At 73.2% G+C, this 53,963-nt stretch carries 57 protein-coding genes (2 of these 57 only partly in view); 35 read left to right on the top strand and 22 right to left on the bottom strand.

What is annotated here, in order from left to right:
* On the top strand, window positions 1-548 hold the end of the coding sequence (tkt, locus tag Q7L73_RS05275; protein ID WP_304690934.1) for a transketolase. 1,453 nt of this gene lie to the left of the window's left edge; the window shows 548 of its 2,001 coding nt (coding positions 1,454-2,001); the start codon falls outside the window, past its left edge; it ends in the stop codon at window positions 546-548.
* A 4-nt stretch (window positions 549-552) separates the two neighbouring features.
* On the opposite strand, the gene Q7L73_RS05270 is transcribed toward tkt, so the two are convergent.
* Entirely contained in the window at window positions 553-1,992 is a 1,440-nt protein-coding gene (locus Q7L73_RS05270; protein WP_304690932.1) for a hypothetical protein, read from the bottom strand.
* Between the two features lie 279 nt (window positions 1,993-2,271).
* Between Q7L73_RS05270 and Q7L73_RS05265 the strand changes: the two genes are divergently transcribed.
* A complete protein-coding gene (locus tag Q7L73_RS05265) occupies window positions 2,272-2,556 on the top strand; it encodes a helix-turn-helix domain-containing protein (protein ID WP_304690931.1) in 285 nt (94 codons plus the stop codon).
* A gap of 56 nt (window positions 2,557-2,612) precedes the next feature.
* Window positions 2,613-3,470, top strand: coding sequence for a site-specific DNA-methyltransferase (locus Q7L73_RS05260; RefSeq protein WP_304690929.1), 858 nt, complete (start codon window positions 2,613-2,615; stop codon window positions 3,468-3,470).
* 52 nt (window positions 3,471-3,522) lie between these two features.
* On the opposite strand, the gene Q7L73_RS05255 is transcribed toward Q7L73_RS05260, so the two are convergent.
* Complete coding sequence (locus Q7L73_RS05255) at window positions 3,523-4,197, bottom strand: GntR family transcriptional regulator (protein ID WP_304690928.1); 675 nt, start codon at window positions 4,195-4,197, stop codon at window positions 3,523-3,525.
* 153 nt (window positions 4,198-4,350) lie between these two features.
* Between Q7L73_RS05255 and Q7L73_RS05250 the strand changes: the two genes are divergently transcribed.
* The 7 genes from Q7L73_RS05250 to Q7L73_RS05220 all read left to right on the top strand — a co-directional run bounded on the left by Q7L73_RS05250 (window position 4,351) and on the right by Q7L73_RS05220 (window position 10,806).
* A complete protein-coding gene (locus Q7L73_RS05250) occupies window positions 4,351-5,145 on the top strand; it encodes an SDR family NAD(P)-dependent oxidoreductase (RefSeq protein WP_304690927.1) in 795 nt (264 codons plus the stop codon).
* Entirely contained in the window at window positions 5,138-5,479 is a 342-nt protein-coding gene (locus Q7L73_RS05245) for a nuclear transport factor 2 family protein (RefSeq protein ID WP_304690926.1), read from the top strand. Before Q7L73_RS05250 ends, Q7L73_RS05245 begins: the two co-directional genes overlap by 8 nt.
* Before the next feature lie 99 nt (window positions 5,480-5,578).
* Entirely contained in the window at window positions 5,579-7,147 is a 1,569-nt protein-coding gene (locus Q7L73_RS05240; RefSeq protein ID WP_304690925.1) for an ABC transporter substrate-binding protein, read from the top strand.
* A 7-nt stretch (window positions 7,148-7,154) separates the two neighbouring features.
* Window positions 7,155-8,117 (top strand): ABC transporter permease, encoded by a 963-nt coding sequence (locus tag Q7L73_RS05235; RefSeq protein ID WP_304690924.1) that lies wholly within the window; start codon window positions 7,155-7,157, stop codon window positions 8,115-8,117.
* Entirely contained in the window at window positions 8,110-8,982 is an 873-nt protein-coding gene (locus tag Q7L73_RS05230) for an ABC transporter permease (protein ID WP_304690923.1), read from the top strand. Before Q7L73_RS05235 ends, Q7L73_RS05230 begins: the two co-directional genes overlap by 8 nt.
* Window positions 8,979-9,971 carry an ABC transporter ATP-binding protein gene (locus Q7L73_RS05225; protein WP_304690922.1) on the top strand — a complete coding sequence of 331 codons (993 nt, stop codon included), beginning with the start codon at window positions 8,979-8,981 and terminating at the stop codon, window positions 9,969-9,971. Before Q7L73_RS05230 ends, Q7L73_RS05225 begins: the two co-directional genes overlap by 4 nt.
* Complete coding sequence (locus Q7L73_RS05220) at window positions 9,958-10,806, top strand: ATP-binding cassette domain-containing protein (protein WP_304690921.1); 849 nt, start codon at window positions 9,958-9,960, stop codon at window positions 10,804-10,806. The genes Q7L73_RS05225 and Q7L73_RS05220 overlap by 14 nt, the downstream gene beginning before the upstream one ends.
* On the opposite strand, the gene Q7L73_RS05215 is transcribed toward Q7L73_RS05220, so the two are convergent.
* Both Q7L73_RS05215 and Q7L73_RS05210 read right to left on the bottom strand, forming a co-directional pair.
* Window positions 10,790-11,521: an acetoacetate decarboxylase gene (locus tag Q7L73_RS05215; RefSeq protein ID WP_304690919.1), complete on the bottom strand. Its 732-nt coding sequence runs from the start codon at window positions 11,519-11,521 to the stop codon at window positions 10,790-10,792. The genes Q7L73_RS05220 and Q7L73_RS05215 overlap by 17 nt on opposite strands.
* A gap of 2 nt (window positions 11,522-11,523) precedes the next feature.
* Window positions 11,524-12,540, bottom strand: coding sequence for a C-terminal binding protein (locus tag Q7L73_RS05210; protein ID WP_304690917.1), 1,017 nt, complete (start codon window positions 12,538-12,540; stop codon window positions 11,524-11,526).
* Between the two features lie 83 nt (window positions 12,541-12,623).
* Between Q7L73_RS05210 and Q7L73_RS05205 the strand changes: the two genes are divergently transcribed.
* The 7 genes from Q7L73_RS05205 to Q7L73_RS05175 all read left to right on the top strand — a co-directional run bounded on the left by Q7L73_RS05205 (window position 12,624) and on the right by Q7L73_RS05175 (window position 22,330).
* Window positions 12,624-14,009 carry a hypothetical protein gene (locus Q7L73_RS05205; protein ID WP_304690916.1) on the top strand — a complete coding sequence of 462 codons (1,386 nt, stop codon included), beginning with the start codon at window positions 12,624-12,626 and terminating at the stop codon, window positions 14,007-14,009.
* Window positions 14,006-14,755, top strand: a complete 750-nt coding sequence (locus tag Q7L73_RS05200) for an SDR family NAD(P)-dependent oxidoreductase (protein ID WP_304690915.1) — start codon at window positions 14,006-14,008, stop codon at window positions 14,753-14,755. Before Q7L73_RS05205 ends, Q7L73_RS05200 begins: the two co-directional genes overlap by 4 nt.
* A complete protein-coding gene (locus Q7L73_RS05195; RefSeq protein ID WP_304690914.1) occupies window positions 14,752-15,876 on the top strand; it encodes an enolase C-terminal domain-like protein in 1,125 nt (374 codons plus the stop codon). The genes Q7L73_RS05200 and Q7L73_RS05195 overlap by 4 nt, the downstream gene beginning before the upstream one ends.
* Complete coding sequence (locus tag Q7L73_RS05190) at window positions 15,873-16,655, top strand: SDR family NAD(P)-dependent oxidoreductase (RefSeq protein WP_304690913.1); 783 nt, start codon at window positions 15,873-15,875, stop codon at window positions 16,653-16,655. Before Q7L73_RS05195 ends, Q7L73_RS05190 begins: the two co-directional genes overlap by 4 nt.
* Window positions 16,652-17,605: an MBL fold metallo-hydrolase gene (locus Q7L73_RS05185; RefSeq protein ID WP_304690911.1), complete on the top strand. Its 954-nt coding sequence runs from the start codon at window positions 16,652-16,654 to the stop codon at window positions 17,603-17,605. Before Q7L73_RS05190 ends, Q7L73_RS05185 begins: the two co-directional genes overlap by 4 nt.
* Window positions 17,606-17,782: 177 nt before the next feature.
* Window positions 17,783-19,711 carry a glycosyl hydrolase family 28-related protein gene (locus tag Q7L73_RS05180; RefSeq protein WP_304690910.1) on the top strand — a complete coding sequence of 643 codons (1,929 nt, stop codon included), beginning with the start codon at window positions 17,783-17,785 and terminating at the stop codon, window positions 19,709-19,711.
* Between the two features lie 30 nt (window positions 19,712-19,741).
* Entirely contained in the window at window positions 19,742-22,330 is a 2,589-nt protein-coding gene (locus Q7L73_RS05175; RefSeq protein ID WP_304690909.1) for a glycosyl hydrolase family 28-related protein, read from the top strand.
* A 57-nt stretch (window positions 22,331-22,387) separates the two neighbouring features.
* Here Q7L73_RS05175 and Q7L73_RS05170 read toward each other — a convergent pair whose 3' ends face one another.
* On the bottom strand, window positions 22,388-25,141 hold the full coding sequence (locus Q7L73_RS05170) for a PKD domain-containing protein (protein WP_304690908.1): 2,754 nt from the start codon (window positions 25,139-25,141) through the stop codon (window positions 22,388-22,390).
* A gap of 165 nt (window positions 25,142-25,306) precedes the next feature.
* On the opposite strand from Q7L73_RS05170, the gene Q7L73_RS05165 reads away from it, so the two are divergent.
* The gene (locus Q7L73_RS05165) at window positions 25,307-26,317 is read left to right on the top strand and encodes a LacI family DNA-binding transcriptional regulator (RefSeq protein WP_304690907.1); all 1,011 of its coding nucleotides are present in this window, start codon (window positions 25,307-25,309) and stop codon (window positions 26,315-26,317) included.
* A gap of 11 nt (window positions 26,318-26,328) precedes the next feature.
* Here the strand turns inward: Q7L73_RS05165 and Q7L73_RS05160 are convergent, their stop codons facing one another.
* Window positions 26,329-26,964 carry a protein-L-isoaspartate(D-aspartate) O-methyltransferase gene (locus Q7L73_RS05160; protein ID WP_304690905.1) on the bottom strand — a complete coding sequence of 212 codons (636 nt, stop codon included), beginning with the start codon at window positions 26,962-26,964 and terminating at the stop codon, window positions 26,329-26,331.
* 46 nt (window positions 26,965-27,010) lie between these two features.
* On the opposite strand from Q7L73_RS05160, the gene Q7L73_RS05155 reads away from it, so the two are divergent.
* The gene (locus tag Q7L73_RS05155) at window positions 27,011-27,928 is read left to right on the top strand and encodes a polysaccharide deacetylase family protein (RefSeq protein ID WP_304690903.1); all 918 of its coding nucleotides are present in this window, start codon (window positions 27,011-27,013) and stop codon (window positions 27,926-27,928) included.
* Between the two features lie 9 nt (window positions 27,929-27,937).
* Here Q7L73_RS05155 and Q7L73_RS05150 read toward each other — a convergent pair whose 3' ends face one another.
* The 3 genes from Q7L73_RS05150 to arfB form a co-directional block, all read right to left on the bottom strand.
* The gene (locus Q7L73_RS05150) at window positions 27,938-30,283 is read right to left on the bottom strand and encodes a bifunctional diguanylate cyclase/phosphodiesterase (RefSeq protein WP_304690902.1); all 2,346 of its coding nucleotides are present in this window, start codon (window positions 30,281-30,283) and stop codon (window positions 27,938-27,940) included.
* Between the two features lie 212 nt (window positions 30,284-30,495).
* A complete protein-coding gene (locus Q7L73_RS05145; RefSeq protein ID WP_304690901.1) occupies window positions 30,496-30,843 on the bottom strand; it encodes a hypothetical protein in 348 nt (115 codons plus the stop codon).
* 132 nt (window positions 30,844-30,975) lie between these two features.
* On the bottom strand, window positions 30,976-31,389 hold the full coding sequence (gene arfB / locus Q7L73_RS05140) for an alternative ribosome rescue aminoacyl-tRNA hydrolase ArfB (RefSeq protein ID WP_304690899.1): 414 nt from the start codon (window positions 31,387-31,389) through the stop codon (window positions 30,976-30,978).
* A 131-nt stretch (window positions 31,390-31,520) separates the two neighbouring features.
* Here arfB and Q7L73_RS05135 point away from each other — a divergent pair, with 131 nt between their 5' ends.
* Window positions 31,521-31,790: a hypothetical protein gene (locus Q7L73_RS05135; RefSeq protein ID WP_304690897.1), complete on the top strand. Its 270-nt coding sequence runs from the start codon at window positions 31,521-31,523 to the stop codon at window positions 31,788-31,790.
* Entirely contained in the window at window positions 31,787-32,227 is a 441-nt protein-coding gene (locus tag Q7L73_RS05130; protein ID WP_304690896.1) for a PIN domain-containing protein, read from the top strand. The genes Q7L73_RS05135 and Q7L73_RS05130 overlap by 4 nt, the downstream gene beginning before the upstream one ends.
* A gap of 34 nt (window positions 32,228-32,261) precedes the next feature.
* Here Q7L73_RS05130 and Q7L73_RS05125 read toward each other — a convergent pair whose 3' ends face one another.
* The 5 genes from Q7L73_RS05125 to Q7L73_RS05105 form a co-directional block, all read right to left on the bottom strand.
* Complete coding sequence (locus tag Q7L73_RS05125; RefSeq protein ID WP_304690894.1) at window positions 32,262-32,528, bottom strand: lipopolysaccharide assembly protein LapA domain-containing protein; 267 nt, start codon at window positions 32,526-32,528, stop codon at window positions 32,262-32,264.
* Window positions 32,529-32,596: 68 nt separating this feature from the next.
* The gene (locus Q7L73_RS05120) at window positions 32,597-33,205 is read right to left on the bottom strand and encodes a biotin transporter BioY (protein WP_304690893.1); all 609 of its coding nucleotides are present in this window, start codon (window positions 33,203-33,205) and stop codon (window positions 32,597-32,599) included.
* Window positions 33,206-33,344: 139 nt separating this feature from the next.
* On the bottom strand, window positions 33,345-34,055 hold the full coding sequence (locus tag Q7L73_RS05115; RefSeq protein ID WP_304690892.1) for a metal-dependent transcriptional regulator: 711 nt from the start codon (window positions 34,053-34,055) through the stop codon (window positions 33,345-33,347).
* Between the two features lie 106 nt (window positions 34,056-34,161).
* Window positions 34,162-34,818: a hypothetical protein gene (locus Q7L73_RS05110; RefSeq protein ID WP_304690890.1), complete on the bottom strand. Its 657-nt coding sequence runs from the start codon at window positions 34,816-34,818 to the stop codon at window positions 34,162-34,164.
* Window positions 34,819-34,970: 152 nt separating this feature from the next.
* Complete coding sequence (locus Q7L73_RS05105; protein WP_304690963.1) at window positions 34,971-35,348, bottom strand: PQQ-binding-like beta-propeller repeat protein; 378 nt, start codon at window positions 35,346-35,348, stop codon at window positions 34,971-34,973.
* Window positions 35,349-35,530: 182 nt separating this feature from the next.
* Between Q7L73_RS05105 and Q7L73_RS05100 the strand changes: the two genes are divergently transcribed.
* Complete coding sequence (locus Q7L73_RS05100; protein WP_304690889.1) at window positions 35,531-35,863, top strand: plastocyanin/azurin family copper-binding protein; 333 nt, start codon at window positions 35,531-35,533, stop codon at window positions 35,861-35,863.
* A gap of 3 nt (window positions 35,864-35,866) precedes the next feature.
* Here the strand turns inward: Q7L73_RS05100 and Q7L73_RS05095 are convergent, their stop codons facing one another.
* The 3 genes from Q7L73_RS05095 to Q7L73_RS05085 form a co-directional block, all read right to left on the bottom strand.
* Entirely contained in the window at window positions 35,867-36,271 is a 405-nt protein-coding gene (locus Q7L73_RS05095) for an FHA domain-containing protein (RefSeq protein ID WP_304690888.1), read from the bottom strand.
* Window positions 36,272-36,407: 136 nt separating this feature from the next.
* Complete coding sequence (locus Q7L73_RS05090) at window positions 36,408-37,109, bottom strand: hypothetical protein (protein ID WP_304690887.1); 702 nt, start codon at window positions 37,107-37,109, stop codon at window positions 36,408-36,410.
* Between the two features lie 16 nt (window positions 37,110-37,125).
* The gene (locus tag Q7L73_RS05085) at window positions 37,126-37,554 is read right to left on the bottom strand and encodes a hypothetical protein (protein ID WP_304690886.1); all 429 of its coding nucleotides are present in this window, start codon (window positions 37,552-37,554) and stop codon (window positions 37,126-37,128) included.
* A gap of 188 nt (window positions 37,555-37,742) precedes the next feature.
* Between Q7L73_RS05085 and Q7L73_RS05080 the strand changes: the two genes are divergently transcribed.
* From Q7L73_RS05080 to hemQ, 3 genes are all read left to right on the top strand, one after another.
* Window positions 37,743-38,333 carry an RNA polymerase sigma factor gene (locus Q7L73_RS05080; RefSeq protein WP_304690885.1) on the top strand — a complete coding sequence of 197 codons (591 nt, stop codon included), beginning with the start codon at window positions 37,743-37,745 and terminating at the stop codon, window positions 38,331-38,333.
* Complete coding sequence (locus Q7L73_RS05075; protein ID WP_304690884.1) at window positions 38,330-39,067, top strand: hypothetical protein; 738 nt, start codon at window positions 38,330-38,332, stop codon at window positions 39,065-39,067. The genes Q7L73_RS05080 and Q7L73_RS05075 overlap by 4 nt, the downstream gene beginning before the upstream one ends.
* A 212-nt stretch (window positions 39,068-39,279) precedes the next feature.
* A complete protein-coding gene (hemQ, locus tag Q7L73_RS05070) occupies window positions 39,280-39,948 on the top strand; it encodes a hydrogen peroxide-dependent heme synthase (protein WP_304690883.1) in 669 nt (222 codons plus the stop codon).
* 20 nt (window positions 39,949-39,968) lie between these two features.
* On the opposite strand, the gene nudC is transcribed toward hemQ, so the two are convergent.
* Window positions 39,969-40,904: an NAD(+) diphosphatase gene (nudC, locus tag Q7L73_RS05065; protein ID WP_304690882.1), complete on the bottom strand. Its 936-nt coding sequence runs from the start codon at window positions 40,902-40,904 to the stop codon at window positions 39,969-39,971.
* Between the two features lie 74 nt (window positions 40,905-40,978).
* Between nudC and Q7L73_RS05060 the strand changes: the two genes are divergently transcribed.
* From Q7L73_RS05060 to Q7L73_RS05045, 4 genes are all read left to right on the top strand, one after another.
* A complete protein-coding gene (locus tag Q7L73_RS05060) occupies window positions 40,979-41,596 on the top strand; it encodes a TetR/AcrR family transcriptional regulator (RefSeq protein ID WP_304690879.1) in 618 nt (205 codons plus the stop codon).
* Window positions 41,597-41,755: 159 nt separating this feature from the next.
* Complete coding sequence (locus Q7L73_RS05055) at window positions 41,756-43,180, top strand: DHA2 family efflux MFS transporter permease subunit (protein WP_304690878.1); 1,425 nt, start codon at window positions 41,756-41,758, stop codon at window positions 43,178-43,180.
* Window positions 43,177-43,875 (top strand): SGNH/GDSL hydrolase family protein, encoded by a 699-nt coding sequence (locus Q7L73_RS05050; protein WP_304690877.1) that lies wholly within the window; start codon window positions 43,177-43,179, stop codon window positions 43,873-43,875. Before Q7L73_RS05055 ends, Q7L73_RS05050 begins: the two co-directional genes overlap by 4 nt.
* 19 nt (window positions 43,876-43,894) lie before the next feature.
* On the top strand, window positions 43,895-44,440 hold the full coding sequence (locus tag Q7L73_RS05045; RefSeq protein WP_304690876.1) for an NUDIX hydrolase: 546 nt from the start codon (window positions 43,895-43,897) through the stop codon (window positions 44,438-44,440).
* Between the two features lie 10 nt (window positions 44,441-44,450).
* Here Q7L73_RS05045 and Q7L73_RS05040 read toward each other — a convergent pair whose 3' ends face one another.
* The 4 genes from Q7L73_RS05040 to Q7L73_RS05025 form a co-directional block, all read right to left on the bottom strand.
* Window positions 44,451-44,999, bottom strand: a complete 549-nt coding sequence (locus Q7L73_RS05040; protein WP_304690875.1) for a gamma-glutamylcyclotransferase family protein — start codon at window positions 44,997-44,999, stop codon at window positions 44,451-44,453.
* A gap of 22 nt (window positions 45,000-45,021) precedes the next feature.
* A complete protein-coding gene (locus Q7L73_RS05035; RefSeq protein ID WP_304690874.1) occupies window positions 45,022-46,635 on the bottom strand; it encodes a cellulase family glycosylhydrolase in 1,614 nt (537 codons plus the stop codon).
* Window positions 46,636-46,790: 155 nt separating this feature from the next.
* Window positions 46,791-46,925, bottom strand: a complete 135-nt coding sequence (locus Q7L73_RS05030; protein ID WP_304690872.1) for a hypothetical protein — start codon at window positions 46,923-46,925, stop codon at window positions 46,791-46,793.
* Window positions 46,926-46,927: 2 nt separating this feature from the next.
* Complete coding sequence (locus Q7L73_RS05025; RefSeq protein ID WP_304690871.1) at window positions 46,928-48,355, bottom strand: glycosyltransferase family 2 protein; 1,428 nt, start codon at window positions 48,353-48,355, stop codon at window positions 46,928-46,930.
* Window positions 48,356-48,543: 188 nt separating this feature from the next.
* Here Q7L73_RS05025 and Q7L73_RS05020 point away from each other — a divergent pair, with 188 nt between their 5' ends.
* The 6 genes from Q7L73_RS05020 to Q7L73_RS04995 all read left to right on the top strand — a co-directional run.
* The gene (locus tag Q7L73_RS05020; RefSeq protein WP_304715496.1) at window positions 48,544-49,251 is read left to right on the top strand and encodes a sensor histidine kinase; all 708 of its coding nucleotides are present in this window, start codon (window positions 48,544-48,546) and stop codon (window positions 49,249-49,251) included.
* Window positions 49,248-49,889 (top strand): response regulator transcription factor, encoded by a 642-nt coding sequence (locus Q7L73_RS05015; RefSeq protein ID WP_304690869.1) that lies wholly within the window; start codon window positions 49,248-49,250, stop codon window positions 49,887-49,889. Before Q7L73_RS05020 ends, Q7L73_RS05015 begins: the two co-directional genes overlap by 4 nt.
* A 5-nt stretch (window positions 49,890-49,894) precedes the next feature.
* Complete coding sequence (locus tag Q7L73_RS05010; RefSeq protein ID WP_304690867.1) at window positions 49,895-50,488, top strand: HXXEE domain-containing protein; 594 nt, start codon at window positions 49,895-49,897, stop codon at window positions 50,486-50,488.
* A gap of 9 nt (window positions 50,489-50,497) precedes the next feature.
* A complete protein-coding gene (locus Q7L73_RS05005; RefSeq protein ID WP_304690866.1) occupies window positions 50,498-50,923 on the top strand; it encodes a VOC family protein in 426 nt (141 codons plus the stop codon).
* 93 nt (window positions 50,924-51,016) lie between these two features.
* Window positions 51,017-52,690 (top strand): DUF1800 family protein, encoded by a 1,674-nt coding sequence (locus Q7L73_RS05000; protein WP_304690865.1) that lies wholly within the window; start codon window positions 51,017-51,019, stop codon window positions 52,688-52,690.
* Window positions 52,690-53,963, top strand: the 5' portion of a protein-coding gene (locus Q7L73_RS04995; protein WP_304690863.1) for a DUF1501 domain-containing protein. It continues 16 nt past the right edge of the window; the window shows 1,274 of its 1,290 coding nt (coding positions 1-1,274); it begins with the start codon at window positions 52,690-52,692; its stop codon lies off the right edge, out of view. The genes Q7L73_RS05000 and Q7L73_RS04995 overlap by 1 nt, the downstream gene beginning before the upstream one ends.

Below are 53,963 nucleotides of genomic sequence, written 5' to 3'. Positions count from 1 at the left end.
CGGCGCTGCGGGCGATCCCGAACCTGACCGTGATCCGCCCCAGCGACGCGGCCGAGACGGCCGAGGCGTGGCGCGTGGCGGTCGACGAGGAGGTCGAGGGACCGGTCCTGCTGGTCCTCTCGCGCCAGAACCTGCCGGTGCTCGACCGCACGAACACGTACCCCTCGGCGAAGGCGCTCGACAAGGGCGCCTACGTGCTCGCCGACGTCGACGACGCGGTCGCGACGATCGTCGGCACCGGCTCGGAGGTCCAGGTCGCGATCGCCGCCGCCGAGCTGCTGGCCGAGGACGGCGTCAAGGCGCGCGTCGTCGCGATGCCGAGCTGGGAGCTGTTCGAGCAGCAGGACCAGGCCTACCGCGACAGCGTGCTGCCGCCGAACCAGCCGAAGGTGTCGGTCGAGGCCGGCATCCACATGGGCTGGGAGCGCTGGGTCGACGCCTCCGTCTCGGTCGACAGATTCGGCGCCTCGGCGGCCGGCGAGGTGATGCTGGCGGAGTACGGCATCACCCCCGAGGCCGTCGCCGACAAGGTCCGCGGCCTGCTCTAGCCGCTCATCTCAGCAGGCGGTCCGCGTCACCGGCGACGGTGACGTGGATCGCCGCCGGCTCGCGCACCCAGGTGATCAGGTCGAGCGCCTGCAGGCGGTCGAGCATGAACTGGAAGGCACGCGCCTGTCTGCCGTTCGCGTAGCTGCGCAGGACGTCGAACGACCAGCCGGTCGTGTGGATCGAGAAGGCGTGCGTCGCCTCCGCGTTGCCGCGCGCCAGCCGCTCCTGGTAGCCCTGGTCGCGGACGGTGCTGGTGATCGTCAGCGGCGCGTCGTCGCCGGAGATCCGGCGGGTGCCGGCGGCCAGCTCGACGAGCATGCGCAGCGCGGGCGGGCGCAGGCCGCGGTAGAGCGCTCTCGGCTCGCCCAGGCGCGGGCCCAGCTCGCCCATCTGCGGATCGATCCGCAGGCCCAGCTGGCGCGCGTTGCGCGGCAGCCGCACGAGTCTGCCGGCGGCGTAGGCGGCGCGCAGCGCGTCGCCGTCGGCGAACGCCTCGCCGCCGTCGGGCGGATGCATCAGGTTCTCGCTCGACGCCTTCTGCGTCTGCAGCTCGGCGGTTCGCTCGAGCGCGCGCGGGTCGCTGCGCCAGCGCGCCATCAGGTCGCGCGCCGCCAGCACCTTCCAGTAGTAGAGCGAGGAGTCGTCGCCGAGGCTTGCGAGCAGGTCCCAGGCCGATCTGTGGCGGGTCGGGCTGCTGTCGAAGAACAGCCGCGCGTAGCTGACCTGGCCTCTGTCGCCGCCGTAGCCGGCGAGCGCCTGCTCGAGGTTGCCGACGCCCATGTGGTAGCTGACGACGGCGAGGTCGTCGCGGCCGAGGCGGTCGCGCGCGAAGACGAGGTAGCGGACGGTGCCGGCGAGCGCCTTGCGCGGGTCGTAGCGCTCGTCGACCTGGCGGCGGCGCGCCTCCAGCCGCGCCGCCTGGCGTCTGCGCGCGGGTGTCGCCGGGCGCGCCTGGACACGCGCCAGTCTGCGCGTCAGGCGGGTGCTGGCGGCGACGTCGACGTGCATCCGCAGCAGGCCGGTCGCGGTCTCGGCGAGGATCTGCGTCAGCCCGACCGCGCCGCTGAGGTCGTTGCCGGCGCGCGCGACCGGGCGGCCGGCGCTCTCGAGGAAGACGATCGCCTCCAGCGTCGCCGGGTCGACGCCGCCGGCTCCCGCCTGCGCCGCCTGGTCGATCAGCGGCCGCAGCCGCGCGACCCGCTGCGCGGTCGCGAGCACGCCGCCGGGGCTCTTGGCGTAGAGCACGTGGGCGCTGCCGGCGGCGGCGCGGGCGGCGTAGTCGTCCTCGTGCGCGGGATCGAAGGCGAACGGGTCGCCGGCGCTGCTGACCGTCTCGCGGGCCTGCGGCAGCGGCGCGGCCGGTCCGCCGCCGTCACCGCCGGAGCCGCGCTGGGTCAGCAGGAAGGCGACGCCGCCGGCGACGACGAGCACGGCCAGCAGCAACCGCAGGCGGCTCGGGGCAGACGGGGAGGTTCGACGGCGAGAGGTCCTCGGCACGGCTCTCATCAACCGTGACAGACCGCCGTGCCCGGCGTCGAATCGTCACGGATCACGCGCGATCTGCAACAAATCTGCACGCTTTGCAAATTCTCTCGCGCCGAACGGGTGTTCGGGCCGTTTCCCGTCCGCGCCCCCGCCTATGGTGGCCGTCCCACCCCACCCACAAAGCGGCCGGGGCGCTGCTGCAACAGCCCCCGGCCCGGCACAGGAGACCTACATCCCATGCGCGACAAGCGTACTCAGGACCCGGCGGTGAGCGTCGAGCAGCTGGTGCTCGGGCGCGCAGTGCGAGAGCTGCGCGCCCGCCGCGCGCTCTCGCAGGAGCAGCTCGGCTTCCACTCGGGCCTCCACCGCAACTACGTCGGCGCGATCGAGCGCGGCGAGATCAACCCCACCTTCCGCACGCTGCTGACGGTCGCCGCCGGCCTCTCGCTGCCGCTGTCGGAGGTGGTCGGGCTGTACGAGCTGCGGCGTCCCGAGCACCTGCCGGCGGAGGTCGCGCCGTGACCGTCGCGGCAGGTGCGCCGCGCCCGTCGTCGCGCCCGGGTACCGTCTCGCGCGCCATGCGCGTGCTGACGAGCGAGCTGCTGCCCGACCGGATCGAGCTGGACGGCGACGATCTCGTCGTCCACGCCGAGAACCTCGACGTGCTCGAACGGCTGCCCGGCGGCGCCTTCGACATGATCTACATCGACCCGCCCTTCAACACCGGCAGGCCGCAGCGGCGCCGCACGCTCGCGACGGCGCCGCACGACGAGGGCGACCGCGTCGGCTTCGGCGGCCGCCGCTATCGCTCGGAGCTGCTGCAGGCGCTCGTCTACGAGGACAGGTTCGGCGACTACCTCGGCTTCCTCGCCCCGCGCCTGGAGCAGGCGCGGCGGCTGCTGGCCGAGCACGGCACGCTCTACTTCCACATCGACTACCGCGAGGCGCACTACTGCAAGCTGCTGCTCGACGAGCTGTTCGGGCGCGACTGCTTCCTCAACGAGATCATCTGGGCCTACGACTACGGCGCCAAGCCGAGAACCCGCTGGCCGGCGAAGCACGACACGATCCTCGTCTACGTGCGGACGCCCGGCGCCCACCACTTCGACGCCGAGGCGGTCGACCGCGAGCCGTACATGGCCCCCGGCCTCGTGACGCCGGAGAAGGCGGCGCGCGGCAAACGGCCGACCGACGTCTGGTGGCACACGATCGTGCCGACCAACAGCGCCGAGAAGACCGGCTACCCGACGCAGAAGCCGGCCGGGATCGTGCGGCGGATGGTCGCCGCCTCCTCCAGACCGGACGGCTGGTGCCTCGACTTCTTCGCCGGCTCCGGCACGCTCGGCGCGGTCGCGCGGGAGCTGGGCCGCCGCTACGTGCTCGTCGACGCCAACGCCGAGGCGGTCGAGGTCATGCGCAGACGGCTCGGCGGCTGAGCGGGCGCCGGGCGCGGCGCGCCAGGCCGGGCCGGGCGACGCCGTGCGGCCGCTACCCGGCTTCGGGCGGGAGCGCGTCGCTGACGCGCTTGGCGGCGACCTCGATGTGTCTCGCCATCGCGCGCTTGGCGGGCCCGACTCTTCTCGCCGAGAGCGCGTCGATCAGCTCGCCGTGCGAGCTGGCGTGGGCGCGCAGCGCGACCGGCTCGAGCGCGGTCGTGGCGGCGCGCAGGAAGCCGCCGATGCGTCCGCGCAGCTGCGCGACGAGGTCGATCAGGATCTCGTCGTCGGTCAGCGCCCACAGCTCCTCGTGGAAGCGCGCGTCGAGGTTGGAGAGCCGTCTGGTGTCGCCGCGGTCGGCGGCCGCCTCCATCTGCGTGACGATCTCGCGCAGCGAGCGCTCGGCCTGATCGGTCCAGTTCTCGATCGCGCGCTCGGCGACGTACTGCTCCAGCAGCACGCGCAGCCGCGACAGGTCGCGCAGCTCCTTCGCGTTGATCGCGGCGACGCGGCAGCCACGCCGCGGCAGCCGCTCGACGAGGCCCTCTTCGATCAGCCGCGTCAGCGCTTCGCGCACCGGGATGTGGCTGACGCCCAGCTCGGCGGCGAGTCTGCGCTCCACCAGCCGCTCGCCGGGGGCGTAGGCGCCGCTCTGGATCGTCTCGCGAAGCTGGTCGGCGACGCGGTCGGCGAGGTTCTTCGAATCGACGGGACGGAGGGAAGGCATATATCCAGAGTTTCGATCGGGGAGCTAGATGCTATATCGCGGGGCGCCGGCAGTGCCAGCGAGAACAGGCGCATCGGCGTCGGGCGGGGGGATTCCGCCGGCAGCGGGTCACCTGAATCTGTTCTGCCACATGCTATAGGGTATCTCAGCGTCATGGATATCACTTCGGAAGTGCCGGCAGGCGCGGCGGGCGCGCACGCGGCCCGCCGCCGGGCGCTGGTGACGGGCGCGAGCTCGGGCATCGGCGCCGCCGCGGCAGCCGCTCTCGCCGCCGCCGGCTGCGACGTCTGGGTCACCTACGCGCGCGACGAGGCCGGTGCGGCGGCCGTCGCGGAGGCGGCTCGCGCCGACGGCGTGGACGCGCACGTCTCGCACCTGGACCTGGCGCAGCCGGCGCAGGTCGAGGCGCTGCTGGCGGAGGTCACCGCGCGCTGGGGCGAGCTGCACGTGCTCGTCAACAACGGCGGCGTCTGCCCGTACACGCCGCATGACGAGATCTCCGTCGAGGAGTGGGACGCGGTGCTGGCGACGAACGCGCGCGGCACCTTCCTCGCGCTGCGCGGCGCGCTGCCGCTGCTGCGGGCCGCCGCCGGCGATCGCTCGATCGTCAACATCGCGTCGGTCGCCGGCGAGCTGGGCGGCGTCACGACGTCGGTCCACTACGCGGCCAGCAAGGCGGCGATCCTCGCGATCACGCGCTCCTACGCGCGGCTGCTCGCGCGTGAGGGGATCCGCGTCAACGCGGTCGCTCCGGGCCCCGTGCACAGCCGCATCACCGAGCAGCTCTCGGAGACCGCTGAGGCCGGCCTCGCGAGCGGGACCCCGCTGGGCCGCTTCGGCACGCCGGACGAGGTCGCCTCGGCGATCGCGCTGCTGGCCTCGCCGGCCGCCGGCTTCACGACCGGCGCCACGTACGACGTCAACGGAGGGGTGCGGATCGATGGCTGAGCCGGAGCGGGTCTTCCGCGAGCAGGTGCGCGCGTTCAACGCCGCCGACCTGGAGGCGTTCCTGGCCACGTACGCGTCGGAGACCGAGCTGCACGGCCTCGTGCCCGACCGCGTCGTGCGCGGCCACGAGCAGATGCGGCCGCTGTACGAGGAGCGTTTCACGCAGACGCCGCTGCACTGCGAGATCCTCGCGCTGACCGTCTACGGCGACCGCTGGGTGGCCGCCCACGAGCAGGTCACGAGCCCGGCCGGAACGGTCGTGCTGGTGGGCGTCTTCGAGGTCGTCGAGGGCCTGATCGTGCGCGCTGACATGACCGGGCGGGTGCCGTTGTAGCGCGCATCCAGCGCGGACGGCGTTGACGGCAAATGCTATAGCCTCTAGTATGTGTAATCAGGGGGAGGAACCCGGCAGGTCAGCCAACGAGAGGTGCTCATGAGGTGGAAGAAGATGGTCCCCGGTGCGATCGCCATCTGCGCGCTCGCAGTCGCGGGGTGCGGTGGCAGCAGCTCCAGCGACGACGGGACCACGCCGTCCGGCGACGGCTCGGCGACGACCGCGCAGGTCGCCAGAGGCGGGACGCTGACGGTCGCCGACACGATCGGGATCCCGCAGCTGAACCCGGTCATCCGCACCTTCGGCTGGGAGGAAGTGCTCTTCCCGCTGCTCTGGAACGGCCTCTCGAAGGCCGACGAGAGCGGCGAGATCGTGCCGGACCTCGCGACCGGCTGGAGAGCCTCCGCCGACCAGAGAACCTGGACCTTCGACCTCCGCACCGACGTCAGATTCTCCAACGGCAGAGCGCTGACCTCCGAGAACGTCGTCGCGGCCTTCGAGTACTACCTCGACCCGAGAACGACGACGCAGGAGGCGGGCAAGATCGCCGCCGTCACCAGCGTCAGAGCCGACGGCCCCGCGAGAGTCGTCATCAAGCTGAGAACGCCGAACGCGCAGTTCCCCGCCGCGATCGTGTGGGTCAAGATCATCGACGTCGACAACCTCGGCCAGATCGACAAGAGACCGGTCGTGACCGGCCCCTACATGGTCTCCGACTTCGTCCCCGACGACCACGTCACGCTCGTGCCCAACCCCGAGTACGCGGGCGACGCGGCGCCGCTGGACGAGCTGAGAATCGTCAAGGCGACCGACTCGACCTCGGCGCTGAGCGCGCTGCGGGCGGGCGACCTCGACGTGATCTGGTCGACCAACCCGGCCGACGTCTCGTCGGTCGAGAGCGATCCCGACCTCAAGACGGTCTCGCCCGAGGTCCCGAGCAAGTACGTCGACTGGGAGTTCGACACGACGGCGCCGCCGTTCGACGACGTCAAGGCGCGCCAGGCCGTCGCCTACGCCGTCGACCGCGAGGCCGTGCTCGAGAGCGCCTACTACGGCCTCGGCGACCTCGCCCCGACGAACAACCCGCTCAGCACCAACAACCCCTTCTACGGCGGCGAGCTGACCGACTACAGCTACGACCTCGAGAAGGCCAGAGCGCTGTTCGCCGAGGCCGGCGTCAACGCCGGCGACACGATCACCTGGTGGGGCACCGCCGGCGCGAACGCCGAGTGGACGACCGCCGCGGAGATCCTGCAGGCGAGCCTCAAGGAGATCGGGATCACGCTGAAGATCGAGAACAGAGAGGTCTCGACCTGGGCCGACAAGTTCTACCCGGCCGGCAAGAGATTCCCGAACTTCATCGTCCCGAACCTGGCCTCCTTCCCGCCCTCGCCGGCCGACGCCTTCGGCTTCTACCGCGAAGGCCGCTGCGAGTGCAACTGGAAGAGCCCGGAGTTCGAGAGCGCCTACGAGGCCGCGATGGCGGAGCCCGACAGAACGGCGGCCCTGCAGAAGTGGGGCACCGTGCAGGAGATCGTCAACCGCGAGGTCCCGCTGATCATCCCGCTGCAGGCGAAGCTCGTCGCCTCGCTGCGGTCCAACGTCGAAGGCGTCTGGATGGAGGGCGGCGGTCAGCTGCACCTCGAGCAGGCCGGCCTGGCCGACTGAGGCTGACGTGCTGGGGTTTGTCATCCGGCGGGCGGCGATCAGCATCCTGATGCTGGTCGCCGCATCGGCCCTCGTCTTCGCGATCCTGCGGTTGCTGCCGGGCGATCCGATCATCACGCGCCTCGGCGCGACCGCCGGTGCAAACCCGGAAGCGATCGACCAGCTCCGACGCGAGGCGGGGCTGGACGACCCGATCGTGACGCAGTACCTGCGCTGGCTCGGCGACATCTTCACGGGCGACTTCGGCCAGTCGTACTTCAGCCAGTTCTCGGTCACCGAGCTGATCGACCGCCGCATCGGCCCGACGCTCGAGCTGACGGCGGTCTCGATCGTCTTCGCGCTGCTGATCGCCGTGCCGCTGGCCGTCTTCTGCTCGCTGCGCCGCGGCAGCTGGCTCGACCGCGCCGTCACGACCGGCTCGACGGTCGGCCTGGCGCTGCCGCAGTTCGTCCTCGGGATCCTGCTGATCCTCGTCTTCGCGGTCGAGCTGCAGTGGCTGCCGGCGCGCGGCTACATCCCCTTCAACGAGGACCCGGGCGAGAACGTGCGGCGGATGATCCTGCCGGCGCTGACGCTCGCGATCGCGGCGTCGCCGCTGATCCTGCGCTACCTGCGCGCCTCGATGATCGAGGTGCTCGACTCGTCCTACATCCGCACGGCCGAGGGCAAGGGCGTCCCGCATCGCCGCGTCGTGATCGCGCACGCGCTGCGCAACGCGCTGCTGCCCGGCCTGACGATGCTCGGCATGGTGATCGGCTACACGCTCGGCGGCGTCGTGATCGTCGAATACGTCTTCGGCATCCCCGGGCTCGGATCGCTGGCGGTCGAGTCGGTCTTCAAGCGCGACTACGCCGTGCTGCAGTCGGTCGTGCTGCTGATCTGCGCGCTGTTCATCCTGACGACGCTGCTCGTCGACATCCTCTCGGAGTACCTCGATCCCCGTCTGCGGACTGGAAGATCCCATGGCTAGCCCCGCGTCGCTCTCCCTCGCCGGCCGCTTCGGCGGCCGCCGCCGCCGCGTCCCGCGCCGCGGCTCCGGCACGACGATCGCGGCGATCGCCGTGCTCGCCGCGATCGTGCTGCTGTGCGCGATCGGCCCGCTGTTCGCCGCCGATCCGGGCGCGCTCGACAACGCCAACCGCTTCGCCGGGCCGAGCGCCGCGAACTGGTTCGGGACCGACCAGCTCGGTCGCGACCTGTTCGCGCGGATGGTCGCCGGCGGGCGCATCTCGCTCGGGATCGCGGCCGGCGCGACGGTCGTCTCGATGCTGCTGGGAGCGCTCTGGGGCTTCACCGCCGCGCTCGCGCGCGGCATCTTCGACGAGCTGCTGATGCGGCTCGCCGACGTGACGATGGCGATCCCGCAGCTGCTGTTCGCGCTCGTCTTCGTCGCCGCCTTCGGCGCGACCACCGCCGGCCTGGCGCTGATCATCGGCGTGCTGCTGACGCCGGTCACCGCGCGCATGATCCGCAGCGCGGTGCTGACCGAGCTGCAGTCCGACTACACGCAGGCCGCGGTCGCCTACGGCGCCTCGCGCTGGCGGCTGGTGCTGCGCGAGATCCTGCCGAACGTCTCGGCGCCGCTCGGCGTGCAGGCGTCGATCAACGCCGCCAACGCGATCATCCTGGAGGCCGCGCTGAGCTTCGTCGGACTCGGGGTCCAGCCGCCGGACGCGTCGTGGGGGACGCTGCTGCAGCAGGGCTACCAGAAGATCTACCAGTCGACGAGCGGCGTGATCATCCCGGCGCTGGCGATCTTCCTGACGATCTGGATGCTGAACCTGCTCGCCGACCAGCTCGGCGGCACCGACGACGTGCGAGGACGGACGGGATGACGACGGACACGGTGCTGGATGTGCGCGACCTGCGCGTCGCGTTCGGCGAGATCGAACCGGTGCGCGGCATCTCCTTCAGACTGCGCAGAGGCGAGCGGCTCGGGCTCGTCGGCGAGTCGGGCTCCGGCAAGTCGCTGACCGCGCTGGCGATCATGCGGCTGGCGCGCCGCGCCCAGCTGTCGGGCGAGGTGCTGCTGCAGGGCGAGGACCTGCTGACGCTCAAGCCGCGCCAGATGGAGCAGGTGCGCGGCGGCCGCGTCGCGATGGTCTACCAGGACCCGATGTCGGCGCTGAACCCCGTCTACACCGTCGGCAAGCAGCTGGAGGAGGCGATCCGGCTGCACAGACGGCTCGACCGCCGCGGCGCGCGCGATCGCGCGATCGAGCTGCTCGACGACGTCGGCGTGCCGCATCCGCAGCGGCGCGTCGAGCAGTACCCGCACGAGTTCTCGGGCGGCATGCGCCAGCGCGTGATGATCGCGATGGCGATGTGCGCCGATCCGGCCGTGCTGATCTGCGACGAGCCGACGACCGCGCTCGACGTGACGACGCAGGCGCGCATCATGGACCTGCTCGACCGGCTCGTCGAGGAGCATCACACGGCGGTCATGCTGATCACGCACGACCTCGGCGTCGCGGCCGGCTTCTGCGACACGATCCAGGTGATGTACGGCGGCCGGATCGTCGAGCGCGCGGAGGCGGAGGCGCTCTACCGCGCCTCGCTGCACCCCTACAGCGAGGCGCTGCTCGGCGCCGCCGTCGATCTGAACCTCGAGCTGGGCGTGCCGATCCCGACGATCGGCGGCTCGCCGCCGCTGGCCGGATCGCTGCCGGCCGGCTGCAGCTTCCATCCCCGCTGCGCCTGGGCGCAGGATCGCTGCCGCAGCGAGGCGCCGCAGCTGAGAGAGGTCGCCGGCCGGCTCGTCGAGTGCCATCGCGCCGACGAACGCGCCGCGGCCGTCAAGGAGGAGACGCATGTCGGAGCCTGAGACCACGCCGCTCGTCGTCGCCAGCGGACTGCGCAAGACCTTCCGGCTCGGCGCCAGGGAGACGCTGGTCGCGCTCGACGACGTCTCGCTGGAGATCCGCCGCGGCGAGACCTTCGGGCTCGTCGGCGAGTCGGGCTCGGGCAAGTCGACCGTCTCGCGCGCGCTGCTGGGGCTGCTGCCGCTCGACGCCGGCAGCGTCCAGTTCGACGGGCTCGAGGTGACGAGACTGAAGGGCGGCGAGCTGCGCCGCCTGCGCAAGCGGATGCAGATGGTCTTCCAGGACCCGTTCGCCGCACTCAACCGCCGCCAGTCGGTCGCGCAGATCGTCGCCGCGCCGCTGGAGGCGCACGGCATCGGCGATCGCGCCTCACGCGCGGCGCGGGTCGAGGAGATGCTCGACCTCGTCGGCCTCGGGCCGGCCTACAGAGAGCGGCGGCCGCGCGAGATGTCGGGCGGCCAGTGCCAGCGCGTCGCGATCGCGCGTGCGCTCGCGCTCGACCCCGAGCTGGTCGTGCTGGACGAGTCGGTCTCGGCGCTCGACGTCTCGATCCAGGCGCAGGTGCTCAACCTGCTCGGCGAGCTGCAGCAGCGGCTCGGCCTGACCTACCTCTTCATCAGCCACGACCTCGCGGTCGTCCGCTACATGGCCTCGACGGTCGCGGTCATGCAGCGCGGCAGCATCGTCGAGCGCGGCAGCCGCGAGCAGCTCTTCCGCTCCGCGCAGCACGAGTACACGCGGCAGCTGATGAGCGCGATCCCGGCCGTCGATCCGACCGCCGAGCGTGCGCGCCGTCGCGCGGCGCGCACGGAGGCCGGCGTCAGTAGCGGTGGATGACGCGGCCGGGAGGCAGCGTCAGGTCGATCAGGCGGTGCGTCGCAGCGCGCACCGTCCGCACGGGCAGCTGATGGATCGGCACCTGCGCGTTCGGGCGCAGCTCGACCGTCGCAGGGCCGGTCCAGCACTCGTGCACGACGACGTCCTCGAAGTCGCGCACGACCAGCTCGCGCCGCACGTCGCCGCCGTCGAGCGGCAGCACGCGCAGGTTCACGTTCGTCCCGCTGCCGGGCACCAGCGCCTCCAGCAGGTCGGGCGCGCAGGCCTGCTGCTTCCAGCAGATCGTCGCCGTCAGCAGGTCGATCCCGTTGCGCTCGACGCGCCCGACAAGCAGGTCGCCGTCGGGTCTCAGCGTCACGCGCCCGGCCTTCTTCGGCTGCCCGTACAGCTCGCGCCCGGCCGCGACGGCGGCGTCGGAGTCGAGCACGAGGAACGGCGAGTACATCGCGGGGGCGCCGTCGGGCAGCCGCACCGGCAGCTGCACCGCCGACTCGCCGTAGACGCCGAAGAACTCGGCGTCGTGCATCCAGTAGACGTTGACCAGCACCAGCGGCGCGGCCAGCTCCAGCGGCTGCGGCAGCAGCGCGTCGGCCGCCGCCGCGTCGGTCTCGTAGACGACGGTCAGGATCTCGGTCCGCCGCAGGCGGATCGGCAGCGGCGGCACCAGCGGCGCGCCGTAGGGGGTGCCGGAGATCGTGCGCGGGTCGAAGGTCATCGTCAGATCATCGCGCGCGCGGCGCGGGCGTCGGCGTATGCGGGGTTGACGATCGTCGCGACCGGCTTGCCGTCGAGGAAGTCGGCGGCCTGCTGCGCGGCGCGCTGCTCGAGCTCCTGCAGCGCGACCGGCGAGTACCAGGCGGCGTGCGCCGAGAGCTGCAGGTTGGGCGCGTGACGCAGCGGGCTGTCGAGCGGCAGCGGCTCCTGCTCGAAGACGTCGAGCGCGGCGCCGCCGAGCTGGCCGTCGCGCAGCGCCGCGGCGAGCGCGAGCTCGTCGATCAGGCCGCCGCGGCAGGTGTTGACGAGCGCGCTGCCGGGGCGCATCCGCGCCAGCGCCGGCCCGTCGAGCAGGTGGCGCGTGGCGTCGGTCAGCGGCGCGTGCACACTGAGGACGTCGGCGCGCTCCAGCAGCTGCTCGAAGGAGACGGCCGCGTGGCCGTCGGCGGCGATGCGCGCGGCATCGACGTGCGGGTCGTGCACCAGCACGTCGAAGCCGACGCCGGCGGCCATCTCGGCGACGCGCGCGCCGATCCGCCCGTAGCCGATCACGCCGACCGTCATCGCGCTGGAGCGCTGCGCGCCGGCACCGTCGACGGCGGCGGCCCAGCGGCCGGCGCGCAGGCCGGCGTCGAGCTGCGGCAGCCGCCGCGCGAGCGAGAGCACGAACGCGAGCGTGTGGGTCGCGACCTCCTCGACGCAGTAGTCGGGCACGTTCGCGACCGGGATGCCGGCCGCGGTCGCGGCGGCGACGTCGATCATGTCGTAGCCGATCCCGAGCCGGCTGATGAAGCGGCACTGCGTCAGCTCGCCGAGCACGGCCGCGTCGACGGGGGCCCACTGCACGATCAGCGCGTCGGCGCCGGCGGCGGCCGCGCGCACGTCGTCGGAGGTGCGACAGGCGGCGCGGCGCACCGTCCAGCCGGCAGGCTCCAGCACGCGCTCGGCGACGCCTTCGGTCGGCAGGTCGGAGTCTGTGACGACTACGACGCCACGGTTGCGCCCAACGCTCGCGGTCATGCGGGGTCCATCCTCGATCAAGTTGACGGAGTAGAGCTAGATACTATAGCGTCTAGCAAGATAGTGATCAACGTGAGGGATGCATGAGGACGATCGCGACACCAGGATTCACAGGCTCGATCGGCGTCGCCCGGCGTGACGTGACGCCGCCCGTCGGGATCGCCCAGAACGCCTGGGGGCCGGCGGTCGAGCGCCGCTCGACCGGCGTCCACCGCCCGCTGCAGCTGACCGCCCTGGCGATCCGCGGCAACGACGGCGCGCCGCCGCTCGTGCTGGTCGCCTTCGACGGCTCCTGGTTCCGCTCCCCCGACGACGAGTGGCACATCCGCTCCGCCGTCGTCGAGGCGGCCGGCGGCGACGAGGCGCGCGTGCTCGTCACGCTCAGCCACACGCACTCCGGCCCGCTGCTGACGCGCGCGGCGCACGACTGGCCGGGCGGCGAGCTGATCGCCCCGTATCTCGACGCGCTGCGCACGGCGGCCGGCGACGCGGCCCGCGAGGCGCTCGCCGGGACCGTCCCCGCGACGCTCGACTGGGCGACCGGCCGCAGCGACGTCGCGGGCGCCCGCGACCTGACCGTCGACGGGCAGCCGCTGATCGGCTGGAACCCGGACGCGCCCGCCGACGACACGCTGCTGGCCGGTCGCGTCAGCGGCGCCGACGGCAGCGTGCTGGCGACGATCGTCAACTACGCCTGCCACCCGACGACGCTGGCGTGGCAGAACACGCTCACCTCGCCCGACTACGTCGGCGCGCTGCGCGAGACGGTCGAGCAGGCGACCGGCGGCGCGCCCTGCCTCTTCCTGCTCGGCGCCGCCGGCGAGCTGGCCCCGCGCGAGCAGTACACCGGCGACGTCGCCGTCGCCGACCGGCACGGCCGCGCGATCGGCCACGCCGCGCTCGCCGCGCTGGAGGGGCTGCCGCTGCCCGGATCGGCGCTGGCGCTGCACCCGCCGGTCCAGTCGGGCGCGCCGCTGGCGCCGTGGTGGCCGGTCCCGCACGCCGCCTCGGAGCGGCTCGCGGCGACCGTCGAGGAGGTCGAGCTGCAGCTCAAGCCGCCGGTCCCGCTCGAAGAGCTGGAGCGGCGCTGGGCAGACGTCGACCCGCGCAGCCGAGAGGAGCGGATCCGCCGCGCCGCCGAGCAGCAGGCGAACCTCTCCAGCGGCACGTCGGTCGTCTGGCCGGTGCGCGTCTGGCAGCTCGGCGACGCCTTCGTCGTCGCGCAGGGCGGCGAGTGCTATTCGATCTTCCAGCGCGAGCTGCGGCGGCGCCATCCCGACCGTGCGGTGGTGGTGATGAACCTCGCCAACTGGCCGGGCCAGGCGTATCTGTCGCCGGCCGAGCTGTACGACAGCGACGACGCATACACGGTGTGGCAGAGTCCGCTCGCGGAGGGCTGCCTGGAGCTGACGATCGAGGCCGCGGCGACCGCCGTCGCGCGGCTGGTGGACGAGGAGGCGGCGCGATGAGCGCGAGAACGGCAGTCATCACCGGGGCGAGCAGAGGGATCGGCCGGGCGACCGCGCGGCGGCTGGCGGCGGAGGGCTGGACGGTCGCCTCGTTCGACCTCGCGGGCCCGGAGCAGCCGGACAGCGGGATCGAGGACCAGCTCGTCGACGTCACCGACCAGCCCGCGCTCGAAGCGGCCGCACGCGCCTTCGCGGTCGCCAACGACGGCCTCGGGCTGTGGGTCAACAACGCCGGCATCACGATCCGCGCGCCGCTGGAGCAGCTGACGGTGCAGCAGTGGCGGACGGTCGTCGACGTCAACCTGAACGGGGCGTTCAACGGCACGCAGGCGGCCGGTCGCATCATGCTCGAGCAGGGCGCGGGCGCGATCGTCAACATCGCCTCGGTCGCCGCCGACCGCGGGCAGCCCGGCCGCGCGCCCTACGGCGCGACGAAGGCCGCGATCGTCGGGCTGACGAAGACGGCCGCGGTCGAGTGGGCGGCGCGCGGGGTGCGCGTCAACGCCGTCGGTCCCGGCTACGTCGACAGCGGCGTCTACCAGGCCGCGCTCGCGGCCGGCTCGCTCGACAACGACGAGGTGCTCGCGCGCATCCCCGCACGGCGGCTCGCCGACGCCGACGAGATCGCGAGCGTGATCGCCTTCCTCGCCTCGCCGGCCGCCTCCTACCTCACCGGCCAGGTGCTCTACGTCGACGGCGGCTTCCTCGCCGACTTCGGGATCGGCGTCGTCGGAGCGCCCAGATGAGCGACGTCGTCCGTGACGTGCGCGTCACGACGGTGCGGCTGCCGCTGCCGCAGCCGCTGCGACTCGGGCCGATCGAGGTCGCCTCGCGCGAGTACGCGGCGGTCACGGTCACGACCGCCGACGGTCTGCGCGGGCACGCCTACTGCCTCACGCGCGAGGCGCCGGTCGCGGCGCTGGTGGAGCGGCTCGTGACGCCGCACCTGGTCGGGCGAGACGCCGCCGCGGTAGAGCGGCGCTGGGACGAGCTGCAGCGCGCGAACATGATGATCGCCCGCTCCGGCCTGGCGCTGCGCGCGATCGCGCTGGCCGACGTCGCGCTCTGGGACATCCGCGCCCAGCGCGCCGGAGTGCCGCTGTGGCAGCTGCTCGCACACGATCGTGCCGACGCGGCGCCGGCCGCGGACGGCAGCGCGCCCGCGCTGCTGGTCGCCGCCTATCCGACGCCCGACCGCACCCCGGAGGAGATCGCCGCGGAGGTCCTCGCCGTCGCCGCGCGCGGCTTCGCGCGCGTGAAGGTCAGCCGCGACCCCGACCCGGCGCGGATGCGCGAGCTGATCGAGCGGATCGTCGCCGGGCTGCCGAGCGGCTGCGAGCTGGTCGTCGACTGCGGCTTCGTCTGGCGCGACGCCGACGCGGCGCTCGCGGAGCTGGCGCAGTGGGGAACGCCGCCGCTGGCCTGGCTGGAGGATCCGCTCGTGCCCGAGGACGCGCTCGGGACCGCGCGCGTGCGGCGCGAGAGCGGCTTCCCGATCGGCGCCGGCGACGAGGTGACCGACCCGCGCACCTGCATCGCGCTGCTGGAGGCCGGCGCCGTCGACGTGCTGCGCGTCGACCTGCTCGCGCTCGGCGGCGTCACGCCTGCGCTCGACGTGCTGCGACGGACGGCCGCGGCCGGCGTCGAGCTGTCGTTCCACGTCTATCCCGAGATCAGCGTGCAGCTGGCGGCGGCGCAGGCGCGGCCGGCGTGGGTCGAGCTGTTCGACGAAGAGGTGCCGGGCGGCAATCCATACGATCCGGCCCACCGCCTCAGCGCGCGCCCGGCCGTGCTGCGCGACGGGCGGCTGGTGGCGCCGGGCGAGCCGGGCCTCGGGCTGGAGTTCGACAGGGAGCTGGTGCGATGAAGAGCGTCGTCGTCACGGGAGCGGGAGCGGGCATCGGCCGCGCGATCGCGGAGCGCCTCGCGCATGACGGCTGGGCCGTCGTGGGGCTGGAGCGCGACGAGACGCTCGCCGCATCGCTCGACGGCGTCCTCGCGGCGACCGTCGCCGGCGACGCCGGCGACCGCGCCGATCTCGCCGCGGCGGCGCAGGCGGCAGCGGCGCTCGCGCCGCTCGGCGCCTGGGTCAACAACGCCGGGGTCACGACGCAGGGGACGCTCCACGACCCCGATCCCGAGCAGGTCCGGCGGCTGCTGTCGGTCAACGTCGAGGGCGTCTACTGGGGCTGCTCGGAGGCGGTCCGCGCCTTCGCCGCCGCGGCGCGGCCGGGCGCGATCGTCAACGTCTCCTCGATCCACGGCCGCGCGGGCGCCGTCGCCCACGCCGCGTACGACACCTCCAAGGGCGCGATCGACGCGCTCACCCGCCACGTCGCGAGCTCCTACGGCCCGTACGGGATCCGCGCCAACGCGATCGCTCCCGGCGCCGTCATGACGCTGGCGCTGGAGCGCAGCTTCGAGACGGCGCCCGACGGCGCCGCGCGCCGCGCCCAGCTGGAGCGGCAGGCGCCGCTGCGGCGGATCGGCGAGCCCGCGGAGATCGCCGCGGTCGCCGCCTTCCTGCTGTCGGACGAGGCGTCGTTCCTGACCGGGCAGTCGATCGCCGTCGACGGCGGCTGGACGACGGCGCTCGTGCCGCCGGCGCTCGATCCCGAGCTGGCCGGGCGCTACGGACTCAGATGAGCGGCGGCCGGATCGAGCGGCTGCAGGAACGGCTCGACGACGGCCGCTTCCTCTGCGTCTTCCTGCTGGTCGGCGCGGACGGCGCGGTGCTCGTCGACACGGGCCTGGCGACGACGCCGCAGCGCACGATCGCGCCGGCGCTGGCGCGGCTCGGCATCGGCTGGGACGGCCTGCGCGCGGTCGTCGTCACGCACGCGGACGTCGACCACGCCGGCGGGCTCGGCGCCGTCCGCCGGCTCGCGCCGCGCGCGACGGTCGTCGCGGGCGCCGCCGACCGGCTGCTGATCGAGTCGAGCGAGCTGCTGCTGGAGCGGCGCTACCGCGAGTTCCGCGACGAGCACGGGATCGACCAGCCGGAGGCGTTCTCGGCGTGGGTGCGGGCGAACGCCGACGACGGCGCCGTAGACCTCGCGCTGACCGGCGACGGCACGCTCCGGATCGACCGCGAGTGGACGGTCGGGCTGCTCGCGGCACCCGGCCACACGGCCGGCCACCTCGTCGTCCACGACCCCGCCAGCGCGACGGTGATCGCCGCCGACGCGGTGCTCGGCGGCTTCTCGCCCGGCGCCGGCGGCGAGCCGGCGTTCGCGCCGACCTACCGCTTCCTGCCGGGCTACCGCGAGACGATCGCGCGGCTGCAGGAGATCGCGCCGCAGCGCCTGCTCTGCTCCCACCTGCCGCCGCTGGAGGGCGCCGCGGTCGCGGCCTATCTGCGCGAGAGCGCCGCCTTCGCCGACCGCTGCGAGGCGGCGCTGCTGCGCGTGCTCGACGGCGGCGAGCCGGCGACGCTGGCCGAGCTGATCGCGGCGACCGCCCCCGCGCTCGCGAGCTGGCCGGCGGCGGCGCGCGACACGCTCGTGCAACCGCTCGCCGGCCACCTCGAAGCGCTGTCCGCGCAGGGCCGCGTGCGCCGGCTGCCGGGCTGCCCCGCGCGCTACGCGCGGACCTGAGACAGCGCTCGCCACCTCCGCGGCAGCGCGCTCCGGGCTCCTCAATGGGCCCGCAATTTGTCGTGACTCAAGCTTGCATCCGGAGTAATTCAGAGTCAAGTGCCGCCAGCGCTTGCGTTCGGCGCTCACTGCTGTTAGCTATAGCATTTAGTATCTAGCTAACGGGAGAGGAACCGGATGCGTCGGATTCTGCTTGGACTCGTGCTGGGCCTGGCGGCCGCGGCCGCCGGCGTGCTGCCGGCGGCGGCGAGCGCGCTGGACGTCAGCGTCACCGCGGCGCCGTACAGAGCCGCCGGTGACGGGGTGACCAACGACCGCGCCGCGATCCAGAGCGCGATCGACGCGGTCAACGCCGCCGGCGGCGGAACGGTGACGCTGCCGGCGCCGAACACCTACCTGTCGGGCAACGTGCGGCTGAAGTCGAACGTCGAGCTGATCGTCGCCAGAGGGGCGACGCTGAAGCAGAGCCAGACGGTCGCGCACTACGACTACACGCCGTACAGAGACCAGCTGATCCCCGGGGACATCCCCTGGAACAACACCTTCTACCGCAACACCCCGCTGATCTACGGCGGCTATGTCAGCAACGTGAAGGTCAGCGGCGCCGGCACGATCGAGATGACACACCTGCCGAGACTCGAGGACACGGTCCTGATGGACGCGATCGGCCTCTTCCAGGCGAGCGGGTTCGAGCTGTCCGGGCTGCACCTCAAGGGCGGTGGCGTCCCCTACGTCGGGATCTACTTCAGCGACTCCGGCTCGATGCACGACATGACGCTCAACGAGCCGTACAAGTCGACCGTCGGCGGCATCGAGCTGATCAGCTCCCAGCGCGTCGCGATCGAGCGCAACGTGATGCAGAACACCGACGGCAGCCCCGGCGTCACCGACGACGGGATCGCGATCGGCTCGATCCACAACGACCCGCGCTCGACCAGCTGGTGGAGAAGCGACGTCTCCGAGCCGACGAAGGAGATCGTCATCCGCAACAACGTCATCAACGTCGACTGCTGCGGCGGCATCGCCTTCATCCCGTGGGCCTCGGCGGTCGCCGACGCGCGCGACGGCGAGGTCCGCGACATCACGATCGAGAACAACACGCTGATCACGCCGATCGGCTGGGAGCCGGTCAAGTGCTGGTGCGACAACCCCTGGAACGGCCCCGGCGGCAGCGCCTACACGACGCAGGAGAGCGACCAGTCGCAGATGACGAACATCCGCTTCTCCGGCAACACCTACAGCGGCAGCACCGACGGCTTCATCAGAACGCGCATCAGCAGCGTCTTCGGCGTGCCCTTCCATCCCGGCAACCCGTCGCTCAACAACCCCGACTTCGAGCGAACGGCGGCGTCGAGCTGGGTGACGGTCGGCAGAGCCGGCCAGGCCGGCGCCTACGACGCGGCCGTCGGCCAGTCGGGCAGATGGTACGGCTACATCCAGAACTACGGTGACGGCTATACCGCCCTCTACCAGGGAGCCGGGCTGCAGGCCAGAACGGCCTATCGCGTGCGCGCGAGAATCCAGACGAGCGGCGACGTCGCCCGCATCTTCGTGCTCAACCAGTGCACCGGCGAGACCGTCGGCGCCGTCTACGTCTCGCCGACGACGTGGACGACCTACGACCTCCCCTTCACCACCACCTCGGCCTGCTCGGAGTACCGCATCGGGATCGACCCCGGCAGCTCCACGAGAGGCTGGACGCGCATCGACGACGTCGAGCTGCACGGCCCGCAGATCGACGACGGCGACCCGCGGATCGCCTGGGGCGGCAGCTGGCACGAGTACGCCGACGCCGCTGACTTCTTCGGCACGCACATGACGGCGTCGACCGCGGGCGCGACCGCGACGGTCAGATTCTTCGGCACCGCGGCGACCTGGCGCAGCATGGCCGGCCCCAACATGGGGCTGGCGAACGTCTGGCTCGACGGCGTCTCCAGAGGCACGATCGACTTCTACAGAGCGAGCTACGCGACGACCGGCGTCTGGAGCACCGGCACGCTGACGAGAGGCTGGCACACGATCAGAGTGCAGGCGCAGGGCGCGCACAGCTCGTCGTCCGCAGGCGACTACGTCTCGCTCGACTCGGTCGCGGTCAGCGGCTACTGAGTGCAGCGCACCTCTACACGAAAGGCCGGAATGCGGTCGAAGTGGTTGTTCGCGGCGTTGTTCGCCGCGCTGTTCGCCTTTCCAGCGGTGGCGCAGGCCGCCGGCAGCACGATCGACGTCACGCAGGCCGGCTACGGCGCGGTCGGCAACGGCACGACCAACGATCGCGCGGCGATCCAGAGAGCGCTCGACGCGGTCGCCGCCGACGGTGGCGGCACGGTCGTGATCCCGGGCGGCAGAACGTTCCTGACGGGATCGCTCAGAATCGGCAGCCGCACGACCGTGCAGCTCGACGGCACGCTGCTGCAGAGCCAGGACACGGCCGACTACTCGCCAGCCGTCGAGCGCGGGCACGACCGCGCGATCCCGCGCGCCCAGTGGGATCACATGTGGCTCGCCAACCAGCCGTTGCTCTTCTCGACGCACTCCACCGACGTGAAGATCCAGGGCGACGGCACGCTCAGAATGACGCGCGAGCTGACCGAGCAGGACACGATCCACATCTCGCCGGTCGGCTTCTACAGAGTCGACGGGTACGAGATCCGCGACATCACGATCACCGACGCGATGGGCTACAACATGGCCCTCTACTCGACCAGACACGGCCTCGTCGAGGGCGTCACCGCCCACGTCGCGCTCACCGGCCACGGCAGCAGCGACGGCTTCAGCATCCAGAACTCGCAGCACATCCGTGTCACGGGCAACGACATCATCTCCAGCGACGACGGCATCTACGTCTGGTCGTCGTACAGAGATCCGCGCGGCACCAGCTGGTGGTCGAGCGACGAGCCGCAGCCGTCGAAGGACATCGAGATCGACCACAACGTCGTGCAGGTCTCGCCGGCCTGCTGCAAGGCCGTCGCGATCATCGCCTGGGGCGCGCAGGCGCCCGACGTCAACCAGGTCGCGATCAGCGACGTCAACGTCCACCACAACAGACTGCAGGCGCCCGAGGCGGTCGGCTGCTGGTGCGACGACGTGATGACGGCCGAGGTCGCCGACCAGGCGCCGATGGCGCGGATCCGCTTCGCCGACAACGAGTACGTCGGCGCGACCGACTCGACGATGGCCGGCGCCCGCATCGCGGACCTCGAGACCGACTTCGGGCAGTCGTCGACGTTGAGACTGCAGAACCAGGACTTCAGCCTGCACGGGCCGGCCTGGTGGAGCAGCATCGGTGACCCGGTCGTCGAGCAGCGGCCCGACGGCGACTGGGCCGCCAGAGTCGTCGGCGCCGCCGGCACGCGCAGCGCGATCTACCAGGGCATCGGCCTCGGCGACACGCACTGGGGCGCCAACGCGGTCGCCTACCGGCTGACGGCGGAGGTGGCCGTCAGAGGGGAGCCGATGCGGCTGTTCGCGTACGACACCTGCACCAACACGACGGTCGCCGAGCGCTGGGTCGACGGCGCTCGCCGCCACCCGGAGCTGGTCGAGTTCAGAGCGACCCCGTGCGGCAACGTGCGGATCGGGCTCGACAACGGCGGCGACGGCAGCGCGACCGGCACCGGGCACCTCTACGAGCTGGCGCTGCGGTCGGAGAACTTCGCCGTGCTGGCAACCGATCCGACGGTCGTCACGACCGGCTCGTGGCTGACGTTCGGCGCCGCCGGCGACCTCGGCGGCTCGCACCTGCTCAACCACCCGCCCGACCAGCCGGCCAGCGTGACGATCCCGTTCCACGGCACGCGCGGCGTCTTCCTCGCGTCGCGTGACGTCAACCTCGGCGAGGCGCGGATCGAGGTCGACGGCGTCGACGCGGGCAGAGTCAGCTTCGTCGGCCCCGAGCGGGTCGACGGCGTCGAGGTCTTCAACACCGGCGAGCTGCCGCCCGGCGACCACACGGTCAAGATGGTCCCGCTGAGCGGCTACACGGTCTTCAACGCGCTGCTGGTCGAGGATCAGCTCCAGCCGTTGGTGCCGGGCGCCGCGCCGGCGGTCGCGGGCCCGGCCGACTGGGTCGATCGGATCGTCACGATCGCGCCGGTCGCCGACGCGACGGCCGAGGTCGAGCTGTTCGGCCCCGACGACGAGCTGATCGAGCGCGTGCCGCTCGCGGGCAGAACGCGCAAGGCGGCGATCGAGCTGCCCGACGCGGACGGGTCGTACGCCGTCCGCGCCCGCTACCGCTCGGCGTCGGGCAGCGTCGTCAGCGCCGACACGACGGTCGTGCTCGACCGCAGCGTCAAGCCCGACCCGCAGCCGCAGCCGCAGCCGAGAGCCGACCCGCAGCCCCAGCCGAGAGCGGACCCGCAGCCGCAGCCGAGACCTGCCGCGGCGAAGGCGACGATCTCGGCTGTCCGCGGCGTGCAGACGCTGACGCGCGCCCGGGTCGCGAAGCTGGCGACGGTCGCCTGCCCGGCGGGCGGCGCGGCCTGCCGCATCGCCGTCCCCGCGCGGCTGACGGTGAAGCTCGGCGGCAGGCGGCACGTCGTCACGGTGACGGCGCCGAAGACGCTGAAGGCCGGCGCGAAGGCGACGATCACGGTGCGCCTGCCGAGCGCGGCGGTCAAGCGGCTCGACGGCCGCCGCATGACGCTCGCCGTGAAGGTGGTCGCGCGCAGCGGCGGCGCGACGAGCACCCGCACGATCCGCCTCACCGTCGAGGCGCGCCGCTAGGAGCGCGGCCGGCTCTCTCGAGGGAGGAGAAGAGAGAGCCGGCCGCTCGCGCGTCCCCTAGCGCGCGCCCCGTCGTGCCGGCTGCGCCGGCACGACGAGTCGGTGCAGGCGGGCGCCGACCCGCAGCCGCACGACGACCTTCGTCGCCGCGCGCGGCCGCTGCGGCCGCAGCGTGACGGTCACCGCGCCGCGCCCGCGGGCGGTCGCGCTGGCGCCGCCGACGCGGAAGCTGCCCTGCAGGCGAGCCGCGGCTCTGGCACTCGTCGCCGCTCTGCAGCGGATCGCGGTGCGCCGCTTCACGAGCGTGCAGCGGACCGTCACGGTCGGCGTCGCGCCCTTCTCGCCGCGCGGTCCGGCCGGTCCGGCGGCGCCGGGCGTCCCCGCGGGCCCGGTCACGCCTGCGGCGCCGTCGGCTCCGGCCGCGCCGCGCTCGCCCGCCGCGCCGTCTCTGCCCGACGCCCCGTCGGCGCCGTTCGCGCCGTCGAGCCCGGCCGGGCCGGTCAGGCCCGTCGGGCCGGCTCTGACGACGATCGTGCGCGTCGCCGTCGTCGTCTCGCCGTGCGTGTCTCTCGCCGTGATCGTCACGGTGTAGGTCCCCGCCGCGTCGTAGACGTGCGCGCTGTTCGGACCGCTCGCCGTCGCGCCGTCGCCGAAGCTCCAGCCGACGGTCACCGGGCCGCCGAGCGGCGCCCACGCCGGAGCCTGGAAGGAGACCGGGTGGCCGGCGAGCGCTCTGCCCGGCGCGAGCAGCGCCCCGAGGTCGGGCCGCAGCTCCTCCAGGTGCGCGTCGGGCGCGGCCGGGCTGGCCCACTCGGGCAGCACGAGCGCGTCGAAGGTCGTGTAGATGCCCTCCGAGCCGGCGCTTCTGTTGCCCGTCGTCGTGAGTCTGAGCGTGTGCGTGCCGGCGCCGAGATCGCCGCTGTCGAACTTCTCCAGGCCGCCGATCTGCTGGCCGAGGAAGTCGGTCGTGCCTCTCACGACGCCGTTGACCGAGACCTCGCCGATCCCGCCGAACGGCTTGTTGGCGCCGTACAGTCTCGCCCGTCTGCCGGTGAACGTGATCGCGGTGGAGGCGCCGGCCTCGCCGTTCTGGTGGTCGGTGCCGCCGGCATCCCAGCCGGACCAGTCGCGCGGCCACGTGCCTCTCAGCACCCAGCGCGGATCCTCGGAGTCGATCACCGGCATGTGCAGCTGGACGTTGTCGACGATCGCCCAGGCGCCGTTCGCGTCGCCGCGCTCGATCCCGACGCGGACGAGGTTGCAGCTGGCCGCGACCGGGATCAGCAGCCGCTCGCGCCGCAGCGTGCGCGGCGCGACGAGCCGGCGGGCGAGCACTCTGTTGCTGCAGGTGTCGCGCGCGACCAGCGCGAACGCGTGGCCGCTGGTGATCACGTCGGCCTCGAGCGTGTAGACCATGTTCGTGCCGAGGCCGAAGCGGTTGAGCTGCAGGTCGGCGGCGTTCTGCAGCCCGATGCCCTGGTAGAGCGCGGCCGGCTGGTTGCGTCTCGTCTCCAGCCAGCCGGCGAAGCTGCCGCTGCGCTGCGCGAACGCGGCCTCGGCCGCCTCCGGCACGTCAGCCGCTCTGTCGGTCGCGCCGGCGCTGCCCTCGGGGCTCCACCAGACCGCGGCCGTTCTCTCGAAGTCGCCGTTCATCACGGTGCGGACGTTCGGGAAGTCGACCTGCAGGCGCGAGTCGGTGAAGTACGGCGGGACCCACGAGTAGAACGGCCACATCTGGCCGCTGACCGTGTTTCTCTCCATCACGACGCGCGTCATCGGCGCCTGCTCGCCGCGCCGGATCGGCTGGACGAACGGTCTTCTCTCCGGGTTGAACGGGTTGTCGCAGTCGCAGTTGACCCAGGTGTCGTTGAGCGAGCCGAGTCTGTTGTCGTGGATCCACAGGTCGGAGATCTCGGCGTCGCGCTTGTCGGCCGGGGTGCTCGCCCACGGCAGGAAGGCGATCGCGTTGCGGACGCCGAAGTTCTCGACGTCGTTGTAGGCGAGCTCGACGTCCTTCAGCGGCGTCGAGGTGGCCGACGACCACCACGAGCTCTCGTCACGCGGGTCGAGGTGCTTGGTCTCCAGCACGATGCCGTCGTCGCTGGTGCGGACTCTGCTGTGCAGCACCTTCACGCGCTGCGAGCCGCTGACGACGATGCCGTCGGCGCCGAGGTCTCTCGACGTCGCGACGTCGACGTTGGCGACCGCGCCGTCGCTGCTGTGCAGCATCGTGATGATCGTCGTGCGCGCCTCGCGGATCGTGATCCCGCGCAGCGCGAACCGTCTCGCCTCGTAGAAGCCGACCGGGATCACGTCGATCCGTCTCGTCTGGTCGGCCTGGACGGTCATCTGCAGCAGGCCGCTGCCGACGACCGCGACGTCGTGGACGCCGATCGCGCCGATCAGCGGGTCGTTGTGGAAGTAGGCGCGATGCCACGGGATGTCCGTCGGCATGTCGAGGCCGGGCACCGGCGGCTTGCCGTAGTCGGCGACCTGCTGGCTCTGTCTGAGCGTGCCGTCGAGGCGCAGCGTCACGCCCGATCTGAGCATCAGGCTGCCCGTCAGGAACGTTCTGCCGGCGGGGACGACGACCTCGCCGCCGCCCGCGGCGCCGACGTCGTCGATCGCGCTCTGGATCGCGACGCGGTCGTTGACGATCCCGTCGCCGACGGCGTTGTAGGGCGCGGCGGTGACGTCGGCGGACGGCATGCCGGCGTGCGCTGCGGCGGCGGGGACGGAGACGCCGCAGACGACCGCGGCGGCGACGGACGCGCGCAGCAGCGCACGCCGTCCCGCTGAGGGGACTGACATGGATCTTCTCTCCTTCGTCAGCGCCGCGGCGGCGACCCCACCGTGACGCGCTGGAACATCGCTGCCACTCCCGTGGCTTCGGAGTCACCCTATGAGTCATCGCGAGGCATTGCAAGTCATGGAGCGGACGAAGGCTCTTCATCACCTATGCTGCGGCGCTGAGTCATGTCCGTGACGAGCCGTGACATCGCCCGCGAGATCGGGCTCTCGCAATCGACGGTCTCGCGCGCGCTGCGCGGCGACCCGCGCGTCGCGCCGGAGACGCTCGAGCGCGTCAGAGCCGCCGCCGAGCGGCTGCGCTACGTGCCCGACGCGGCCGCGCGCATGCTCTCCTCCGGCCGCACGCAGACGGTCGGCGTCGTCGTCGCCGACATCCTCAACCCGTTCTATCCCGAGATCGTCGAGGTGCTGCACAGCGAGCTGCGGCACGAGGGCTACGCGACCGTCCTGCTGAACGAGCCGCTCGGGCCCGACCTCGCGAGCCAGCTCGGCGGCCGCACCGTCGACGGCCTGATCGTCGTCGCCGCCACGCTCGACGCGGCGTTCGTCGCGCGGCTGCCGGCGATCGGGATCCCGCTCGTGCTGCTCAACCGTTACGTCGACGACGCCGACACCGACCGCGTGCTGTCGGACAACGTCGCCGGCGGCGCGCTCGCGGTCGAGCATCTGATCGGCCTCGGTCACCGCCGCATCGGCCTGATCGCCGGCCCCGCCAACACCTCGACCGCGCGCGACCGCGAGCAGGGCCTGCGCGCGGCGCTCGAGCGCCACGACGTGCCGTTCGACGCGTCGCTCCGCCGCGAGGGCTCCTTCACCCACGAGAGCGGCTACCAGCACTGCAGCGAGCTGCTGCGCCTGCCGCAGCCGCCGAGCGCGATCGTCTGCGCCAGCGACGTGATCGCCTTCGGCGCGCTCGACGCCGCCAAGCGGCTCGGGGTCGCGGTCCCGCAGCAGCTCTCGGTGATCGGCTACGACGACGTCGCGATGGCCGCCTGGGAGGCGTTCGCGCTGACGACGATCCGGCAGCCGCTGACGCGCATGGCCAAGCGCGCCGTGCGCGTGCTGCTGGAGCGCCTGCAGGCGGCCGGCGCGGTGGCGCCCGCCGCGCCGCAGCGCGAGATCTTCCCGCCGCAGCTGGTCAAGCGCGAGACGACCGCGCCGCCACCGGGCGCCTGAGCGACGCCGCCCTACCCGCCCGCCTCGCCCGCCACCAGCGGCACGAAGCGGACCTGCTCCAGCTGCGTCCGCCGCAGCTCGGCGCCGTCGCCGCTGCGCTCCAGCAGCACCAGCCGCTGCCCCTCGCCGCCGACCGGCGCGACGAGGCGACCGCCCGCGGCGAGCTGGTCGACGAGCGGCTGCGGCAGGTCGGGCCACGCCGCCGCGGCGACGTTGATCGCGTCGAACGGCGCCTGCTGCGGCAGGCCCCGCGAGCCGTCGCCCTCCAGCACCGTGACGGCGTCGCCGCCGATCCCGGCGGCCGCCAGGTTGGCCGCCGCCCAGCGGCTGAGGCCGGGATGGCGCTCGATCGTCCAGACGTGCGCCACCAGCCGCGACAGCAGCGCCGCGTGCCAGCCGGAGCCGGTGCCGACGTCGAGCACGCGGTCGTCCGGCTGCAGCTCCAGCAGCGCCAGCATGCGCGCGACGATCAGCGGCTGCGAGATCGTCTGCCCGCGCCCGATCGGCAGCGCGCAGTCGTCGTAGGCCTGCTCGCGCACGGCCGGGGGGACGAACAGCTCGCGTGGCACGGAGGCGATCGCGTCGAGCACCCGGCGGTCCGCCACCAGCGGCCGCAGCGAGCGCGCCAAGCGGGTCGCCGGGTCCATGGTCAGGGGTCTTCCCGTCCGTCTCTGCCACCATTCTGCTTCTCGCATGTCCGGGGTCCCGCCGCACATCCTGCGCCGGCGCATCGTTGCGCTGCTGGTGCTCGCCGCCGCCTTGGCGCTCGTCGTCGTGGTCGTCACGCAGGTGAAGGGCGGCGACGACGCGCCCGCCGGCGCGAACGCGAGCGCGACGCGAACGACCGCCGCCGCCAGAAGAGCGGCGGCGAGAAGAGCGGCGCCGGTCGACCCGACCGCCAGACGCGACATGGGCAGACCTGGCCCCGCGCGACCGGTCCCGATCCTCATGTACCACGTCACGACCGACCCGCCGGCCAACGCGCCGTTCCCCGACCTGTACGTGAGAGCGTCGGAGTTCCAGGAGCAGATGGACGCCCTCCACGCCGCCGGCTACGTCGGCGTGACGCTGCAGGAGGTGTGGGACTTCTGGCACAGAGGCGGCCCGCTGCCGGCGAGAGCGGTCGTGATCTCGGTCGACGACGGCTACCACTCCAACTTCGCCTATGCCGCGCCGGTGCTGAGAAGACTCGGCTGGCCGGGCACGCTCAACCTCAAGGTCGGCAACCTGCACGAGCCGACCTACGGCCTCACGCCGGGCCAGGTGAGAGCACTGATCGCCGCCGGCTGGGAGGTCGACTCGCACACGATCGACCACCCCGACCTGACGACCGTCGACGCCGCCCAGCTGGAGAGAGAGGTCGCCCAGTCGCGCAGACGGCTGCAGCGCGCCTTCGGCGTCCCGGTCAACTTCTTCTGCTACCCGGCCGGCAGATACGACGACGCGGTCGTGGCGGCGGTCGAGCGAGCGGGCTACCTGGCGGCCACGACCGTCAACCCCGGCCTCGCCTCGCCTGACGAGGGCGATCGCTTCGTGCTCGACCGCGTGCGCGTCAACGCCGGTGTCTCCGGCGCGACGCTGGTCAGCCAGCTCGCCGGCCTCGGCGCCTGACGCCGCAGCTCAGGGCAGCAGCTCGCCGAGCTGCGCGACGTCGAGCAGCTGGCTGACATCGGTCGGCAGCTGCGGTCTGGCGAAGTGGAAGCCCTGGGCGACGTGGCAGCGCATCTGCCGCAGCACGGCCGCCTGCTCGCCGGTCTCGACGCCTTCGGCGACCGCGTCGACGCCGAGCGAGCGCGCCAGCTCGACGATCGCGGTCACGATCGCGCGGTCCTCGCCGCGCAGCACGAGCCCGTCGATGAACGATCTGTCGATCTTCAGCACGTCGACCGGCAGCAGCTCGCGCAGGTGGCTGAGCGACGAGTAGCCGACGCCGAAGTCGTCGATCGCGAGCTTCACGCCGAGGCCCTTCAGCATGTGCAGCGACTCGATCGCCGCGTCCGGGTCGGCCATCACGGCGCTCTCGGTGATCTCCAGGCAGAGCCTGTCCGGCGGCAGGCCGGCGCCCTCCAGCGCGCCGCGGACGGTCGCGGCGAGATCGGTCGCGCCGAGCTGGCGCGGCGACAGGTTGACCGCGACGACGACGCCGTCGCCGCCCTGCTGCGCGTTCCAGCGCGCCGCCTGGCGGCAGGCCTCGCGCAGCACCCAGGCGCCGATCGGGACGATCAGGCCGCTCTGCTCGGCGATCGGGATGAAGCGCGCCGGCGAGACCGGGCCGTGGACGGGGTGCTCCCAGCGCAGCAGCGCCTCGACGGCGACGATCCGGCCGCTCTCCAGCGACACCTCGGGCTGGTAGACGACGTGCAGCTGGCCGCGCGTGAGCGCGTCGCGCAGGCCGCTCTCCAGCTCCAGCCGCTCGACCGCGCGCCGCCGCATCGTCGTGTCGAAGACCTCGGCGCGCGCCTTGCCGCGCTCCTTCGCGCGGTACATCGCGGCGTCGGCATCGCGCAGCAGCGTCTCCGGCGAGCGCTCGGACTCCTCCGGGCCGGCGATCGCGATCCCGAAGCTGGCGGTGACGAAGCGCTGCTCGCCGTCGAGCACGAACGGCGCCCGCAGCGCCGTCGCCATCCGGTCGGCGACTCTGAGCGCGCGCGTCGCGTCGTCGACGTGCTCGATGCAGACGGCCAGCTCGTCGCCGCCGAAGCGGGCGAGCAGGTCCTCCGGCCGCAGCACCCGCCGCAGCCGCTCTGAGACGTTGCGCAGCAGGCGGTCGCCGGCCTCGTGGCCGAGCGAGTCGTTGATGACCTTGAAGTTGTCGAGGTCGACGAAGATGACGGCGACGCCTCTGCCCTCGCGTGCCCCGCGGTCGAGCGCCTCCTGCAGCCGCGTCGCCAGCTGGACGCGGTTGGGCAGGTCGGTGAGCGGGTCGTGGTGGGCGTTGTGGGCCAGCTCCTGCTCGACCTGCTTGCGCTTGGTCAGGTCGAGGATCTGCATCACCCAGTTCTGCACCGTGCCGTCGTCGTCGAGCATCTGCGAGAAGCTCCAGAGGCCCCAGCCGACGGTGCCGTCCTTGCGCGCGAAGCCGAACTCGAGGTCGCGCACGTCCTCGGCCGGCGGCCACGCGCCGCGGTGCTCGACGCGCAGATGCTCCTCGCACAGGTCCCAGACGTGGAGCTGCCCCAGCTCCTCGCGGCTGTAGCCGGTCTTGCGGATCAGGCCGCGGTTGACGTCGAGCAGACGCCCGTCGGGGGCCAGCAGCGCCATCCCGAGCGGCGCGTCCTCGAAGGCGCGGTGGAAGCGCCGTTCGCTCGTGCGCAGATGGCGGCGGACCGACTCGTTCGCGTTCCAGGTCGCCATGCTGGCGAAGCCGAGCGCGGCGATGAAGCCGCCGTGGATCGCGGCCCAGATCCACGGGCTGCGCTGGTCGCCGCTGCCGTGGTCGTAGACGGAGTTGGTGTCCATCGCGCCCATCAGACCGTGCTGCAGCACGACGTAGGCGAACGCCAGCAGATACGGGAACCACTCCTCGTAGGCGGCCAGCGCGACGACCATCACGAAGTAGTGGAAGTGGGCCTCGATCGTCCCCTCCCAGAGGTGGACGAGGATCGCCGAGCAGGTCAGCAGGCCGATCGTCACCGCCGCCGCGCGCCAGTTGCGGCTGAGGCTCGTGACGTGCGCCAGCAGCGCGCAGCTGACGATCGGCAGCATCTCCAGCAGCGAGTGGAGGAGGCTGTTGCCCTGTGTGAGCGAGAAGGCGAAGAGGGCCGGCACGTGCGCCCACAGCAGCAGCAGCAGGCCGGCGTGGCGCTTGCGCCAGACGTCGTCGGGCAGCGAGTGGCCGCGCGGGATCCACGCCAGCAGGCGCTTGCCCGCATCGCTCAGGCCGGTGCGGCGATGGTCCGCTGCGGCGTGATCGTCGGCTGTCTGCTCCTGCGTGTCACGGAGCGAGGTGGGCGTGGCTGTCGCCATTCACCTCTGTCATCGGTGACGTGCACACGCCACTGAAGGACATTCACGTCTCAAATTGGTGTGAATGCGCCACGAAAGCCCAGGAGCCACGGCTGTTTTTCAATGTAATAGCACTGAATTCCGGGATGCCGGCCAAAACCTGGGGTGAGCGCGCGTCACCGTGACACGTGCGCTTCACCATGACGCGCGCGCCGGACGCCGCGCGCGAGCTGTCACCGTGACGCGGCGCGCGCCCAGGCGATCAGCAGCGCCTGCAGCGGCAGCCGCGCCAGCAGCGCGGGGCGCCCGCCGGGCACCTGCGGATAGCGCTCGGGGTTGAGCGCCATGTGCAGGTTGGCGGGGAAGACGGCGACGAGCGTCGCGATGCTGAGCTGCCCGCCGAACTTGCGCGTGCGCGGGTGCATCAGCGCCGCGCCGGCGGCGATCTCGGCGACGCCGCTGGCGTAGACCAGCTCTCTGTGAGCCGGCAGCCAGTCGGGCATGATCGCCTCGTACATGCGGGGCTTGGCGAAGTGCAGGATCCCCGCGCTGATGAAGAGTGGTCCGAAGAGGCGGCGCATGCGCCCGACCCTAGCGCGGCGTGTCGGCGTCGGGCGCCGGTCGCGGCCGGCGCGGGTCGCGGCGGGCGCGGGCGGCCGGCGGAGCGGCGACGCGGCGCTCGTGCGGCGGGCTCGCGCGATGCGGCCGCGGCCTCAGTCGTCGTGGCGCGGGCGCTGACGCGACTGCTTGCGCTCCGACTGGCGCTGCTTGGCGGCCGCCTGACGCCTTCTCGACGCGCGCGTCGGTCTCGTCGCGGTCCGCGAGCGCGGCACCACCATCGCCGCTCTCAGCCGCGCCTGCAGCCGCTCCAGCGCCAGCTCGCGGTTGGCGAGCTGGCTGCGCGCGTCCTGCGCGACGGCCGTCACGCGCGGCCCCGCTCTCGCCTTGATCCGCTCCTTCTGCCACGGCTCCAGCGTGGCGGAGGCGTCGACGTCGAAGACCGCCTCGATCCGCGAGGCGGTCACGTTCGCGTGCTGCCCTCCCGGTCCGGAGGAGCGGCTCGCGCGCAACGTCACCTCCGCGAGCGGCAGCGCCAGCCCGCGCGTGATCTCCATCGGATCGTCCACGTGACCAGTATCGCGCGCTCCGCGGGATGTCGCTCCTTTGCAACAGCGGTCGCGCAGACTGCCACATCTTCCCGTCAAGACTGCAAAATCTCACCATTGCCCCCTTGAGATGTCCCGGATATCCTGCTCTGATGGCAAAGGTGCTCGTGACAATCGAAGACAACCTCCTCAAGCGCATCGACCGTTCGGTCGGCGACCGGGGCCTCACGCGCAGCGCGTACCTCTCGGAGCTGGCCCGCCGCGATCTCGACGCGCAGCTCGGCCCCGGCGCCGACCCCGCCGTCCACGCCGCGTGGGACCGGCTCCAGCAACTCGGCCGCGAGATGGAGTACGCGACCGACGAAGACGTCGTCAGCCTCGTCCGCAGAACGCGCGACGAGCGGCTGGAGCGGTTCTCGTGATCGACCTCGTGGTCGACGCGAACGTCGTGCTGGCCTGGATCCGCGCCGAGGACGAACCGCTCACTGCGCAGGCCACGTCGGTGCGCGACGCGTTTCACCGCGGGCAGGTCGGGCTCGTCGTGCCGCCGCTGACGGCGTACGAGGTGCTCAACGTCGCCGGGCGCAAGTGGCGCTGGCCCGCCGATGCGCTCGACCGGCTCGTGGCGGAACTGTTCGCGCTCGGCCTCGAGACCGTCGAGCCGCCGCTGTCAGAGGTCGCGCGCTGGACGGCGACGGGCCTGTCGGCCTACGACGCCGCCTACGTCGCCGTCGCCGAGCAGACCGGGGCGACGCTCGTCACCGGCGATGCCGCGATCGTCTCGCGCGCGCCGGGGCGGGCCCATCCGCTCGCGGAGGTCGAGGCGCTGCTCGCCGGCGCTGCGCCGGCCCCGGGCTGAGCTGCTGAGCGCTCGGCCTGCGCGGCGCGCCGCCTCAGTCGCGGCGCTTGTCGCCGCCGCCGCGGCGCGACAGGAAGGCGCCGATCGCGGCGCCGAGCAGCAGGCAGATGACGATCAGGATGATCAGCGGCATTCTCACCGAGGCGAATATCAGGCTGACCTTGACCGTCTTGAGGTTGAACAGCGCCAGCAGCGCCGCCAGCACGCCAAGGATCGCGACCGCGATCAGCCGCGCTCTGTCTCTGCTGGAGCGCGGGCTCGCGGTGGAGTCGCCGCCGAGGTCGTGCGGAGTGGAGGACATGGGCCGACGATACCCGCCGGCCCGGTCCTCGTGTCAACGCGCCGCCCGTGGCGGGCGGCTGCTGAGACTCAGTGCTTCTCGACGCGTCTGACGATCTGCCAGGCGGACGGCAGCACGATCGCGCCGACGATCGCCTTGATGATGCCGCCGACGATGAAGATCGAGAAGCCGTTGTGGATCGTCCACGACCACGACTCGCCGACGGCCAGCTTGAGGCCGACGAGGCCGAAGGCGAAGACGATCAGCTGCGCCGCGACGAAGGCGACGAAGGCGGTCAGCGCCTTGCGGTCGGCGCCGCGCTCGGCGAGGTAGCCGACGACGCCGGTCGCGAAGATGAAGCCGACGATGTAGCCGCCGCTGGCGCCGGTGATGATGTGCCAGCCGGAGTTGCCCTCGGCGTAGACCGGCAGGAACAGGCCGAGCAGCGCGTACAGCAGCATCGCGGCGGTGCCACGACGGGCGCCGAGTGTGGCGCCGACGAGCCCGACGGCGAGCGTCTGACCGGTGACGGGAACCGGCGACGGCGGGATCTGGATCGCGATCTGCGCCATCAGGGCGGTGAAACCGGCGCCGCCGAGCACGAGCAGGATGTCGCGGACGAGCGCTCCGGGGATCGCGTCGGCGAGGACGAGACCGCGGCGCTGCTGCAGTGCGGGCGCGGCGGATGCGGTGGCCATGGAGCTCCTTTGCGGATGAAGTCGGAACGGCGAACGACGCGACGGGTCTACCTGATGGCGGGGGAGTCCGCGCGCACGCGCCGGACATTTTGCGGCACCGGGGCGGCGGGAACCCCCGGTCCGGGGGGTGAGCGCCCGCTCAGGCGCCGCCGGCGCGGCGCACGAACAGGCTGCGGGCGGCCTTCTCGGCGATCAGCCGCTCGTCGCCGTCGCCCTCCCCGCCGGCCATCCGCACGCGCAGGTGGCCGGCCGCCGGCTGCACGTCCTCGACGTGGACGTGGGCGCCGGGGCGGAAGCCCTCCTGCCACAGCCAGCCGATCAGCTCGCCGTCGTCCTTCGCGACGCGGACGATCTCGCACTCCTCGCCGGCGTCCAGCTCGGCGAGCGTCAGCAGCTGCTCGTTCTCGGCCTGCTCGGCGCGCGGGGCGACCGGCCAGCCGTGCGGGCAGCGCTCCGGGTAGCCGAGCCGCTCGTGCAGTCTCTCGACCATCTCGTCGCTGAAGGAGTCGCCGACGGTCTCGGCGGCGCTGTGGACGTCGCTCGGCGCGTAGTCGAGGAAGTCGGACAGGAAGCGCTCGACGATCCGGCGGCGGCGGACGACCTGCTCGGCCCGCTCCAGCCCCGCGGGCGTGAGCGCGATCCAGCGGTTCGGCATCCGCTCGACGAGGTTCTCGTCCTCCAGCCGTCTGAGCGTCTCGCCGACCGCCGCGCGCGAGACGCCGAGGCGGTCGGCGACGCGCGCCGCGATCGGCGTCGCCGCGTCGGCCGGACGGTACTCGCCGACCGGGAAGGTGAGCGCGTAGATCGCCTCGAGGTAGTCGTCTGCCGTGTGTCCGCGCACGTTGGCCACGAGCCCGATCATAGGGCTTCGTGGGGCGCCGGTCGGTGCGTTGCGGTTACCGGCCGCAGGCGGTGCGGCGAGCCGGCGGAGGCCGCGGCGCGGCGGTGCGGGCGGCCTAGTTGAGGCGGGCGCGGACGCGCTGCAGGTCGCGTTCCATCCGCTCGCGCATCTCGCCGCCGGCCGGCAGCGCCAGCCGCAGCTCGGCCGCCTGCAGCGCCCACGCGAAGTGGCCGATCCGCTCGCTGCGCTCCGCGATCCGGTTCAGCAGCAGCGCGGAGACCTGGTGGGCGCACTGCCAGCCGAGCTCCTCCTCGCGCCCGCCGAGGTCGACCAGCGCGCCCGGCTGGGCGAGGTCGGCGACGCACGGATCGGCGTAGGCGGCGTGGGCGAGGTACTGCTCGCGCCCTCTGCCGACGATCCCGAGCGGTATGCCGACGCGCCGGCCGGCCTCGACCGCGACGATCGTCAGCGGCAGCGCGTGGCCGGCGTCGCGATCGAGCACGCGGTGCAGCAGCAGGTCGTCGAGGACGCTGTCGCGGCCGATTCTCTGCGGCTCCGACAGCGTTCTGAAGCGCTGCGCGACGGTGGCGGCGACGCCGCTCAGCTGATCGCCGGGGCAGGCGCGGCGGTACTCGAGCAGGTCGGCGGCGAGCGCGTCGACCTCCGCCTGCGCCGCGTCGACGTCGAGCGGCTCGAACTCGGCGCCGAGCGCCAGCGCCAGGTCGGCGTGGGCGGGGCATTCGGAGACGGCTTGGAGCGCGAATGGAAGCATGAAGGTCACTGTCGTTTTAGGGTGACCTAATACATACTGCCATGGTCGGGAATGAAAACGCAACCCGATCGCGATCTGCCGCCGCAGCGGGAGTTCCCGCTCCCGCGGCGCGGTGCCGGGCGCCGCCGTGGAACTCCCACGGGCGAAGCCCCTCAGCCGACGCAGACGAGTGACGAGCCGGGCACGTACGGCTGCGCGCCCGTGCCGACGACCAGCCGGCCGCCGCCGAGCGCCGGCGCGGGCCGCGACTCCCACAGCGTCGCGCCGTCGCTCGCGTCGAGGCAGTGGACACGGTCAGAGGCGACGAGCATGCGCCTGCCGGCGAGCGCGACGCCGGCGAAGAAGCCCAGCTCGCGCCTGCCCGCGCTGCTGCCGTAGACGGCCGTGCCGAGCGACCGCCGCCAGCGCTCGCGGCCGTCGGCGAGGTCGAGCGCGGCTGGCGGCGAGGTCGTGGGCCGGCAGCGGCCAGCCGTCGCGGTCGCGCGGCGGACCCCACGACCGCGGCTGCGCGCGCTTTGCGGAGGCCGGATCAGCCGCTGCGGCGGCGAACGCGAGGCTGCCGCCGGTCTGCAGCAGCGCGCGGCGGGTGACGCGGGACGGGAGCGGCACTCCGCCGTGCTGCCCCGTCGAGCGGATGCGAATCGGCTCCGCCGGGAAGGAACGACGGGCAGCGGCGTCCTGCATGACGGGAGACCCCGACAGGAGGATCGGCATGACCACGAGAGGCATCACCGGACTGGCGGCGCTGCTGGCGGCTGCGCTCGCCGTCGCGCTGGCGGCACCGGCCGCGCAGGCGGCGACCCGCACCGTGACGTTGAAGAACATCGCCTTCAACCCGAAGAAGGTGACGATCGGCAAGGGTGACCGCGTCGTCTGGCGCTGGCGCGACAGCGGCATCATCCACAACGTCACCAGCAGCCGCTTCAGAGGATCGGGCAACCGCTCCGGCGGCTCGTACGGCGTCACCTTCCGCAGCGCCGGCACGTACAGCTACCGCTGCACGCTCCACCCCGGCATGAACGGGACGGTCGTCGTCAGGCGCTGAGCGTCAGCCCGGGACGTCGACGTACTGCAGCACGACCCGCCCGATCACGACGACGTCGCCGTGGCGCAGCTCCGCCTCCTGGATCCGGCGGCCGTTGACGAACGTCCCGTTCGAGCTGCGGTCGTCGAGGATGCGGACGGCGCCGCGGCGCTGTGTCACGATCGCGTGGCGCCGTGAGACGCTGACGTCCTCGAGCTGGATGTCGGCCGTGAAGCCGCGACCGAGATGCGTGATCGCCCGCTCCAGCGGCAGCAGCCGCTCGCCGTGGTCTTCTTGGATCGTGAAATAGCGGCCCGGCTCGGGACGGGCGGCGCCCGTGACGCGTTCGCCACCCGTCGTGCTCTGCAATGCGTCGATCGCCACCGTGGGCTCGAACGCGGTGGTGTGTTCGGTCGGCGTGGTGGTCATGTCCTCACCTCAGCGCGATTCCCTCAAGAGAACCTCAAGGAAACCGAAGATCGCCGTGGGAGCGGTGAGGATCCGGTGAAGGGCCCGTGAGCGGACGGTGTGACGCGGGCGCCCCTGCCTGCGCCCGCGCGCTCGCTCAGGCCCCGCTGGTGATGCGCGCCGTCTGCTCGTCGCCGTTCCCGTCGACGAAGCTGATCGATGCCGTCGGCTGGTCGAACTGCGCCATGTAGCCGTTGTCGGTGACCGGCAGGTCGACCGTGCTGCCGTCGGCCAGCTCGACCGTGACGCTGTCGACGCCGTCGGGCACGACGCCGTAGATCTCCGCGTCCTGGCCGGTGCGGCTGACCGTCATCACCATGCGGGCGCTGACGGCGTCGGAGGGGTAGGCGCAGTTGTAGCCGAGCGACTGGTCCGTCGCCTGGTACACGAGCAGACACTGCGAGCCGTCCTGGTTCGGGACGACCCAGACGGTCGTGTCGGGCTGCTCCGGGACCTCGTCCCCGGTCGCGCCGGCGCCCGCACGGGCGAGCGCGCGCGCCGACGGCGGCGTCAGCTGGCGCGCCTGCGAGAGGTCGACCTCGGGCTTGGCGAGCGGGAGCGTGGCGGGGATCGAGTCGTCGGCCGGCTGGCGCAGCAGCGCGACGTCGGCCGCGAAGGCGGCGTGCAGCTCGGCGGGCGTCTGGACCGGCGCCCACGGGTTGGAGGCGGCCCCGGCCTCCTCGGCGGGGGCGGCGGAGGAGGCGCTGCTGCCCAGCAGCAGCGCGATCGCGGTCGCTGCGAGCGCGCCCGCGAGCGCGATCGCGAGCAGGCGGCGAATCGTTCTGACGGTGACGTTCATCTCAGTTCGCTCACATTCACCAGATGTACTGGCCCCAGTAGTTGTTCTGCGTGCTGCCGGTGTCGTTGCGGCCGCGCGGGAAGGCGAGCTGCAGGCCGGAGCCGTACGTCGCCACCTCGCCGTTGCTGCCGCTGCCGGCGCCGCAGACCGCGGCGATCAGCACCGCGCTGTCGGGGTCGGTCGTCTGCTTGCCGACGGCGCAGTGGCTGCCGCCCGACGGTCTCTGGAAGAAGGAGACCTGCGTGATCAGCGCTGACGAGCCGCCCGTGCAGCCGTTGGTGGCGCCGAGGGTCAGCGTGCTGCTCGGGTAGTTGCCCGGACAGAAGTAGGCCGCGCCGGCTTGCGCCTGCGGCGTCGCGACCGCCGCCGCGAACGCGAGCGCGAGCAGCAGCGCCGCGGCCACGCGCCAGCCTCCGCCGGCGCGGAACGAACTGCGGAATGTCATGGAACCCCCTGGTGGGTTTTTTGATGCGCCGAGTGGGTAGAAACAGTGAGCTTTTCGACGCTTTCAGGAGGTTATGTTGCCGTCACGGTGAGCGTCAAGCCGTGTAACGGTGACGCCGTGGGCGATGTCGTCGGCGCATCGGGGGCGGCTTTTGTCACAGGATTCGCGCTCGTGGCACTGAGAGAGCGATGAGCCTGCGACGGCACCCACGCGCCAGCTGCGACCTCGCCCGGTCGGTCGAGGACCCGCGCGCGTTCGAGCGTGTCTACGACGCGCACGCCCAGCGCATGCTCGCCTTCCTCGCGCGGCGGACCTTCGACGTCGAGGCGGCGCGCGACCTGACCGCCGAGGTCTTCGCGCAGGCCTACGACGGCCGCCGCCGCTTCCGCGGCTCGACCGACGACGAGGCGGCCGCCTGGCTCTACGGGATCGCCAGAAATCTGCTCAATCGCTACATACGCACGGGAATCGTCGAGCGCAAGGCGGTCGAGCGGCTGGGGATCCGCGTCCCGCAGCTGGTCGAGGCCGACTACGAGCGGATAGTCCAGCTCGCCGGCCTGTCGGAGCTGCGCTCGATCATCGCGGCGGAGTTCAGCCGCCTGCGGCCCGACCAGCAGACGGCGATCCATCTGCGCGTGGTCGAGGAACTGCCCTATCCGGAGGTGGCGGAGCGGCTGGCGATCAGCGAGCAGACGGCCCGCGCCCGCGTCTCGCGCGGGCTGCGGCAGCTCGTCACCGCCGTCGACGCCGTTCCGCACGCACGGGAGAGGCTCACATGAGCGCGGTCGAGCCGCCGCCCCCCTTCCTCGACGCGCTGCGCGAGGAGTTCGCGCGCGTCACCGAAGCTGACGCGCAGGCGCTCGCCGATGGTCCCGCCCGCCGCCGTCGCCTCGCGCGGCTGCGGCTGCCGCAGCTGCGCGTCGCGCTGCCCGTCACGGTCGTGCTGCTGGCGCTGCTGGTCGGCCTGGGCGTGACGGCGAGCGGCGTCCTCACGCCGCAGCCCGACGGCGGCGGTCAGATGGCGCTGAACGGCAGCGACCGCTACGGCTCCGAGCTGCGCCGGACGCTGTCGCTGCTGGAGCAGCTGCCGGCGCCCGCGGCCGCGCTGCCGCCAGGCCTGTCGGAGAGAGGGCTCGCCGACGCGGCGATCGCGCTCACGCCGCCCGCGCCCGCGGCTGACGTCGGCGCTCCCTTCCCGTTGAGAGCGTGGGTCGTTCCGGCGCGCGACGAGCCGGACCGGCTGCTGCTTGTGGTCCAGACGGATACGGGCCTCGGCGGCAGCCCCGGCCTGACTGCGGAGGACGTCAGGGCCGGCCGTGCATATCTCTCGTTCCCCGACGAGCGCGGCGACCCTCGGCCGCTCGTCGGCGTCGTCCCGGACGGGGTCGAGCGGGTCACCGTCCACTCGGGCAGCAGAACGATCGAGCTGCCGGTGCGCGACAACACCTTCGGCGCCGTCGTGAGAGTCGACGGGATCGACCGCATCAGCTGGAGCGGGATGGCCGGACCCTAGTTTTCAAAGCCGGGGCGGCGGGAGCGAAGGCTGCCGCAGGCCGCGTGGCCTGCGGCAGCCATTCGTGCGACGCCGCCACCAGGAGCGTCCGGGGGAGACGACCGCCCGGAGCGCGCGCGGGAGCGCGCTCCGCGGTCGACGGCGAGCCGGACGCGCCGCCGGGCGTCGCCTACGATGCGGGGATCGCCGCAGCGACCCGCTTGGAGACGCCCGTGACCGCCGAACAGAACCTCTACACCCTCTACGCCGCCTTCAGCGCGCCGGCCGCCCGGCGCCTGCCGGAGGAGCGCCGCGCCGCCGCCGCGGCCGAGGCGCAGGCCGTCCTCGACGGCGCCGGCGCGACCGTCCGCGGCAGCTATTCGCTGCAGGGCTTCCGCGCCGAGGCCGATCTGCTGCTGTGGCTGATCGCGCCGACCGCCGACGCGCTGCAGGACGCGATCGTCGCCTTCCGCCACACCGAGCTGGGCCGCTCGCTCGACGCCCACTGGACCAACATCGGCGTCCACCGCGAGGCCGAGTTCGCGAAGTCGCACATCCCCGCCTTCCTGGCCGGCGAGGAGCCGCGCAAGTACGTCTGCGTCTATCCGTTCGTGCGCTCGCTGGAGTGGTACCTGCTCGAGCCCGACGCCCGCTCGGGGATGCTGCGCGAGCACGGCATGATGGGGCGCGAGTACCCGGACGTGCGCGCCAACACCGTCAGCGCCTTCGCGCTCGGCGACTACGAGTGGCTGCTCGCCTTCGAGGCCGACGAGCTGACGCGGATCGTCGACCTGATGCGCCACCTGCGCGGCGCCGAGGCCCGCCGCCACACGCGTGAGGAGCTGCCGTTCTTCACCGGAATCCGCAAGCCGCTGACCGAGGTCGTCGCCGACCTGCCGTAGCGGCGGGCTCCGGCGGCGCGTCAGGCGTCGCCGGCGAGCCAGCCGTCGAGCAGCCGGCGGGCGATCGCGACGGGCGGCGGCAGCAGCAGCTCGGCGTTCGCGTCGCCGCGCTCCCACGGGTCCTCGCCGTCGCGCTCGGCGGCCGCGGCGGCGCGCACCTGGTCGCGCGTGAACCAGCGCACGTCGTCCAGCTCGCCGTCGTTGACGACTGCCTCGCCGCCGGCGTACCGGGCGGTGAAGCCGAGCATCAGCGAGCTGGGGAACGGCCACGGCTGGCTGCTGACGTAGCGCGCGTCGCGCACCTGCACGCCGGCCTCTTCCAGCACCTCGCGGGCAACCGCCTCCTCCAGCGACTCGGCCGCCTCGACGAAGCCGGCGAGCGCCGAGTAGCGCCCGGCCGGCCAGCTCGGCTGGCGCCCGAGCAGGACGCGCTCGCCGTCGAGCACGAGCATGATCACGACCGGGTCGGTGCGCGGATGGTGCTCGGCGCGGCAGACCGGGCAGCGGCGCACGTGGCCACCCTCGTGCACGTCGGTGATCGCCCCGCAGCGCGAGCAGTGCGGATGCGTGCGGTGCCAGCCCAGCAGCGCCGAGACGTAGGCGGCCAGCCCGCCCAGCTCCTGCGGCAGCAGCGCTCCGGCCGCGCGCAGCCCGAGCACGCGCGCCCCCGGGGCCAGCGGCCGGGCGGCGTCGTGGACGTGCTCGACGTCGACGCCGAAGAGGGCGCTGCCGTCGGTCTCGACGCCGAGCAGCACGGTCGTCCCGCGCGCCGGGATCGCATCGAGCGGCAGCCGCGTCAGCGTGCGCCCGTCGCGGTCGACGAGGATCCCCTCGCGCGTGACCGCGAGCGCGCGGCTGGCCGGGTCGCGCAGCCGCGCCTGCACCCACGCCTCGTCTCTGCGCCGCGCGCCCGCGCGGTCGAGCGACGCTCCGGCGAAGGTGTTGGGCGGCACCATCCGGTCACTGTCGCAGATGGGCGCGCCGGCGCCGCGTCCGCTCGCCTGACCGACCGGTAGCTAAGATCGGTGCGATGGCACGCAGATCTGCAGCCGACGCGCGCGACACGCGCACCCGCATCGTCGGGCGGGCGCTGCGGATCGCGTCGACCGACGGGCTCGAGGGCGTGACGATCGGCCGCCTCGCCGACAGCCTCGAGATGAGCAAGTCGGGCGTGCTCAACCACTTCCGCACGAAGGAGCTGCTGCAGCTCGCGGTGATCGAGGCCGCGTCGGAGACCTTCCGCGAGGTGGTCTGGGAGCCGGCGCGGCAGGAGAAGCCCGGGATCAAGCGGCTGCTCGCGATCGAGCACAAGTGGATCGACCTGATCAGCGGCGAGATGTGGCCGAGCGGCTGCTTCTGGACCGCCGCCGCGGCCGAGTTCGACGGGCGGCCGGGGCCGGTGCGGGACGCGCTGGCGGAGGCGCTCGGGCGGTTCGAGGTGGCGATGCAGCGCGAGGTCGGGCGCGCGATCGAGGCCGGCGAGCTGCCGGCCGACGCCGATCCCGAGCAGCTCGTCTTCGAGCTGCAGGGGATCGTGATGGCGGTCAACCAGCAGCTGCAGCTGCACGGCAACGCGTCCGCGCCGAGATGGGCGAAGGTCGCGGTCAGGCGGATCCTCGCCGCGCCCATTGTGACCCCGGCCTCTTAAAGTCCGACCGATCGGACTCTAAATGCGGTAGTGTGGGCGGCCACTTCGCCAGTCCGCCCACGCCGCAGCACCGCCGCGCCCGTCGCCGGCGATCCGCGTGATCGCCGCCCCGCCGCGCGCGCCGGCGCAGCGTCCGGCTCTGCCCAGGAGGCATCAGAGATGTCCGTCACCGCCACGTCGCCGGCGCCCCCGCCGGCGGCTCGCTCGCGCGCGCCCGGCGCCGCGATCGCGATCGCCTCGGCCGCGACCTTCGTCGCCTTCCTCGACGTGACCGTCGTCAACGTCGCGCTGCCCGACCTGCAGCGCCACTTCCCGCAGGACTCGCTCGTCGCGCTCTCCTGGGTCGTCGCGGTCTACGGCGTCGTCTTCGCCGCGCTGCTCGCACCGGCCGGCCGGCTCGCCGACGTGCTCGGCCGCAAGGCCGTCTTCCTCGGCGGCTTCGCCGCCTTCACGCTCACCTCGGCGCTGTGCGCGCTGGCGCCGAGCGTGCCGCTGCTGATCGCCGCCCGCGCGCTGCAGGGCGCGGGCGCGGCGTTCATGATCCCGGCCGCGCTCGGGATCGTGCTCGCCGTCGCGGCGCCGGAGAGACGGGCCGCCGCCGTCGGCCTGTGGGGCGCGACGACCTCGATCGCCGCTGCCACCGGCCCCGCGCTCGGCGGCCTGCTGATCGACGCCTTCGACTGGCGCGCGGTCTTCCTCATCAACGTCCCGATCGGGCTCGCGGTGCTGTGGGCCGGCGCGCGGCTGCTGCCGGCGCTGCGGCTCGGTGCCCGCCAGCTGCCCGACCTGCTCGGCTCGCTGCTGCTGGCGGCAGGCGCCGCGCTCGTGCTCGTCGCGTTGACCGAGACCGCCCAGTGGGGCTGGGCCGACGCGCGCACGCTCGTCTGCGCGGCCGTCGGCGGGCTGCTGCTGGCGGTCGTCTGGCGGCGCACCCGCAGCCACCCGGCGCCGGCGCTGGAGACCGACCTCTGGCGCAACCGCTCCTACGCCGCCGCGAGCGTCGCGGCCGGCGTCTACGGACTCGCGCTGTTCGCCTGGATGCTCGCCTGCGTGCTGTTCGTGACCGGCGTCTGGGGCTACTCGATCGTCGAGGCCGGCCTCGCGGTCACGCCCGGCGCGCTGACCTCGGCGGTCGGGGCGGTGCTCGCCGGCAGAGCGGTGGAGCGGCGCGGGCCGGCGCCGGTGGTCGCGGCCGGCGCGGCCCTCTTCGCGCTCGCGGGCGCCTGGTGCGTCGCCGGGATCGGCACGCAGCCGGACTTCCTCGGCTTCTGGCTGCCGCTCGGGCTGCTCGCCGGCGCCGGGATCGGCGTGGCGACGGTCGGCATCAACGCGGCGGCGGTGGGAGCGGTGCCGCCGGAGCGATTCGCGGCCGGGACCGCGCTGATGATGACCGCGCGCCAGTTCGGCGGCGCCCTCGGCGTCGCGCTGCTGGCCACGCTGCTCGACGCCGGCGACGGCTCGATCGGCTCCTTCCGCGGCGTCTTCGGCATCTGCGCCGGAGCCGCCGCGCTGACGCTCCTGTGCGCGCCGTGGCTGGCGCGCTCCTCCGCACCGATCACGACGACCGCGGCGGTGACGCGATGACCCCCATCCACGCGAACGAGCTGGCCGATCCCGACGTGCTCGGCGGCAACGAGGAGTTCGCGCTGCTGCGCGGCGCGCCCTGGCGGCGGCTGGCGGTGCTCGGAGACAGCGCCGCCGCCGGCGTCGGCGACGCGACCGACGGCTACATGCGGATCACCTGGGCCGAGCGGGTCGCGCGCGGGCTGCGCGGCCACCACCCCCAGCTCGTCTACCGCAACTTCGGCCGCAGAGGGCTGGTGACGGCGGAGGTCGCCGCCGAGCAGCTGCAGCCGGCGCTCGCCTTCGCGCCCGACCTGGCGATCGTCGTCGCCGGCGGCAACGACGTGCTGCGGCAGCTGTTCTCGCCCGAGCAGGTCGCGGCCGAGCTGGACGCGATCGTCGCGCCGCTGCGCGCGCAGGGCGCCGACGTCGCGCTCTTCACGCTCTTCGACATCACCTGCGCGGTCGCACTGCCGGAGCCGTGGGGCCGGCGGCTCGGCGAGCGGCTCGGCGCGCTGTCGGCGCTGACGGCGGCGGTTGCGCGCCGTCGCGGCGCGCTGCTGATCGACTGCGCGGGCCATCCGCGCGCCGCCGACCCGTCGCTCTACAGCGGCGACATGATCCATCTCAACATGCGCGGCCAGGCGGTCTGCGCCGGCGCGGCGATGCGGACGCTGTCGCGCGCGCTGCACCCGCCGGTCGAGGCGTTCGCGTAGGACGGCTAGGGTGTCGGGCGTGGCCTGGAGAACGCTCGGCACCCGCCTCGTCTACGCGAACAGATGGATCCGCGTGCGCGAGGACGCGGTCGTCAAGCCGGACGGCGCGGAGGGGATCTACGGCGTCGTCGAGATGGTCAACCCGGCCGTCTTCGTCGTCGCGCTGACCGAGCGCGACGAGGTCGTGCTGGTCGCCGTCGACCGCTACACGACCGGCCTGCGCCGCTCGCTGGAGGTGCCGGCGGGCGCGACCGACGGCGAGGATCCGCTCGTCGCCGCCAGACGCGAGCTGCGCGAGGAGACCGGCCTGCTCGCGGCCGAGTGGACGGCGCTCGGCGGCATGAACGCGCTCAACGGGATCGCCGAGGCGCCCGAGCTGGTCTTCCTCGCGCGCGGCCTGTCGCCCTCCGACGACGGCCACGAGCAGGAGGAGGAGGGGATCTCCGAGGTGCTGAGGGTCCCCTTCGCGGAGGCGCTGGAGCTGGTCCGCGACGGCGAGATCGTCGACGGCGAGACGATCGCCTCGCTCGCGCTCGCCGGCATCGCGCTCGGCCGCTTCCGCTGAGCGCGCGGCCTCAGCCGGGCAGGTCGATCCGCTCCAGCGAGAGCGTCTCGCAGCCGGGCGGCAGCGGCTCGGTGCAGGCGCGGTAGGCGTCGAGCTGCCCGTCGCCGAGCCGCCGGAAGCCGTGCTCGACGTCGTCGACGTACTCCTGGCTGACGACCGCGCGCCGCTCGCGCAGCCCGCGCGCCAGCCGGGCGCGCGCCGCGCGGCTGCCGACGTAGGTCCACACGCGCCCGCGCGGCGCCTCGATCGCCGTCGTCACGTCGACCCGCTCGTAGTTGCGCTCGCGTGCGTCGAGGCGCTCCAGCAGCGGTGCGTCGACCGGCAGGCAGAGGCCGTTGACGGCGCTGCCGTCACGGTCGGCGACGAGGTCGAGGAAGGCGACGAAGACGGCCGGCCGCTCGCCGGTCGCGCGCTGGCGGTACCACTTGTAGCCGGGCAGGTCGCGGCTGTTGTCCATCGCCACGCCCCAGCGCCGCCGGTAGCCGCGCAGGACGGCCGCGTGGCCGTCGCGCGCGTCCGCCGTCAGCGATCCGTAGCCGAAGACCCAATCCGTGCTCATCGCACGGAAGGCCTACCCCAGATCAGTCGATCGTGACGTCGGTCGCTCTGCCGGAGCCGTCGACGCAGAAGCCGGTCGCGGTGTAGGCGGAGCCGTCGACGCGCGCCCACGCGGGCAGCGTCAGCGTCACGCGGCCGCTGTCGCCGCTGCGCTCGGCGTTCCACGTCTGCGCGATGCGGGTCCCGGCCGGCAGCGTCAGCCTTGCCTGCACGCCCGCGAGCGAGCCGGGGCCGCCGCTGACCTCGACGTGGCCGCACCAGCCGGCCTCCCAGCTGCTCTCGACGACGACCGTCGCCAGCAGCGGTCCGGCCGGCTGCGCGGGCGCGGGCTTCGCGGGCTGCGCCGGCTGCACGGGCTGGGCCGGGCGCGACGGCTTCGTTCCTCTCGCCGCCGGCGCTCTTCTGACCGGCCTGCCGGCGCGTCTGGGCACGGTGAAGGCGCCGCGGCTGCCGAACGCGATCCGCTGGCGCTGGATCATCCGCTGCAGCAGCGCGGTCTTGGCGACCTGCACGGTCGTCCAGTCGTCCTTCAGCACGCCGCCGGTGTCGCCCGAGTCGGGGTTCAGCGACCAGTAGGTCCAGGAGGCGCCGGTGCGGCTGATGAAGTCGAAGAACTGGCGCTGCCAGCGGCCCTCGGCGCTCTGCGTGTCGACGTTGCGGCCGCCGAACTCGCCGACGAGGATCGGCGCGATCCCCTGCTCGGCGATGAAGCCGAAGCCCGTTCTCCAGCGCTGCTCCAGCAGCGCGGGCGTGTTCGGTCTGCCGAACCAGGGCTGCGGGAAGACGCCCGGCCCGTACTCGTGCGGCGAGTAGACGAGGCGGTTGGGGCGGTCCAGCCGCACCGGGTGCTTGCGGACCCCTTCGAGGTTGCCGCCCCACCAGTGCGTGTCGAGCTGCTGGCCGGGGACCGGCGCGCCGCCGCCGACGCCCTCGACGACGACCAGCCAGTTCGGCGCGGCGCCGAGCACGGCGTTGCCGGCGCGCTCGGCGGCGCGGCGCCAGTCGGTCGCGCCGCCGGTGCCCCAGGTCGCCTCGCCGTGCGGCTCGTTCTTGAGGTCGGCGCCGATCACGTTCGGCTGGCCGCGGTAGCGCTTGGCCAGCAGCTTCCAGGTCGCGACCCACTGGTCCTCGCTCCAGCCCTGGCCGTACCAGAGCCCCTCCATGTACGCGTTGTCCGCGTGCGAGTGGTTGTCGAGCAGGATCAGGATCCCCTGGCGGCCGGCCTCGGCGATGATCGCGTCCATCGCCTCCAGCGGCGTCAGGCCTCTCAGCGCGGCGTTCTTGCCGTCGGAGAAGTCGATCCCCTGCAGCGGCGCGCGCGAGTGGACGGCCTCCAGCGAGAACGGCAGCCGGATCGTGTTGAAGCCGAGTCTGCGGACCTGCGCGAGCATCGCTCTGTAGTCGCGCGTCCAGAGGCCGTGCACGACGTGGTTGCTGGTCTCGAAGCCGAACCAGTTGACGCCCTGCAGCACGACCGGGCGGCCGGCCGAGTCGACGATCCGCGCGCCCTTGGTCGCCAGCGGGGTCTGGATCACGCTCGCCTTCCGCGCGCTGGCGGCGCCGACCGGCGGTGCGGCGACGACGAAGGTGCTCGCGCCGAGCAGGCCGGCGGCGATGAGGGAGAGCGGGCGGCGCATCCAGGGATCATGCACATGATCGGAGCTTCCGGCGGATTCTGGAGCAGGTGTGGGCGGCATCGGACAGACGGTCGAGCGAAAAGGACGGTGAACGAACGGAGGCCCGCCTGCTCCGGAACAGGCGGGCCTCTGTCGTTGCTTCCCCAGGTTGGCCGCTAGGGGAAGATGTGGCGCACCCGGCGCAGGAGGTTTCGCGTCATCTCCAGCGTCGAGAGCAGGGTCAGGACGGTCAGGACCTTCCAGCCGATGTCGACCGGGGTCGACAGCACGTGGTTGAGCGTCTCGCGCATCGTCACACCACCTCGCCCTGGGCGATCATCGTCTGGCCGGCGGGGAGCCCCTCGGCCTTGTACTGGCGGGCCCAGCCGTCACGGCGGATGCCGACGACGACGGTCGCCCACGAGGTCACCCAGCAGAGCAGGCGGAACCAGAGGTAGATCTCGACCATCACGAGCGTGCCGGCGAGGAAGAGGTCGAGCTTCGTGTGGCCCGGCGTCTTGCGCGCGTGCTTGAAGTTGAGGATCGCGGCGAGCGCCGGCGGGGCGATCCAGATCCAGTTCCACTCGAACGCGCCGATCACCAGCGACGTCGTCAGCAGCAGCACGAGCAGGACGCGCGTCACGGCCTGGATGCCGTTCTTCAGCTGCACGCGCCAGGGGTACATCGTGGTGGCGCCGATCTTCGAGCCGAGCAGCAGGCGGATCATGCCCTCGTCCCACTTGCGCCGCTGGGCCCACAGCGATCTGATCGTCAGCATCGGGCCGGCGTAGGCGCGCGCCTGCGCGGAGACCTTCGTCTCCCAGTCGCGCGCGGACAGCATCCAGGTCAGCTCCATGTCCTCGACCTGGGCCTCCGGATCCCACGGCGAGAGGCGGCGCTCCTCGTCGACGATCTGCTGCAGGGCGCTGACGCGGAAGAGCGTCGCCTGACCGCCGAGCACGTACGTGTTGCGCTTGCGGTGGAGGATGTCGATCGTCCACGAGGCGAACTCGAGCCGCTGCATGCGCACGAGCAGGCGCGCCCACTTCGACTGCCCGAGGTCGGGGTCGAAGGTGTAGCGGGCCATGATGCCGCCGACCTTCGGGCTCGCCTCCAGCTCGTCCTCCAGCGCCTCCAGCGAGTCGGGCGAGAGGATCGTGTCGGCGTCGACGCCGAGCATGTAGTCGTAGCCGTAGGCGACGTACTGCTGCCATGCCATCCGCAGCGCGCCGACCTTGCGGTCTCTGTTGCCGACCGTCTCGATCACGGTCACGCGGCGGCCGAAGCGGCGCGCGATCTCGACCGTCTTGTCGGTGCAGTTGTCGGCGACGACGACAATCCGCTCGGGACGGCGGGTCTGCGCGAGCAGCGCCTGCAGCACGCCGGCGATCGTCCCCTCCTCGTTGTGCGCGGGCACCACGACGACGATCTTCGCGGTGCGCGTCTTCGGCGGGCGGTTCTGGAAGCGGTGCATCGCCAGCGACGCGTTCCAGTAGAGCTGCGTCAGCTTGTTGGAGATCGACGCGCGCGGCTGCGGCCGGGCCGGCGCGTTCTCCTGCTGCTGTCCGAACGGGACGAGCTCGGTGCTCGTGCTCTGGCGCTGCGCCTTGCGCTGCGCACGGCTCAGCCGGCGCTTGGGAGCGCCGTGGCTGCGCCTGCCGAAGAGGCGCGTTCCGCTGTCCTCATGAGGACTGCGGGTGCGCCCACCCGGAGTGGGGGAGGTGCTGCGATCTGCGGCCATGCATCGATGGTGGGCTACACGATGCGTGCAGACATGGGTCTTTAACGCGCAAAACCTGTGCGAGTTCTCGCAGCTTTGGTGAGGTTTCGGTAAGTGTGCGCTGGAGCACAGAGGTTTTTCCACAGATCTCTGGCCTGAAACACTTTGCAGTGGTGACGCGCCTCAAGCCCGTGGGTAACGCTGCCGACATGGGACACGTGGACCCTTCCACCCCGCCCCATCTCCGCACACGCGTGCGCGACGCCGTCGAGGCGGAGCGGGCGCAGACGCGTGCATGGCTGCACGACTCCGTGCTGCAGGTGCTGGAGTACCTCGCGGCAGGCGGCTATGCCGACGAGCCCGACGCGGCCGAGCTGAGCCGCATCGCCGCCGACGCCGCGACCGAGCTGCGCGCCTTCGTCGAGGGCCGCGAGGCGGAGGAGGTCGCCGCCGGCGAGGGCGAGCTGTGCGCGCGCCTCAACGCCGCCGTCGAGGCCGAGCGGGAGCTGGGCGAGCACGAGATCGGGATCGTCTTCGGCGAGTTCGAGCGCGCGGTCGACGGTGCCGCGGCCGAGCAGCTCGCCTCCGCCGCGCGCGAGGCGCTGCGCAACACCCGCAAGCACGCCAGTGCGACGCGGGCGCTCGTGACCGCCGACGTCGTCGGCGGCGTCGCGACCGTGATCGTCAGCGACGACGGCGCCGGCTTCGACCTCGCCGCCGTGCGGCAGACCGGCGCCGGCCTGCGCGAGTCGATCGTCGGCCGGCTCGGCCGCGCGGGCGGCTCCGCGACCGTCCGCTCGCGCCCAGGCCACGGCACGCGCGTGACGCTGCGGCTGCCGCTGGCGGAGCCGACCGCCGCCGACCCGGTCGCCGAGAGCCCGATCCTGCCGCAGGCGCCGCGGGAGCGGGCCGCATGAGGATCCGCGTGCTCGTCGTCGAGGACTTCCCGCTCGTGCGCGACGGCGTCGTCGCCGCGCTCGGCCGCGATCCGGGGATCGAGGTCGTCGGCGCCGCCGGCGACGGGCGCGAGGGCCTGGAGCTGGCCCACGCGCACAGACCGGACGTGATCCTGCTCGACCTGCACATGCCCGAGATCGGCGGGATGATGGTGCTGGAGCGGCTGCGCAACGAGCTGCCGGCGACGAAGGCGATCGTGATGACCGCGACCGAGAAGGCCGAGCCGCTGCTCGACGCGGTCGCCGCCGGTGCCGCCGGCTACCTGACCAAGCGCACCAGCGGCGAGGAGCTGCGTCAGGCGATCATGACCGTCCACGGCGGCGGCTCGGTGATCGCGCCGCAGCTCGCCCCCCACCTGCTGCAGGCGTACTCGCGCGCGACCAACGGCGAGACGCCCGACGTGCGCCAGAAGCTGACCGCGACCGAGCACGAGGTGCTGCGGCTGGTCGCGCAGGGGCTGACCGACAGACAGATCGCCGAGCATCTCTACGTCTCCCCCCGCACGGTCCAGAACCATCTCGGGCGGATACGCGACAAGACCAACCTCAAGCGCCGCTCCGAGCTGGCCCGCTGGGCCGTGCTGCACGCCGTCTACTAGCCCGCATGGCCGCCTTCGACCGCACCCACGGCCGCTGGCCGTGGCTCGCCGGCGCCGCCGCGCCGGCCGCGACCGCGCTGCTGGTCGCGCGCCGCTCCGAGCTGCGCGCCGACCTCCGCTGGGCGACGGCGACCGCGCCGGCCGCGCTCCTCTGGCATCAGACGGAGGAGTGGCTGTGGCCGGGCGGCTTCCTGCCGTGGATGAACCGCGAGGTGATCGGCGCGGCGCAGGACGAGTTCCCGATCACGCGCCGCGACGGGCTCGTGATCAACGTCGCGATCGGCTGGACGCTCGCAGGCGCGACGGCGGTGCGCGGGCTCGACGCGCCGGCGCTTGCCGCCAGCGCGCTCGCGGTCAACGTCGCCAACGGCGCGATGCACGTCGGCCTGGCGGCGCGGCGGCGGCGCTGGAACCCGGGTGCGGTCACCTCCGCGACGCTCTTCCTGCCGCTCGGGATCGCCGGCCTCGCGGCGATCGCGCGCGACCCGCGCGGCGGCCGGCGGCCGCTCGCGATCGGGCTCGCCGTCGGCGCCGCCTCCGGCATCGGCACGATGGCGGGGATGAGAGCGCGGCTGCGGCGTTCGGGCGGCCCGCGCTAGCGTGGGCGCATGCCCACCGCCTTCGTCCACACCTGCATCCGCTCGCTCGACGTCGACGCCTCGATCGCCTTCTACGGGCTGCTCGGCTACGAGCAGCGCGGCCGGCTCGTCTTCGACAGCGCCTACAACGTCTACCTCGGCCTGCCCGGGGGCGGCGACACGCTCGAGCTGACCGTCAACGTCGGCCGCACCGAGCCGTACGACCTCGGCGACGGCTACAACCACATGGCGCTCGTCGTCGACGACCTCGACGCGCTGCTGGCGCGCCTGGCGGCCGCGGGCGTCGAGCCGGAGAAGGCGCCGTACGCGCCCGGCGGCCGCGCGGAGATCGGCCGCATCTGCTTCGTCACAGACCCCGACGGCTACCGCATCGAGCTGATCGACGGCGGCGCCTTCCCGACGCCGCAGGACCCGCCGCACCCCGCGACCGTCTAGCACACGCGCTAGCTCGAAAGAGGGAGCAGGTCGGGAAGAAGGTCCCACGCCGCGCCCGCCCGCGCGCCGTACCGTCGTCGAGAGGGAGCCAGGATGGCGAGATCGACGAAACGGAAGCGGCGCGCGAAGCGCTGCGTCAGCAGAGCGCAGAGACGGCGCACGCCGGCGAGGCGGACCGCGAAGAGACGGTCGGCGGCGCCGCGCTGCAGAGCGCCGGTGCGCAGAGCGGCGAGAAGAGCGCCCAGACGGCGGCCGGCGGCGAGAAGACGGCCTGCCGCGAGACGCCCGCCCGCGCACCCGACGCTCCCGACGTTGCCGGCCGACACGCCGGTGCCGGGGCTGCCGCCGGCCGAGACCCCGCCGGCGCCGCTCCCGCAGAGCCCGCCGCCCGGCGGGGACCCGCCACCGGTCGACCCGCCGCCGGCCGGCATCGACCGCTACGCCGGCCCGTTCGGGATCGAGCAGGCGACGCGGCTGCTGTGGCGCGCCGGCTTCGGGCCGCGCCGCGGCGAGGCGGCGGCGTTCGCCGCGCTCGGGCTCGACGGCGCCGTCGCGGCGCTCACGCGCGTCTCCGGCACGCCGCAGCTGATCGGCCCGGCCCCGTACACCGAGTTCGACGACCACCTCGAGCCGGGCGTGCTGTTCGAGCACGACCAGCTCGGCTGGATGGACCGGATGGTCCGCTCGACGCAGCCGTTCGTCGAGCGGATCGCGCTGCTGTGGCACGACTGGTTCGGCGTCAGCGACGACAACGTCGGCCAGTACACGCTGCTGGCGAGACACATCGACCTCTTCCGTCAGCACGGGCGCGGCTCGTTCCGCGACCTCGCCCGCCGCGTGATGGAGGACGGCGCGATGCTCGTGCGGCTCGACGGCGTCTCCAACCAGCGCCACCGCCCGAACGAGAACTTCGCGCGCGAGCTGATGGAGCTGTTCACGCTCGGCCCCGACCGCGGCGCCTACACCGAGCGCGACATCCGCGAGGCCGCCCGCGGGCTGACCGGCTGGAGCGGCAGCTTCCACCAGCCCAACGGCTGGGACGCCTTCTGGTTCGACCCGCAGTGGCACGACGCCGGCGACAAGCGGATCTTCGGCGTGCTCGACGACTACGATCCCGACGACGTCGTCGACGCCTGCGTCACGCATCCGCTGCATCCGTCGTTCTTCGTGCTGAAGCTGTGGTCGGCGTTCGTCGCCGCGCCGCCGCCGGCCGGCCAGCGGCAGGCGCTGGAGCGGCTCTACGTCGAGAGCGGCTACGCGGTGCTGCCGCTGATCGAGGCGATCCTCAAGCACCCGGCCGTCTACGCCGGCCCGCCGCTCGTCAAGCCGCCGGTCGTCTACGCCGCCGGGCTGCTGCGCGCGCTCGGCGCCGGGATCGAGTCGATCGCCTGGACCGGGGTCACCGGCGACGCCGGCCAGCGGCTCCACCACCCGCCCAACATCGCCGGCTGGCGCGAGGACCGCTGGCTCGACACCTCGACGCTGCACGCGCGCTGGAAGCTCGCCGGGATCGCGCTGAAGGGCCGCCACCTGACGGCCGACTCGCCCTACCCGGCGCAGGAGACGCCGGCCGAGGCGGTCGCGCTGGCGCTGCGCTTCTGGGACGACCCGCCCGTGCAGGCCGACACGGTCGCGGTGCTGGTCGAGACGGCGGGGCGGCTGGCGCAGGTGGCCGACGGCGGCCTGCCGCCCGCCGGCCGCAACGCGCTGCGCCAGACGATCCTGCGCCACCTGCTGATCGCCTCCCCCGACGGGCAGGTCTGCTGATGCGCCACTGCGACCACGAGACGCCGCCGCCGGCTGGCAGCAGGCTCACGCGCCGCTCGCTGCTGCTCGGCGGCGCCGGGCTCGCGCTGACGGTCTTCGGCGGCCGGCTGCTGGCGCCGCAGGCGTTCGCGGAGGGGATCGCCGGGGCCGCGCAGGCCGCGCCCGGCGCGCCCGTGATCGTCTCCGTCTTCCTCTCCGGCGGCGTCGACGGGATCGCGCTGCTGCCGCCGGTCGCCGACCCGCGCTACACGCCCGCGCTGCGGCCGTCGCTGTGGGTCGACCCGGCCTCGACGCTCCCGCTGCAGGGCAGCAGCGCGCTGCGCTGGCATCCGGCCGCGGGCGCCTTCAAGCAGCTGCACGACAGCGGGCGCCTCACGCTCTTCCCGGCGATCGGCTACGAGCACGCGAACGGCTCGCACTTCACCTCGCGCCACTTCTACGAGGTCGGCGCGACCGACCCCGACGGCGCGACCGGCTGGCTCGGCCGCTGGCTCGACCGCGTCGGCGAGGACCACAACCCGGTCCAGGGCTTCACCGTCGGGCCGACGCTGTCGCCGGCGCTGGCGACCGGGCGCGTCGCGGTCGCCGCGGCCGAGGCGCCCTCCGCCTACACGTTCGAGACGCCAGGCGTCTTCGGCGGCGGCTGGCAGCAGGAGCTGCTGCGCGGCCACGAGCGGCTCGGCCAGCTGACCTCCGCCGACCCCGTCCTCGGCCCCGCGCGCGAGCGTCACCGCGACGCCGCCGACCTGCGCCGGACGCTCGCGACGCCGCTGCAGAGCGGCGCGGTCGCCTATCCGGACAACCGCCTCGGCGACCGCCTGCGCGATACCGCGCGGCTGCTCGGCGCCGGCCTGCCGATCCGCGCCGCCGCGCTCGACGCGCACGCCGACTTCGACACCCACGCCGGTCAGGACGGCGTCTTCGGCGAGCAGGTCGCCGGCTGCGGCGCGGCGCTCGCCGCCTTCCAGGCCGACCTCGAGGCGCGCGGGCTGGGCGATCGCGTGCTGACGCTCGTCTGGAGCGAGTTCGGCCGCCGCCCGGAGGAGAACGGCTCCGGCGGGACCGACCACGGCGCCGGCGGCGTCGCGTTCCTGATCGGGACGCGCGTGCGCGGCGGCCTCGTCGGCGAGTTCCGCGGCCTCGGCGCGCTCGACGAGGAGGGCAACCTGCTGCCGAGCAGCGACTTCCGCGCGCTCTACGCGAGCGTGCTGGAGCAGTGGCTCGGGCACGACGCCGCGGCGGTGATCCCCGGCGCCGACGGCTTCGCCCGTTA

The sequence above is a fragment of the Conexibacter sp. CPCC 205762 genome, assembly GCF_030646155.1.
Lineage (GTDB): Bacteria > Actinomycetota > Thermoleophilia > Solirubrobacterales > Solirubrobacteraceae > Conexibacter.
The sequence above is the reverse complement of the archived record's forward strand: the minus strand, read 5'-3'. Positions and strand labels throughout refer to the sequence as shown.

Excerpts from the sequence above, each read along its gene's own strand:
- Q7L73_RS05245 (WP_304690926.1), top strand. The coding sequence starts at position 5,138 with ATGGCTGAGCCGGAGCGGGTCTTCCGCGAGCAGGTGCGCGCGTTCAAC.
- Q7L73_RS05220 (WP_304690921.1), top strand. The coding sequence starts at position 9,958 with ATGTCGGAGCCTGAGACCACGCCGCTCGTCGTCGCCAGCGGACTGCGC.
- Q7L73_RS05170 (WP_304690908.1), bottom strand. The coding sequence starts at position 25,141 with ATGTCAGTCCCCTCAGCGGGACGGCGTGCGCTGCTGCGCGCGTCCGTC.
- Q7L73_RS05055 (WP_304690878.1), top strand. The coding sequence starts at position 41,756 with ATGTCCGTCACCGCCACGTCGCCGGCGCCCCCGCCGGCGGCTCGCTCG.
- Q7L73_RS05165 (WP_304690907.1), top strand. The coding sequence starts at position 25,307 with ATGTCCGTGACGAGCCGTGACATCGCCCGCGAGATCGGGCTCTCGCAA.
- Q7L73_RS05215 (WP_304690919.1), bottom strand. The coding sequence starts at position 11,521 with ATGACCTTCGACCCGCGCACGATCTCCGGCACCCCCTACGGCGCGCCG.
- Q7L73_RS05090 (WP_304690887.1), bottom strand. The coding sequence starts at position 37,109 with ATGAACGTCACCGTCAGAACGATTCGCCGCCTGCTCGCGATCGCGCTC.
- Q7L73_RS05080 (WP_304690885.1), top strand. The coding sequence starts at position 37,743 with ATGAGCCTGCGACGGCACCCACGCGCCAGCTGCGACCTCGCCCGGTCG.
- Q7L73_RS05040 (WP_304690875.1), bottom strand. The coding sequence starts at position 44,999 with ATGAGCACGGATTGGGTCTTCGGCTACGGATCGCTGACGGCGGACGCG.
- Q7L73_RS05125 (WP_304690894.1), bottom strand. The coding sequence starts at position 32,528 with ATGTCCTCCACTCCGCACGACCTCGGCGGCGACTCCACCGCGAGCCCG.
- Q7L73_RS05010 (WP_304690867.1), top strand. The coding sequence starts at position 49,895 with ATGGCCGCCTTCGACCGCACCCACGGCCGCTGGCCGTGGCTCGCCGGC.
- Q7L73_RS05150 (WP_304690902.1), bottom strand. The coding sequence starts at position 30,283 with ATGGCGACAGCCACGCCCACCTCGCTCCGTGACACGCAGGAGCAGACA.
- Q7L73_RS05025 (WP_304690871.1), bottom strand. The coding sequence starts at position 48,355 with ATGGCCGCAGATCGCAGCACCTCCCCCACTCCGGGTGGGCGCACCCGC.
- Q7L73_RS05035 (WP_304690874.1), bottom strand. The coding sequence starts at position 46,635 with ATGCGCCGCCCGCTCTCCCTCATCGCCGCCGGCCTGCTCGGCGCGAGC.
- Q7L73_RS05085 (WP_304690886.1), bottom strand. The coding sequence starts at position 37,554 with ATGACATTCCGCAGTTCGTTCCGCGCCGGCGGAGGCTGGCGCGTGGCC.
- Q7L73_RS05200 (WP_304690915.1), top strand. The coding sequence starts at position 14,006 with ATGAGCGCGAGAACGGCAGTCATCACCGGGGCGAGCAGAGGGATCGGC.
- Q7L73_RS05060 (WP_304690879.1), top strand. The coding sequence starts at position 40,979 with ATGGCACGCAGATCTGCAGCCGACGCGCGCGACACGCGCACCCGCATC.
- Q7L73_RS05135 (WP_304690897.1), top strand. The coding sequence starts at position 31,521 with ATGGCAAAGGTGCTCGTGACAATCGAAGACAACCTCCTCAAGCGCATC.
- Q7L73_RS05110 (WP_304690890.1), bottom strand. The coding sequence starts at position 34,818 with ATGCTTCCATTCGCGCTCCAAGCCGTCTCCGAATGCCCCGCCCACGCC.
- Q7L73_RS05155 (WP_304690903.1), top strand. The coding sequence starts at position 27,011 with ATGTCCGGGGTCCCGCCGCACATCCTGCGCCGGCGCATCGTTGCGCTG.
- Q7L73_RS05100 (WP_304690889.1), top strand. The coding sequence starts at position 35,531 with ATGACCACGAGAGGCATCACCGGACTGGCGGCGCTGCTGGCGGCTGCG.
- Q7L73_RS05160 (WP_304690905.1), bottom strand. The coding sequence starts at position 26,964 with ATGGACCCGGCGACCCGCTTGGCGCGCTCGCTGCGGCCGCTGGTGGCG.
- Q7L73_RS05190 (WP_304690913.1), top strand. The coding sequence starts at position 15,873 with ATGAAGAGCGTCGTCGTCACGGGAGCGGGAGCGGGCATCGGCCGCGCG.
- Q7L73_RS05205 (WP_304690916.1), top strand. The coding sequence starts at position 12,624 with ATGAGGACGATCGCGACACCAGGATTCACAGGCTCGATCGGCGTCGCC.
- Q7L73_RS05050 (WP_304690877.1), top strand. The coding sequence starts at position 43,177 with ATGACCCCCATCCACGCGAACGAGCTGGCCGATCCCGACGTGCTCGGC.
- Q7L73_RS05175 (WP_304690909.1), top strand. The coding sequence starts at position 19,742 with ATGCGGTCGAAGTGGTTGTTCGCGGCGTTGTTCGCCGCGCTGTTCGCC.
- Q7L73_RS05015 (WP_304690869.1), top strand. The coding sequence starts at position 49,248 with ATGAGGATCCGCGTGCTCGTCGTCGAGGACTTCCCGCTCGTGCGCGAC.
- Q7L73_RS05210 (WP_304690917.1), bottom strand. The coding sequence starts at position 12,540 with ATGACCGCGAGCGTTGGGCGCAACCGTGGCGTCGTAGTCGTCACAGAC.
- Q7L73_RS05095 (WP_304690888.1), bottom strand. The coding sequence starts at position 36,271 with ATGACCACCACGCCGACCGAACACACCACCGCGTTCGAGCCCACGGTG.
- Q7L73_RS05230 (WP_304690923.1), top strand. The coding sequence starts at position 8,110 with ATGGCTAGCCCCGCGTCGCTCTCCCTCGCCGGCCGCTTCGGCGGCCGC.
- Q7L73_RS05250 (WP_304690927.1), top strand. The coding sequence starts at position 4,351 with ATGGATATCACTTCGGAAGTGCCGGCAGGCGCGGCGGGCGCGCACGCG.
- Q7L73_RS05265 (WP_304690931.1), top strand. The coding sequence starts at position 2,272 with ATGCGCGACAAGCGTACTCAGGACCCGGCGGTGAGCGTCGAGCAGCTG.
- Q7L73_RS05225 (WP_304690922.1), top strand. The coding sequence starts at position 8,979 with ATGACGACGGACACGGTGCTGGATGTGCGCGACCTGCGCGTCGCGTTC.
- Q7L73_RS05120 (WP_304690893.1), bottom strand. The coding sequence starts at position 33,205 with ATGGCCACCGCATCCGCCGCGCCCGCACTGCAGCAGCGCCGCGGTCTC.
- Q7L73_RS05000 (WP_304690865.1), top strand. The coding sequence starts at position 51,017 with ATGGCGAGATCGACGAAACGGAAGCGGCGCGCGAAGCGCTGCGTCAGC.
- Q7L73_RS05020 (WP_304715496.1), top strand. The coding sequence starts at position 48,544 with ATGGGACACGTGGACCCTTCCACCCCGCCCCATCTCCGCACACGCGTG.
- Q7L73_RS05255 (WP_304690928.1), bottom strand. The coding sequence starts at position 4,197 with ATGCCTTCCCTCCGTCCCGTCGATTCGAAGAACCTCGCCGACCGCGTC.
- Q7L73_RS05195 (WP_304690914.1), top strand. The coding sequence starts at position 14,752 with ATGAGCGACGTCGTCCGTGACGTGCGCGTCACGACGGTGCGGCTGCCG.
- Q7L73_RS05185 (WP_304690911.1), top strand. The coding sequence starts at position 16,652 with ATGAGCGGCGGCCGGATCGAGCGGCTGCAGGAACGGCTCGACGACGGC.
- Q7L73_RS05030 (WP_304690872.1), bottom strand. The coding sequence starts at position 46,925 with ATGCGCGAGACGCTCAACCACGTGCTGTCGACCCCGGTCGACATCGGC.
- nudC (WP_304690882.1), bottom strand. The coding sequence starts at position 40,904 with ATGGTGCCGCCCAACACCTTCGCCGGAGCGTCGCTCGACCGCGCGGGC.
- Q7L73_RS05075 (WP_304690884.1), top strand. The coding sequence starts at position 38,330 with ATGAGCGCGGTCGAGCCGCCGCCCCCCTTCCTCGACGCGCTGCGCGAG.
- Q7L73_RS05180 (WP_304690910.1), top strand. The coding sequence starts at position 17,783 with ATGCGTCGGATTCTGCTTGGACTCGTGCTGGGCCTGGCGGCCGCGGCC.
- Q7L73_RS05005 (WP_304690866.1), top strand. The coding sequence starts at position 50,498 with ATGCCCACCGCCTTCGTCCACACCTGCATCCGCTCGCTCGACGTCGAC.
- Q7L73_RS05240 (WP_304690925.1), top strand. The coding sequence starts at position 5,579 with ATGAGGTGGAAGAAGATGGTCCCCGGTGCGATCGCCATCTGCGCGCTC.
- Q7L73_RS05260 (WP_304690929.1), top strand. The coding sequence starts at position 2,613 with ATGCGCGTGCTGACGAGCGAGCTGCTGCCCGACCGGATCGAGCTGGAC.
- Q7L73_RS05145 (WP_304690901.1), bottom strand. The coding sequence starts at position 30,843 with ATGCGCCGCCTCTTCGGACCACTCTTCATCAGCGCGGGGATCCTGCAC.